Origin of the sequence: Parasphingorhabdus sp. (genome assembly GCF_041748495.1) — a bacterium.
Taxonomy (GTDB): Bacteria; Pseudomonadota; Alphaproteobacteria; order Sphingomonadales; family Sphingomonadaceae; genus Parasphingorhabdus.
Window position 1 is genome coordinate 1 of sequence record NZ_JBGTDD010000092.1, and the last position, 57671, is coordinate 57671.

General features: G+C 53.1%; 52 protein-coding genes and 3 pseudogenes (1 of these 55 running past the window's edge). 37 read left to right on the plus strand and 18 right to left on the minus strand.

All coding sequences use genetic code 11. The features are described 5' to 3' along the window. Nucleotides 1-229: pseudogene (locus tag ACEW8J_RS07370) on the plus strand (cation acetate symporter); the annotation flags it as partial. Between the two features lie 107 nt (nt 230-336). After that, on the plus strand, nt 337-1014 hold the full coding sequence (locus ACEW8J_RS07375; RefSeq protein WP_373490996.1) for a nitroreductase: 678 nt from the start codon (nt 337-339) through the stop codon (nt 1012-1014). A 96-nt stretch (nt 1015-1110) separates the two neighbouring features. Here the strand turns inward: ACEW8J_RS07375 and acs are convergent, their stop codons facing one another. The 5 genes from acs to ACEW8J_RS07400 form a co-directional block, all read right to left on the minus strand. Then, on the minus strand, nt 1111-3066 hold the full coding sequence (gene acs, locus ACEW8J_RS07380; RefSeq protein WP_373490997.1) for an acetate--CoA ligase: 1956 nt from the start codon (nt 3064-3066) through the stop codon (nt 1111-1113). A gap of 80 nt (nt 3067-3146) precedes the next feature. After that, a complete protein-coding gene (locus ACEW8J_RS07385) occupies nt 3147-4376 on the minus strand; it encodes a CCA tRNA nucleotidyltransferase (RefSeq protein ID WP_373490998.1) in 1230 nt (409 codons plus the stop codon). Further along, complete coding sequence (locus ACEW8J_RS07390; RefSeq protein WP_373490999.1) at nt 4373-4972, minus strand: CoA pyrophosphatase; 600 nt, start codon at nt 4970-4972, stop codon at nt 4373-4375. The genes ACEW8J_RS07385 and ACEW8J_RS07390 overlap by 4 nt, the downstream gene beginning before the upstream one ends. Beyond that, nucleotides 4969-5529, minus strand: a complete 561-nt coding sequence (locus ACEW8J_RS07395) for a DUF1285 domain-containing protein (RefSeq protein ID WP_373491000.1) — start codon at nt 5527-5529, stop codon at nt 4969-4971. Before ACEW8J_RS07395 ends, ACEW8J_RS07390 begins: the two co-directional genes overlap by 4 nt. 47 nt (nt 5530-5576) lie before the next feature. Continuing rightward, nucleotides 5577-6089, minus strand: a complete 513-nt coding sequence (locus ACEW8J_RS07400) for a GNAT family N-acetyltransferase (protein WP_373491001.1) — start codon at nt 6087-6089, stop codon at nt 5577-5579. 201 nt (nt 6090-6290) lie between these two features. On the opposite strand from ACEW8J_RS07400, the gene ACEW8J_RS07405 reads away from it, so the two are divergent. Further along, complete coding sequence (locus tag ACEW8J_RS07405) at nt 6291-7088, plus strand: DUF1499 domain-containing protein (RefSeq protein WP_373491002.1); 798 nt, start codon at nt 6291-6293, stop codon at nt 7086-7088. Between the two features lie 18 nt (nt 7089-7106). Here the strand turns inward: ACEW8J_RS07405 and ACEW8J_RS07410 are convergent, their stop codons facing one another. Beyond that, nucleotides 7107-8273: a PQQ-dependent sugar dehydrogenase gene (locus ACEW8J_RS07410; protein WP_373491003.1), complete on the minus strand. Its 1167-nt coding sequence runs from the start codon at nt 8271-8273 to the stop codon at nt 7107-7109. 152 nt (nt 8274-8425) lie between these two features. On the opposite strand from ACEW8J_RS07410, the gene ACEW8J_RS07415 reads away from it, so the two are divergent. The 3 genes from ACEW8J_RS07415 to ACEW8J_RS07425 all read left to right on the plus strand — a co-directional run bounded on the left by ACEW8J_RS07415 (nt 8426) and on the right by ACEW8J_RS07425 (nt 11787). Then, nucleotides 8426-9751: an isoprenylcysteine carboxylmethyltransferase family protein gene (locus tag ACEW8J_RS07415; protein ID WP_373491004.1), complete on the plus strand. Its 1326-nt coding sequence runs from the start codon at nt 8426-8428 to the stop codon at nt 9749-9751. A gap of 37 nt (nt 9752-9788) precedes the next feature. Further along, nucleotides 9789-10364, plus strand: a complete 576-nt coding sequence (locus tag ACEW8J_RS07420) for a DNA-3-methyladenine glycosylase I (RefSeq protein WP_373491005.1) — start codon at nt 9789-9791, stop codon at nt 10362-10364. 118 nt (nt 10365-10482) lie between these two features. Further along, a complete protein-coding gene (locus ACEW8J_RS07425; RefSeq protein ID WP_373491006.1) occupies nt 10483-11787 on the plus strand; it encodes a DUF2254 domain-containing protein in 1305 nt (434 codons plus the stop codon). A 230-nt stretch (nt 11788-12017) separates the two neighbouring features. Here the strand turns inward: ACEW8J_RS07425 and ACEW8J_RS07430 are convergent, their stop codons facing one another. Continuing rightward, the gene (locus tag ACEW8J_RS07430) at nt 12018-12632 is read right to left on the minus strand and encodes an N-acetyltransferase family protein (RefSeq protein ID WP_373491007.1); all 615 of its coding nucleotides are present in this window, start codon (nt 12630-12632) and stop codon (nt 12018-12020) included. Between the two features lie 213 nt (nt 12633-12845). Here ACEW8J_RS07430 and ACEW8J_RS07435 point away from each other — a divergent pair, with 213 nt between their 5' ends. Continuing rightward, nucleotides 12846-14258 carry a phospholipase D-like domain-containing protein gene (locus tag ACEW8J_RS07435; RefSeq protein ID WP_373491008.1) on the plus strand — a complete coding sequence of 471 codons (1413 nt, stop codon included), beginning with the start codon at nt 12846-12848 and terminating at the stop codon, nt 14256-14258. A gap of 234 nt (nt 14259-14492) precedes the next feature. On the opposite strand, the gene ACEW8J_RS07440 is transcribed toward ACEW8J_RS07435, so the two are convergent. From ACEW8J_RS07440 to ACEW8J_RS07450, 3 genes are all read right to left on the minus strand, one after another. Continuing rightward, nucleotides 14493-14900 carry a YidH family protein gene (locus tag ACEW8J_RS07440; RefSeq protein WP_373491009.1) on the minus strand — a complete coding sequence of 136 codons (408 nt, stop codon included), beginning with the start codon at nt 14898-14900 and terminating at the stop codon, nt 14493-14495. 133 nt (nt 14901-15033) lie between these two features. Continuing rightward, nucleotides 15034-15219 (minus strand): PLDc N-terminal domain-containing protein, encoded by a 186-nt coding sequence (locus ACEW8J_RS07445; protein WP_373491071.1) that lies wholly within the window; start codon nt 15217-15219, stop codon nt 15034-15036. A 54-nt stretch (nt 15220-15273) separates the two neighbouring features. Continuing rightward, a complete protein-coding gene (locus ACEW8J_RS07450; protein ID WP_373491010.1) occupies nt 15274-15717 on the minus strand; it encodes a PA2169 family four-helix-bundle protein in 444 nt (147 codons plus the stop codon). Nucleotides 15718-15847: 130 nt separating this feature from the next. Between ACEW8J_RS07450 and ACEW8J_RS07455 the strand changes: the two genes are divergently transcribed. The 4 genes from ACEW8J_RS07455 (at nt 15848) to ACEW8J_RS07470 (ending at nt 18937) form a co-directional block, all read left to right on the plus strand. Next, on the plus strand, nt 15848-17230 hold the full coding sequence (locus ACEW8J_RS07455; protein WP_373491011.1) for a mechanosensitive ion channel family protein: 1383 nt from the start codon (nt 15848-15850) through the stop codon (nt 17228-17230). Between the two features lie 143 nt (nt 17231-17373). Then, the gene (locus ACEW8J_RS07460; protein ID WP_373491072.1) at nt 17374-17766 is read left to right on the plus strand and encodes a BLUF domain-containing protein; all 393 of its coding nucleotides are present in this window, start codon (nt 17374-17376) and stop codon (nt 17764-17766) included. Nucleotides 17767-18204: 438 nt separating this feature from the next. Continuing rightward, the gene (locus ACEW8J_RS07465; protein WP_373491012.1) at nt 18205-18354 is read left to right on the plus strand and encodes a NepR family anti-sigma factor; all 150 of its coding nucleotides are present in this window, start codon (nt 18205-18207) and stop codon (nt 18352-18354) included. Further along, on the plus strand, nt 18347-18937 hold the full coding sequence (locus ACEW8J_RS07470; protein ID WP_373491013.1) for a sigma-70 family RNA polymerase sigma factor: 591 nt from the start codon (nt 18347-18349) through the stop codon (nt 18935-18937). The genes ACEW8J_RS07465 and ACEW8J_RS07470 overlap by 8 nt, the downstream gene beginning before the upstream one ends. 120 nt (nt 18938-19057) lie before the next feature. Here ACEW8J_RS07470 and ACEW8J_RS07475 read toward each other — a convergent pair whose 3' ends face one another. Beyond that, the gene (locus ACEW8J_RS07475; RefSeq protein WP_373491014.1) at nt 19058-19843 is read right to left on the minus strand and encodes a response regulator; all 786 of its coding nucleotides are present in this window, start codon (nt 19841-19843) and stop codon (nt 19058-19060) included. Between the two features lie 163 nt (nt 19844-20006). Between ACEW8J_RS07475 and ACEW8J_RS07480 the strand changes: the two genes are divergently transcribed. Beyond that, the gene (locus ACEW8J_RS07480; RefSeq protein ID WP_373491015.1) at nt 20007-20297 is read left to right on the plus strand and encodes a YqjD family protein; all 291 of its coding nucleotides are present in this window, start codon (nt 20007-20009) and stop codon (nt 20295-20297) included. A gap of 118 nt (nt 20298-20415) precedes the next feature. On the opposite strand, the gene ACEW8J_RS07485 is transcribed toward ACEW8J_RS07480, so the two are convergent. Then, a complete protein-coding gene (locus ACEW8J_RS07485; protein WP_373491016.1) occupies nt 20416-20901 on the minus strand; it encodes a pyridoxamine 5'-phosphate oxidase family protein in 486 nt (161 codons plus the stop codon). 151 nt (nt 20902-21052) lie between these two features. Here ACEW8J_RS07485 and ACEW8J_RS07490 point away from each other — a divergent pair, with 151 nt between their 5' ends. The 5 genes from ACEW8J_RS07490 to ACEW8J_RS07510 all read left to right on the plus strand — a co-directional run bounded on the left by ACEW8J_RS07490 (nt 21053) and on the right by ACEW8J_RS07510 (nt 24846). Continuing rightward, nucleotides 21053-22579, plus strand: coding sequence for a sensor histidine kinase (locus ACEW8J_RS07490; RefSeq protein WP_373491017.1), 1527 nt, complete (start codon nt 21053-21055; stop codon nt 22577-22579). Further along, the gene (locus ACEW8J_RS07495; protein ID WP_373491018.1) at nt 22579-23316 is read left to right on the plus strand and encodes a Crp/Fnr family transcriptional regulator; all 738 of its coding nucleotides are present in this window, start codon (nt 22579-22581) and stop codon (nt 23314-23316) included. Before ACEW8J_RS07490 ends, ACEW8J_RS07495 begins: the two co-directional genes overlap by 1 nt. Nucleotides 23317-23421: 105 nt before the next feature. After that, complete coding sequence (locus tag ACEW8J_RS07500; protein WP_373491019.1) at nt 23422-23649, plus strand: hypothetical protein; 228 nt, start codon at nt 23422-23424, stop codon at nt 23647-23649. Nucleotides 23650-23810: 161 nt separating this feature from the next. Continuing rightward, on the plus strand, nt 23811-24260 hold the full coding sequence (locus ACEW8J_RS07505; protein WP_373491020.1) for a hemerythrin domain-containing protein: 450 nt from the start codon (nt 23811-23813) through the stop codon (nt 24258-24260). Continuing rightward, nucleotides 24253-24846: a DUF421 domain-containing protein gene (locus ACEW8J_RS07510; protein ID WP_373491021.1), complete on the plus strand. Its 594-nt coding sequence runs from the start codon at nt 24253-24255 to the stop codon at nt 24844-24846. Before ACEW8J_RS07505 ends, ACEW8J_RS07510 begins: the two co-directional genes overlap by 8 nt. A gap of 54 nt (nt 24847-24900) precedes the next feature. Here ACEW8J_RS07510 and ACEW8J_RS07515 read toward each other — a convergent pair whose 3' ends face one another. Then, the gene (locus ACEW8J_RS07515) at nt 24901-25665 is read right to left on the minus strand and encodes an NRDE family protein (RefSeq protein ID WP_373491022.1); all 765 of its coding nucleotides are present in this window, start codon (nt 25663-25665) and stop codon (nt 24901-24903) included. A 363-nt stretch (nt 25666-26028) separates the two neighbouring features. On the opposite strand from ACEW8J_RS07515, the gene ACEW8J_RS07520 reads away from it, so the two are divergent. Beyond that, nucleotides 26029-26286 carry a DUF5676 family membrane protein gene (locus ACEW8J_RS07520; protein ID WP_373491023.1) on the plus strand — a complete coding sequence of 86 codons (258 nt, stop codon included), beginning with the start codon at nt 26029-26031 and terminating at the stop codon, nt 26284-26286. Between the two features lie 49 nt (nt 26287-26335). On the opposite strand, the gene ACEW8J_RS07525 is transcribed toward ACEW8J_RS07520, so the two are convergent. Next, the gene (locus ACEW8J_RS07525) at nt 26336-26692 is read right to left on the minus strand and encodes a hypothetical protein (RefSeq protein WP_373491024.1); all 357 of its coding nucleotides are present in this window, start codon (nt 26690-26692) and stop codon (nt 26336-26338) included. An 826-nt stretch (nt 26693-27518) separates the two neighbouring features. On the opposite strand from ACEW8J_RS07525, the gene ACEW8J_RS07530 reads away from it, so the two are divergent. The 3 genes from ACEW8J_RS07530 to ACEW8J_RS07540 are packed head-to-tail and all read left to right on the plus strand — an operon-like array spanning nt 27519 to nt 30431. Then, complete coding sequence (locus ACEW8J_RS07530) at nt 27519-28547, plus strand: hypothetical protein (RefSeq protein WP_373491025.1); 1029 nt, start codon at nt 27519-27521, stop codon at nt 28545-28547. Nucleotides 28548-28594: 47 nt separating this feature from the next. Next, on the plus strand, nt 28595-29926 hold the full coding sequence (locus tag ACEW8J_RS07535; RefSeq protein ID WP_373491026.1) for a DNA modification methylase: 1332 nt from the start codon (nt 28595-28597) through the stop codon (nt 29924-29926). After that, nucleotides 29919-30431 carry a hypothetical protein gene (locus tag ACEW8J_RS07540; RefSeq protein WP_373491027.1) on the plus strand — a complete coding sequence of 171 codons (513 nt, stop codon included), beginning with the start codon at nt 29919-29921 and terminating at the stop codon, nt 30429-30431. The genes ACEW8J_RS07535 and ACEW8J_RS07540 overlap by 8 nt, the downstream gene beginning before the upstream one ends. 266 nt (nt 30432-30697) lie before the next feature. Here ACEW8J_RS07540 and ACEW8J_RS07545 read toward each other — a convergent pair. After that, nucleotides 30698-30865: pseudogene (locus tag ACEW8J_RS07545) on the minus strand (IS3 family transposase); the annotation flags it as partial. A gap of 160 nt (nt 30866-31025) precedes the next feature. Here ACEW8J_RS07545 and ACEW8J_RS07550 point away from each other — a divergent pair. From ACEW8J_RS07550 to ACEW8J_RS07590, 9 genes are all read left to right on the plus strand, one after another. After that, nucleotides 31026-33341, plus strand: a complete 2316-nt coding sequence (locus ACEW8J_RS07550) for a S8 family serine peptidase (RefSeq protein ID WP_373491028.1) — start codon at nt 31026-31028, stop codon at nt 33339-33341. A gap of 193 nt (nt 33342-33534) precedes the next feature. Further along, the gene (locus ACEW8J_RS07555; RefSeq protein ID WP_373491029.1) at nt 33535-34989 is read left to right on the plus strand and encodes a hypothetical protein; all 1455 of its coding nucleotides are present in this window, start codon (nt 33535-33537) and stop codon (nt 34987-34989) included. Between the two features lie 3 nt (nt 34990-34992). Continuing rightward, nucleotides 34993-36297, plus strand: coding sequence for a radical SAM protein (locus ACEW8J_RS07560; protein WP_373491030.1), 1305 nt, complete (start codon nt 34993-34995; stop codon nt 36295-36297). Beyond that, complete coding sequence (locus ACEW8J_RS07565) at nt 36290-38248, plus strand: ferritin-like domain-containing protein (protein ID WP_373491031.1); 1959 nt, start codon at nt 36290-36292, stop codon at nt 38246-38248. The genes ACEW8J_RS07560 and ACEW8J_RS07565 overlap by 8 nt, the downstream gene beginning before the upstream one ends. Further along, entirely contained in the window at nt 38245-39255 is a 1011-nt protein-coding gene (locus ACEW8J_RS07570; protein WP_373491032.1) for a hypothetical protein, read from the plus strand. Before ACEW8J_RS07565 ends, ACEW8J_RS07570 begins: the two co-directional genes overlap by 4 nt. Nucleotides 39256-39602: 347 nt before the next feature. Then, on the plus strand, nt 39603-41474 hold the full coding sequence (locus ACEW8J_RS07575) for a UvrD-helicase domain-containing protein (RefSeq protein ID WP_373491033.1): 1872 nt from the start codon (nt 39603-39605) through the stop codon (nt 41472-41474). After that, complete coding sequence (locus tag ACEW8J_RS07580) at nt 41471-44617, plus strand: helicase-related protein (RefSeq protein ID WP_373491034.1); 3147 nt, start codon at nt 41471-41473, stop codon at nt 44615-44617. Before ACEW8J_RS07575 ends, ACEW8J_RS07580 begins: the two co-directional genes overlap by 4 nt. Further along, nucleotides 44607-46442, plus strand: a complete 1836-nt coding sequence (gene drmB / locus ACEW8J_RS07585; protein WP_373491035.1) for a DrmB family protein — start codon at nt 44607-44609, stop codon at nt 46440-46442. The genes ACEW8J_RS07580 and drmB overlap by 11 nt, the downstream gene beginning before the upstream one ends. Continuing rightward, nucleotides 46442-48115 (plus strand): NERD domain-containing protein, encoded by a 1674-nt coding sequence (locus ACEW8J_RS07590; protein ID WP_373491036.1) that lies wholly within the window; start codon nt 46442-46444, stop codon nt 48113-48115. The genes drmB and ACEW8J_RS07590 overlap by 1 nt, the downstream gene beginning before the upstream one ends. Before the next feature lie 96 nt (nt 48116-48211). On the opposite strand, the gene ACEW8J_RS07595 is transcribed toward ACEW8J_RS07590, so the two are convergent. The 3 genes from ACEW8J_RS07595 to ACEW8J_RS07605 form a co-directional block, all read right to left on the minus strand. Next, nucleotides 48212-48961 (minus strand): hypothetical protein, encoded by a 750-nt coding sequence (locus ACEW8J_RS07595; RefSeq protein WP_373491037.1) that lies wholly within the window; start codon nt 48959-48961, stop codon nt 48212-48214. 1 nt (nt 48962) lies between these two features. After that, complete coding sequence (locus tag ACEW8J_RS07600; protein WP_373491038.1) at nt 48963-49922, minus strand: hypothetical protein; 960 nt, start codon at nt 49920-49922, stop codon at nt 48963-48965. Nucleotides 49923-50031: 109 nt separating this feature from the next. Next, entirely contained in the window at nt 50032-50208 is a 177-nt protein-coding gene (locus ACEW8J_RS07605; protein WP_373491039.1) for a hypothetical protein, read from the minus strand. Between the two features lie 268 nt (nt 50209-50476). On the opposite strand from ACEW8J_RS07605, the gene ACEW8J_RS07610 reads away from it, so the two are divergent. The 7 genes and pseudogenes from ACEW8J_RS07610 to ACEW8J_RS07640 all read left to right on the plus strand — a co-directional run. Beyond that, nucleotides 50477-51973 (plus strand): hypothetical protein, encoded by a 1497-nt coding sequence (locus tag ACEW8J_RS07610; protein WP_373491040.1) that lies wholly within the window; start codon nt 50477-50479, stop codon nt 51971-51973. Between the two features lies 1 nt (nt 51974). After that, on the plus strand, nt 51975-52901 hold the full coding sequence (locus ACEW8J_RS07615) for a radical SAM protein (protein WP_373491041.1): 927 nt from the start codon (nt 51975-51977) through the stop codon (nt 52899-52901). A gap of 21 nt (nt 52902-52922) precedes the next feature. Beyond that, the gene (locus ACEW8J_RS07620; RefSeq protein ID WP_373491042.1) at nt 52923-54410 is read left to right on the plus strand and encodes an ABC transporter substrate-binding protein; all 1488 of its coding nucleotides are present in this window, start codon (nt 52923-52925) and stop codon (nt 54408-54410) included. Beyond that, nucleotides 54407-55300 (plus strand): hypothetical protein, encoded by an 894-nt coding sequence (locus tag ACEW8J_RS07625; protein WP_373491043.1) that lies wholly within the window; start codon nt 54407-54409, stop codon nt 55298-55300. The genes ACEW8J_RS07620 and ACEW8J_RS07625 overlap by 4 nt, the downstream gene beginning before the upstream one ends. Before the next feature lie 125 nt (nt 55301-55425). Then, the gene (locus tag ACEW8J_RS07630) at nt 55426-57273 is read left to right on the plus strand and encodes an ATP-binding cassette domain-containing protein (protein ID WP_373491044.1); all 1848 of its coding nucleotides are present in this window, start codon (nt 55426-55428) and stop codon (nt 57271-57273) included. 225 nt (nt 57274-57498) lie between these two features. After that, on the plus strand, nt 57499-57612 hold the full coding sequence (locus ACEW8J_RS07635; protein ID WP_373491073.1) for an integrase core domain-containing protein: 114 nt from the start codon (nt 57499-57501) through the stop codon (nt 57610-57612). A 57-nt stretch (nt 57613-57669) separates the two neighbouring features. Next, nucleotides 57670-57671, plus strand: a pseudogene (locus ACEW8J_RS07640) (transposase); it runs 1077 nt beyond the window's last position.

Sequence of the window (57671 nt, forward strand, 5' to 3'; positions counted from 1 at the left end):
GATGGTCACGGGGCTGAGCTTCACCTTCCTCTATATCGGCTGGTTCAAGCTCTGGTCGCCGGAGAGCAATGTCGCGGCCAACTGGCTGTTCGGTATTTCACCCGAGGGCATTGGCGTGATCGGAATGCTGCTGAATTTCGCTGTGGCGATTGTGGTGGCGCGGTTTACGAGTGCGCCGCCGAGGGAGATTGCGTGGCTGGTAGACAAGATACGGGTGCCGCGGGGTTAGCACGGTTTTCGTCGGGCCGCTTTCCGCCCAGGCATTGGCAATAGCGGGCTTTGCATGGCGCCATTTGTCCGCTAGCCAGCGACGGATACTTGTAAACGGAGCCAGCCATGCAGTTTGATGAAGTTGTCCTCGGCCGTCGCAGCATACGCGGATACAAGCCGAAGCCTGTTCCAAGAGAGCTTATCGAGGAGATCCTGGAGCTGGCGATGCGTGCGCCGTCTTCGATGAATACGCAGCCGTGGAGCTTCTATGTCATCACCGGTGAGCCGCTGGAAAAAATCCGGGCAGGCAACACCGAGCGGATGCTGGCCGGGGTGCCGCAATCGCGCGAATTCCGGACGGGCCCGGCCTTTGCAGGGCCGCATCGCGAGCGGCAGATTGGTGTGGCCAAGCAGCTGTTTTCCGCGATGGGGATCGAACGCGATGACAAGGATGCGCGGCAGGACTGGGTGATGCGGGGCTTTCGCCAGTTTGATGCGCCGGTTTGCGTGATCATCACCTATGACCGCGCGGTCGATGGCAGCGACGATACGCCGTTCGACTGCGGCGCCGTGGCGACGGCGCTGGTCAACGCGGCCTGGTCGCGGGGGCTGGGCACGGTGATCAACAGTCAGGGCATCATGCAGTCACCGGTGGTCCGGGAACATGCCGGGATTGCCGATGACCAGGTGATCATGAAGAGCATCGCGCTCGGCTGGCCGGACGAGAGATTTCCCGCCAATGCGGTGGTGTCGACGCGCAAGGCGGTGGATGAGGCCGCGGTGTTTGTCGGTTTTGACAGGTAGGTGAGGCCCTGCCCCTGCGAAGGCAGGGGCCCATCTCCCGGGCGCGCCAAGCGGAGCCGGCGGGAGTTGGATACCTGCCTTCGCAGGTAAATGACTTTACCGGTTCAACCGGCCCTCGACCAGCGAATCAACCACGCCCGGATCGGCCAGCGTCGAGGTGTCGCCGAGCGCGCCATGGTCATTCTCGGCAATCTTGCGCAATATGCGCCGCATGATCTTGCCGCTGCGGGTTTTCGGCAGGGCGGGGGTCAGGTGGAGATGGTCGGGCGTGGCGATGGGGCCGATTTCCTTGCGAACGTGAAGCCGGAGTTCGGCGATCAGATCGTCGCTATGCTCCTCGCCCGCATTCAGTGTGACATAGCAATAGATGCCCTGGCCCTTGATATCATGCGGATAGCCGACCACTGCCGCTTCGGCGACCTTGGGGTGGGAGACCAGCGCGCTTTCGACTTCTGCCGTGCCCATTCGGTGGCCGGAGACATTGATCACATCATCGACCCGGCCGGTGATCCAGTAATAATCATCGGCGTCGCGCTTGCAGCCGTCGCCGGTGAAATATTTGCCCTTGTAGGTGCTGAAATAGGTCTGGATGAAGCGTTCATGGTCGCCGTATACGCTGCGCGCCTGTCCCGGCCAGCTGGCGGTGAGGCACAGATTGCCGTCGGTTGCGCCTTCCAGAATTTTGCCGTCGCCGTCGACCAGCTGCGGCTGGACGCCGAAGAATGGCTTGCCGGCGCTGCCCGGTTTCATGCCATGGGCGCCGGGCAGGGTGGTGATCATCACGCCGCCGGTCTCGGTCTGCCACCAGGTGTCGATGATCGGTGACCTGCCTTCGCCGACCACGTCATAATACCAGCGCCAGGCTTCCGGATTGATCGGTTCGCCGACCGTGCCGAGCAGACGGATCGAGCTGCGGTCGTGCGCCTTCACCGGACCGTCGCCCTCGCGCATCAGGGCGCGGATCGCGGTCGGGGCGGTGTAGAAGATATTGACCTTGTGCTTTTCCACCACTTCCCAGAAGCGGCCGAAATCGGGATGATTGGGGATGCCCTCGAACATGATCTCGGTGGCGCCGTTGATCAGCGGCCCGTAGACGATATAGCTGTGCCCGGTGACCCAGCCGATATCGGCCGAGCACCAGAAGACTTCGTCCGGCTGGTAATCGAAGGCATAGTGAAAGGTGGTGGCCACCCAGACCGCATAGCCGCCGGTGGTGTGGAGCACGCCCTTGGGCTTGCCGGTCGAGCCTGACGTATAGAGGATGAACAGCGGGTCTTCGGCATTCATCGGCTCGCACGGGCAATCTGCGGGAACGTCTGTGTTGATCTCGTGATACCAGTGATCGCGCCCTTCGCTCATGCCGATATCACTGTCCGTATGGTTGATGACCAGAACGGCATCGACCGAAACCTTTTCCAGTGCGGCATCGACATTGGTCTTGAGCGGCACCGGCTTGCCGCCCCGTTTGCCCGCATCCGCGCAGATCACGAACTTGCTGTCGCAATCCTCGATCCGGCCAGCCAGCGCATCGGGGGAGAAGCCGCCGAAGACTACGCTGTGAATTGCGCCGATCCGGGCACAGGCGAGCATGGCAAAGGCGCCTTCCGGAATCATCGGCATGTAGATGGTGACCCGGTCGCCTTTCCTGACCCCCAGTTTTTTCAGGCAATTGGCCATTTTGATCACTTCTGCCTGCAGCTCGGCATAGCTGATCGTGCGGCCGGCCGAGCCCGGATCGTCGGGTTCGAAAATCAGCGCGGTGACATCGCCCTTGCCGGCAGCGACATGGCGGTCGACCGCATTGTGGCAGATGTTCAAGACACCATCCTCATACCATTTGATCGAAACCGGGTCATAGGACCAGTTGGCGATGGTCTGCGGGGCCTTGTCCCAGTCCAGCCGTTCGGCCTGGCGCGACCAGAAGCTGTCGGGATCATCGATGCTTTCCCGGTACAGCCGGTCATAGTCCGCAGCGCTGCAATGGGTGGCAGCATCGCTGCGCGGCGATGCGATCATCTCAACCAGACTGTTTTTTTCCGGAGCCTCTGTCATTCGCTGCCTCTCTTATTTTCCTGTGCAACCGGGGTATCTGTTGCCCGGTGCCTGTCGTTCATATCTCCGTCGGACTTTGCTCATGTCCTGCGGGTGAAATCAAGACCGTCGACAAAATCCCTGACCCATTCTTCATCCGGGAAGCCATTGTCGATCCACGCCTGTTCGACCGTGGCCAGAGTCCGAGCGACAATCGGGCCGGGCTTCAGGCCCCGCTCTATCAAATCGCCACCAGTCAGCGGAAAAATCGGGGGTTGCCAGCTCTCCAGTTGGCTGAGCATATTGGGCAGCGCATCATCACCGGCAAAAAGCAGGGCAACATCGCGCGCGGCCTCCACACTGGTGCGATAGGCAAGCGCGCGAATATTGTCCGCGTCCGGAGACGGTCCGGTGACGAGATTCGCTTCGCCTTCGGGCCGCGCCGGAAAGCGGTCGACAATTGCCTTTTGCAATTTCTTCGAAAGCTTCAGGCCTTTGGCGATAGTGCTTTGCCTGTCTCGGTCCTTGGGAAGGAGAGCCACCAGTCGGCGAATGGCAGCGGGCATGATGGCATAGGTCTGTTCGCGGCTGACCAGTCGGTCCAATATCGCGCCAGCCTGCTGGTCGGTCCCGGCGATGATATGCCCGAAAATTTTTCCTTCCAGCATCTTGCCCACAGCAAGGCGCGGATCGTCGGTGGCGAGCAGCTTGAGCAGTTCATCCGCAACCCGTTCACGCGACAGGTTTTCGAGCAGCGGGGCAGCGTCGACGCAGGCCTTGAAGGCCTCGGATTCGAGCTCGTGCAGACCAAAGCGAGCGAGAAAGCGGAAATAGCGCATGATTCGCAGATGATCCTCGGCAATCCTTGCCGCTGCCGAACCGATGAAACGAATTTGCCCACGTTCGAGATCTTGCAGGCCGCCGAAATAATCGAAAATCTCCAGCGTTTCAGGATCGGCGAAAAGCGCGTTGATCGTGAAGTCGCGCCGCGCCGCATCTTCCTGCCAGTCGTCGCTGAACGCCACTGTCGCCCGGCGCCCGTCGGTGGAGACATCGCGGCGCAGCGTGGTGATCTCGACTGGCCCGTCGGGCAGCACGGCGGTCACCGTGCCATGGTCGATGCCGGTGGGAATGGCCTTGATCGACGCGGCTTTGAGCCGGTCCATGACGTCCTCCGGCAGCAGCGGGGTGGCAATGTCCACATCCTTGACCTCGACTCCCAGCAAGCTGTCACGAACGGCTCCCCCGACAAAACGTGCCTTGCCGTCCAGGGCGGCAATCAAAGCCGCAAGCCCGCGTCTCTCTGTCCATTCAGCCGGTGGCAGTTTCATGGTTCCCAGCCCAGTCTTTTTCCGAGATTGTTCAATATTCCCGCGGTGATTCCCCAGATGCGATAGTCCTGCCAGTAGATTTCATAATATTGCCGCTTGCGCCCGTTCCAGGTCGCTTCATGGGTCGCACGGTTTTTCGGATCGAGCAGAAAATCGAGTGGTGCTTCGAACCAGCTTTCGACCTCGTCGGGGTCGGCGACAAATGGCAGATCCGGCGGAATGACGCTCAGCACCGGCTGGATATTATAGCCGCTGCCTGACTGGAAGCTGTCCGTCAGGCCAATGATATCGACATGGCTGCGGTGCAAAGCGACTTCTTCATGCGCCTCGCGCAGCGCTGCATCAACCGGGTCCCGGTCACCGGGATCGATCTTGCCGCCAGGGAAGGCCACTTGCCCCGGATGGTTGCGCATATGCTTTGGCCGCTGGACGAAAATCACGCCGGGATCGGGGCGATCGGTCACCGCAATCAGCACCGCGGCATCGCGCAAGATCTTGAGATCATCGATATGATCGCGTTCATTATACAGCAAATGGACCAGGTCATTGGCCTGTCCGCTCACCAGTGCCTTTTCGAGCCGGTCGCGCAGGCTCATGGACCGGGCGCCATCGGGAAGAAAATACCGGCAGACCAGATGCCGACGGGGTCGGCATCTTCCTCCAGCGCCAGTTCCGCAAGCTGATAATAGACCGGACGGGACAGTAGCGCTTCCAGACCCCTGCGCACCTGCAGATAGGGCTGCGGCTTGACTGCGCCAAAACGCAGCGGATGTTTGGCGCCGGCGACCACCAGATGGTCGGTGTTGAGCCGGAAAGCGAGTGTCCGGTCCGAGCCGCTGCCTTCACTTTCCAGTTCGACCGCGATGAACGGCGCATCTTCGACGACAATGCCCAGCTTCTGATAGGGGGTGACCAGCGCATAGCTGTCATCCGGTTCGCGTCGTAGGATGCTGGAAAAAGCGCGGACCATGGCCGGACGCTTGATCGGATCGCCCTGATGATACCATGTCCCGTCCGCTGCAATCCGCATTTCGCTGTCACCCGTCTCTTGCGGATCCCATTGATCGACTGGCGGCAGCTTTTGCGCCTCGGCCAGTTCGGCGATCTCCGCGATGGAGAGCGAGGCGAGTTCGGGTGGTGGTGTGTAGGGCATGCAACCGGACTATTGCCCGGCGCCATTTCTGTAAAGCTATAGACTCGCTATTTTGTCCAGGGGCCGAGCATACCGGCTTTTGGCAAGGGGTGAGCCGGGTTGCTGCGGACCAGCAGCCGCGACGGTTCCCATGGCCCGGGCAGCGTCCAGCCTGCAGTGCCTTGTGCCGTAAAGCCGAAGAAGCGCTCATAATATTCCGGGTCGCCGATCATCACCAGCGGCAGCGGATCATTGGGCTGCACTTCCTTCAGCAAGGCCGCCATCATCGCCCGGCCGATGCCCTCGCGCTGAAAATCCGGATAAACCGCCACTGGCCCGACCATGATCATCGGGTGCATCTTGCCTTCATCATCGGTCAGGGCGATCGGCCAGCATTGAATCGACCCGAGCAGTTCGTGCTTTTCCTGATCAACAGCGGCCAACGACAAGCCTTCGAGCATGTTCATGCCTTCGCGCACTTTATACGCGGTACGATCATGCCGATCGTGACCAAAGGCCGCATCAAGCAAGGCTTCGACGAGTTGCGGATCAATTTCCGCCAGAGGAATGATACTGGACAAGGCGTTGGTCTCATATTTCAGGAAAAGCGCGCGCTACTCTGCTTTGCAGCAAAAGTCGAGCCGCATAGGTAGCATTTGCATGATGATGAAGCGCCAGCTAAAAGATTGCTCTATCAAGGGGAGTTTGCAAGCGTGACGGACCAAAATCAGGCACATGAACCAGGCACCGGCGGAACGCCAACCCCTTCTGGGACGAAAAAAATGATCAGACCCAGATCGCTGCGCCATGATCCCAAGGGATGGCTCATCGCGCTGTTTGGCGTTGGGGCACCCCTGGTATTCGTCATTGCTGCAGCGGGTAGCGGTATCGGCCTGTGGGGCTGGCAAGCAGGCCTGGCAGCGCTGCCCTGGACCGTGCTTGTGGCCGTGATAACCCTTGTTCTGGCAATTGTTTTTATCGCGTTGAACCGGCGCAAGGGTCAGAAAACCCATTGGCCAATGTTGGGGCTGGGCCTGCTCGCAACGCTCGGCTTCCTGGCCTTTCTGGTGCCCTATGGCACGGCCATGGTAACTCTCCCTGCGATTCATGATATTACCACCGATCTTGCTGATCCGCCCCAGTTCGCCACGTTGACTCTGCGAGCGGACAATTGGGACAATATTCCGGGTGCAGATGATCGCGGCATGCGCGGCATGAATCCCCGTCAGCGCTGGGCGACGGTGCATCAGGGCGCCTATCCGGATATTCGCTCGGTCCGTATTGATCAACCGGTGGCTGTGGTAATCGAGAAAGCCGAGCGGCTTGCAGAAGATCGAGGCTGGGATATTGTCAGCGTCGATCCGTCAGCAGGCAGCCTTGAAGCGACTTCCACATCGTCACTATTCCGGTTCAAGGATGATATTGTGATTCGGGCCCGTGCGGCAGAGAATGGCGCGGCGAGCGTCATCGACGTGCGTTCGGTCAGCCGGGTGGGTGTGCATGATCTGGGCGCCAACGCCAAGCGCGTGCGCCGTTTTCTGAGTGACCTGTCCGGAACGACGACCACCGCCTCACAATGAGTTCCCGCTGAAAAAGACCTATGACGCAGGCGTCAGCTTGAGCATCCGGCCGCCTTCGCCATCTTCCAGAACATAGATGGCTCCATCCGGCCCCTGTTCCACTTCACGGATACGATTACCCATCAGGAAACGATCGGCTTCCTTGGCCGTGCCGCCATCAAAGCTGACACGGATCAGTGCCTGACTGGCGAGGCCGCCAATGAAGGCGCTGCCCTGCCAGGCCGGAAACATTTCGCCGGAATAAATGATCAGCCCGCTCGGTGCAATCGTCGGCACCCAGGCCACTTTCGGCGCTTCGAATTCCGGCCGGGTGTCGTGATTCGGAATTTTCTTGCCGTCATAATGATCGCCTTCCGAGACGATCGGATAACCGTAATTGGCGCCACGCTGAACGAGATTGAGTTCGTCACCGTCTTTCGGCCCCATTTCCTGGTTCCATAAACGGCCCTCGCTGTCGAATGCCACGCCCAATATATTGCGGTGGCCCAACGACCAGATTTCTGGCAGCGCGCCTTCCTTGTCGACAAAAGGATTGTCCTTTGGGACGCTACCGTCCGGATAGAGTCTCACAATCTTGCCGAGATTGGATGCCATATCCTGGGCAGGGTCAAATTTCTGCCGCTCGCCGGAGCCGATGAAGAGATATTGCCCATCGGGTGAAAAAACGATGCGATGGGAATAATGTCCTTTGCCGCTCACTTTCGGTTTTTGGGTCCAGATGGTTTCCAGATTTTTAAGCGCCGGTTTCTGCCCCTGCAGCTGTAGCTTGGCCCGGCCAACAACGGCGCCCCGTGTATCCTTGTCTCCGGACTCCACCCAGCTCAGATAGACCATATTGCTGGTTGCAAAGTCGGGTGCGAGGACGATGTCGCCGAAGCCGCCCTGACCGCCATAGTCAACATCGGGTACACCGCTAATCTCGGTTTTCTGGCCCTTGGCGTCAACCAGTTGCAGCTTCCCAGCCTTTTCACTGACCAGCATCCGGCCATCAGGCAGGAATGTCATGGCCCATGGTTCGTCAAAACTGGCGATTGCGGTGATATCGAACGGCTTGCGATCAATGGGTGAAATATCGTTCGCCGCCTGCATTTCTTCGGACGCATTGCCCGTTGCCTGTGCACCACCGCCGTTGCTGCAAGCTACCATCAGGATCGCGATCGAGAGTGAAACGCCAAAATTTTTCATAAGATTCCCGTGTTTTATCATCAAGTTGATTCCACCCACCTCTACCGAACTATATAGGTGAGTTGACGCAGTTTTCCTAGGTCTATCGGTATAATTTTGCTTGGAACCGCCCTGTTCACCGCTTGCTTACCATTATTGGCTAAAGCAGGCGCATGTTTGGACGAAAACCCGGTATCGATGACCCGCGCCCGCAGTCGGCGGTTTCGCATGGCGTAGGCGTGTCGGGTCTGATCGGACTGGCATGCTGGATATTGATCGCCCGGCAATATGATATGGATGGCCCCTATTCGGCGCTTGCGGCCTGTGTTGCCTGTGCGGTGCCCATGGTCATCTGGTCGCTTTTGATGGACAAGGTCCATTTGCGGCCATCGACCGGGATCGACTGGTCGAATCCGAAAGCGTTCAAGGACATATTTGACGTCAGTCTGGTCAAGCTTACGGGCCTGTGGGCGACATGGGGCATTATCGCGACAATCTATTGCGTCGGGCGCTGGTACTGGACGGGCCAATATCAATTTTCGATGCAGATGATGGAATCAGCCGCACCCTGGTTGTTCGTCCTGTCCATCCCCTATGTCCTGTTCATGGATCGTTTCGCCGTCGAACCACGCGACGGGGCCTGGCATTTCGGTCAATTTCTCACCGGGAGAAAGGGTGAATTTGATCGCGAACAGATTTATCACCATTTGCGGGCCTGGGCAGTGAAGGGCTTTTTCCTCGCCTTCATGATCTCGATCGTGCCGGGCGGATTCGGCGACCTGGTGAGACTTGATCTGGCGGAAATTGCCGGCAATCCCGTGGAGATCGCCCATTGGCTGATCATCGCGATGTTCGTCGTCGATGTCCAGTTTGCGACGGTTGGCTATCTGCTGACCATGAAACCGCTCGACGCGCATATCCGCACCGCCAATCCCTATCTGGCGGGCTGGGTGGCCGCTCTGATATGCTATCCTCCGTTTCTCCTGATGGGTGACAATGGTCCGCTCGACTATCATGTCAACACCGCCGACTGGGCCTATTGGTTTGACGGGCAGTCAACGCTCCTGTGGCTGTGGGGCGGAATATTGGTTTTCCTGACCGCGGTCTATGCATGGGCGACGGTTGCTTTCGGCCTTCGCTTTTCCAATCTTACCCATCGGGGAATCCTGACCCATGGCCCCTATAGCTGGACCAAGCATCCCGCCTATGTCGCGAAAAATGCCTATTGGTGGCTGGCCGGCATGCCGTTTCTGGTGACCTCGGGCAGTCTTACCGACTTCGTCCGCAACACCGTGCTGATCGCCGTGGTGAGCGGCGTCTACTATTGGCGCGCGAAGACCGAGGAAAAGCATCTGCTGAATGACCCGGCCTACAAGGAATATGCCGAATGGATGGATCGCAACGCGCCGATTCCCCGGCTATTGAACGGGATCAAGAGGCGGATCGGCTGGTGGACCCCGGAACAGGGCCGCGCACCTGACGTCCAGCCTGCTGAATAAAATTGCCGCCTTCCACGGGTGCAGCTAATCTTGGCTGATGACAGTGGTCGGAATCGACGGAAAGCATCGCTGCTTTGGCGGGCAGGCGGGCAAGGAATTTTACGGCGTCTATCATGACCGGGAATGGGGCGCTGCGGTCCATGATGACCGGTTGCTGTTCGAGAATCTGATCCTGGAAGGTGCGCAGGCCGGCCTGAGCTGGGAAACCGTGCTGCGCAAACGCGAAGGTTATCGCAAGGCGTTTCACGGATTTGACATCCGCCGCTGCGCCGTCATGGGGGATGCAGAGCTCGAATCCCTGCGCGAGGAGCCCGCAATCATCCGCAATCGGTTGAAGATTCACTCGGTCCGGAAAAACGCGCTCGCTTTTCTGGAAGTGCAACAGGAACATGGCAGCTTTGATGCCTGGCTATGGGGACATCTGGATGGCCCGCCGCCAATCAACCGGCCCCTGCATTTTTCCGATATGCCCAGCATATCGCCGGTCAGTGACCTGATCTCGAAAAAGCTGAAAAAGCGCGGAATGAGCTTTGTCGGCAGCACTATCGTCTATGCCTATATGCAGGCCATCGGGATGACCGACGACCATCTTGCCGGATGCTGGAAGGCCTGAACAAAATGAACGGTCTCCAGAGGATGCAGGAAACCAAGCTAGCAGGCCGGTCCATAAACAGCTATTGTCGTCGCAAGTTCGGAATAGTCGGCGGGGCACAGGCCGCACGGGCGGGCGCATGGCTGTTCAGACTGGACCGATTCACAAGACGGAAAAAGAGCAGCGCATGATATTGGAACTGAAGAAATATATCTCGCGCCTGCCCGAGAAAATCTGGTTTCGGGCGATGCTTTTCAGCGTCGGCGCAATCGTTGCGGCGGTGGCAGCTGAGTGGATCGGCCCGCTGATACCCTATGAATCGGACCTCGAGATTGCCAGTGGCTCGGTCGGCGAGATATTGACGATATTGGCATCCAGCATGTTGGCGGTCATCGCATTTTCGGTTTCCATCATGGTGTCCGCTTATGGCTCGGCCACCAGCACCGCTACCCCGAGAACCATTGCTCTCATGCTGGCCGACGATCGGTCTCAGAACGCGCTGTCGACCTTTCTTGGCACATTTCTGTTCAGCATTGTCGGCATTATCGGATTATCTGCGGGCTTTTATGATGATCGTGGCCGCATCATCCTGTTCTTCGCCACCATTGCTGTCATCGTGCTCATCAGCGGCACGCTGATCAACTGGATTCATCAATTGTCCACTTTCGGACGAATGAATGATCTGATTGATCGGGTAGAACGGGCCGCGTCCGAAGCGCTTCGCTGGCATGGCCAGCACCCTTATTTAAACGCACAGCCGCCCGTCGAGATACCGCAGGATGCACTTCCGGTCAGCTGCGATACTGCAGGTGGTATGATCACGTCGATCGACATGGGATTGCTGGAAGAAACAGCCGAGAAACTCGGTGCCACGGTCTATCTCAAAATCCATCCGGGGAAGCTGGTCTATCCGACGAGGCCCTTGCTGTACCTCTCTGGCGTCGAGGCGATCGAGCTTGATCCGCAGCCATTTCGCGATGCCATACTGATTGAGCATAATCGGAACTTTGATCAGGATCCACGATTCGGTCTGGTAGTGCTTTCCGAAATAGCGTCCCGGGCCTTGTCACCCGCGGTCAATGACCCCGGCACGGCTATTTCGGTATTGAACAGCGGCCTCCGCTGCTTTGAAGCTTTTGCGCAAGCCTGCGCAGACCCCGAAGATCCCAAATATTCAAAAGTGCACGGTCCCGAGATTGAGCCGGGGGATCTATTTACTGATTTCTTTCCAAAAATTGCCCGGGATGGTGCCGGGATTGTGGAGGTGCATCAACGCATTCAGCTGTGCTTGCTGGCACTGGTACAATCCTCTCCGGACGTGTTTGCCGCAGCTGCATCAGCCGCATCTCGCGATGCGCTGGCCCGTGCGCTTGATGTGATCGTTCACAAGCCTGATATCAACGATCTCAAGGCGAGATCGCAAAAGGTTATCGATAGCTGCTAGGAATAAGGGTCCAACGGTGGCAAGCCGGCAATCGGCAGCGCGCACCGAGTGGTGATGGACCAGAAAACTTGGTCCCGGAAAAAAACAACTGGCCGGAACCGCGCTTTCTGGTCCAAATCCATGGGTGAAGGTGAACTCGAACATCTCCCAGAGATCTAGACCTATAACGTCACAGCCATGCATTGGTTCCCCTCCGGGCAATCATTCATGCCGGCCAGGCCTTTTTTTACTCAGTCCGCCGCAAATGCCGCCATTACATCCACAATGCCGGTGGGGCTGTCCATTTTCTGCAGTGCTGTGATCGCTGTTTCGATATCAAGATCATATTGCGCAACCGATCCCTCCATCGCGACAGGCGTCGCGCCGATCGACCGGATCAATCCATAAGCCTTTTTGTTATCGCGCAGCATGTCGATCCGCAATTGCCGCAAACCTTCACAATAGCAGTCGAGAAATATCGCCGTCATCAGAATCCGCGCCACGCCCAGGCCATGATATTGGTCGAGAACAGCGATAGCGAACTCGCCGGCTTCACAGCTATCTGTCTCGCGGAATACATGCGCTGCGGCGATCGCAGGATGATCGCTTTCCTCCATATTGATCACCCCCCACGCCAGATGATGGGTGCCATCCACGCTCGCCAAACGTTCCACCACCGACGGCGGCATGGTTTTGGATCCCGAGAAAAAGCGCAAATAACGGCTCTGATCGGACATTTGGCTGATACCCTCTTCGATGCGATCCCGATCGGAGTGGCGGATGCGCCGGAGACAGATATGAGTGCCATTCTCGAGCTGGGCATCCACTGACCGGACCTGATTCTGAAACAGCCATGACTCAGCCATTGAAATTCTCCTCGCCTAAGCGCTGTCGGCAGACTGGTTAACAGGCTGCCGATGCCGCTCCGCATTGAATGCAATTGTGCGACCAATATTTCAATTGTGTTTAGCGCCTGGACCGCTGGGCTGTCCATGCATTTGAAATGCGGATTTAAGGGATTGGTTGCATTTCATATTGTGGTAGCGGGAACTCTAACAGACCGGAAAGGTTGGTCCTCTATGTCGAACATATTCAAGCCAGGCCATAATTGCTGGCGAGTTGCGCATGCGAAAAGGTCAGCGGTTCTTATCGACGGCGAAAACTATTTTCGTGCGGTGCGCAAGTCGCTGGCACAGGCCAGGCAGCGGGTCATGTTGCTGGGCTGGGATTTTGATGAACGCGTGGAGATGCACGATACAGTGGAGCAGCCGGAGGGCCCCCTGCGCATTGGTGACTATTTCGACTGGTTGCTGAAGAAAAATCCCGATCTCGATATCTATCTGCTGCGCTGGGATACCGGCGCTTTGAAATCTCTGTTTCGGTTCAATGGCCTGAAGACACTGATTCGATGGTATTTCCATCCGCGAGTCCATTTCAAGCTCGACTCGCATCATCCCGTCGGCGCAGCCCAACACCAAAAGGTCATAGTTATTGATGAAGATACCGCTTTTTGCGGTGGCATTGATGTGACAAACAACCGCTGGGATCGACGATCCCATGAAGACAGCCAGGCGCTACGCCGTCAGCCCGACGGCAACGACGCCGGGCCATGGCACGATGCGGCGATGGTCATGCAAGGCGAGATTGCTCAAACGTTATCAGAATATGCCGAGCAGCACTGGCGCGACGCCGGCGGCAAGAAATTGAAAGCGGTTACCGCCAAAGCCGACTGCTGGCCACAAGGCCTGAAGGCCGATTTCAGCGATTGCCCGATCGCGGTCGCCCGCACCCTGGCAGAGATGGATGAGCAGCAAGGTATCCAGGAAATCGAAAAATTATGTCTGGATCTTATCGCCGGTGCCAGGAAATTTATCTATGCGGAAAGCCAATATTTTGCTTCCGCGCGAATAGCGGCAGCCATTGGCAAGCGACTGTCGGAGGCTGACGGACCCGAAATCATCGTCATAAATCCCGAAAGTGCGGAAGGCTGGCTTGAGTCCCAGATCATGGATTCGGCGCGTGCCCGCCTGTTTGAAGCGGTCAGAAGGCAGGATCAATATGGGCGGTTCCGCATGCTTCACCCGTTCACGGCCGAAGGCACCCCGATCTATGTCCATGCCAAGATATTGATCGTGGATGACCAGTTCATTCGGATCGGCTCGTCCAATTTTAACAACCGTTCGCTGGGTTTCGACAGTGAATGCGATGTAGCTCTGGATGCGTCCGCCATAGCGGACAGCGCTGCAGCAGAGCAGATCGAATCGATTCGTAATGATTTGCTGGCCGAGCATCTGGGGCGGGACGAGCGCGATGTTCGCACATTGATCGCCGATACCGGCTCGCTGATCGCGACGATCGAGGAACTCGGCAAGGAGGGCCGCAGACTGAGGCCCTATCAGATACCGGATATCGATGCGGTGGACGCATGGCTGGCCGACAATGATATCCTCGACCCACGGCGCGCCGACGATGTGTTCGCCGGCATTCTCTAGCTTGCGTTTCTAGCTTGGCCGAGCGGTGCGCGCGTTAGGACTGCGTGTTCGCCGAACCCGCCTTGTCCGGTTCGTTCGTATCCTGAATTTTTTTGATGATGATTCTGGCAACAACCGAGATGGCTCCGGCCGCAATGGTCCTGATGATGAATCGCATGTTATTTCCCTTGGTTTTCTTGGTCATACTGACCAATTTACTGATGATGAGCGATTTGGTTGCATGTCAGGGAGTTTCTAGCTGCTAAAATCCATCATCCAGATGGCAACAATCAACGTCACGGCTCCTAATGTCATCAGGCCAGAGATAACCCGCATGCTGGTCGGTTTAACCGGCGTTGCCTGGTGCGAATTCAATCGGTCCTGCACCGCGCAACCGTTGCGCTGGGCCACCCAGAAGATGATAATTCCAATGATCATGAACAGGCTTGCGATTGCCTTGGGGACCCAGACGGGCTCCAGCTTGCCGAACAGGGCGTTGAAGCCAAGGCCAATTCCCACTGCCGCCAGACCTGTGCGCATCCAGCCCGCGAACGTGCGTTCATTGGCCATGATGGTCCGGTCCTCCGCCCATTCAGTACGGTTTTCCGCCAAATCGGTGCGTTCATTTGCCAGTTCATTGCCGGGTGAATCGGTTGCCATCATGATCCCCAATGATGTTGCTTGGTTGGTCTTTCATTCAAACTGAAAAGGCCCCGATAGAGGTCCGGCAAGGGACATAAATCGGGGCTTCTTCAACCAATGTTCATGGTTTCTGCACGTTACGCGTCAAGTCTGGCTAAATGGCTCGCGCCGACCCCTTTGGTCCCATGAAGAACCACAGAATCAAGCCAATGACCGGGAGGATAAGAATGATCAGGGTCCAGATTATCTTGGAACCCATGGATGAGCCGCTTCCCCAAACGTTGATCAAGGCCCAGATGTCCAGAGCCAAAATCAAGAGGCCAATAATTCCATATTCCATCATTAATTCCTTTTTCTAATATCCAAATTTTTTCATATGCCTGCGCTCCGGCATTCAGGTGGTGGTGTCTTCAAGATGATCGATGAGCCTGCCGTCCGCCCGCAACTCGCCTTGGTAGTTGCGCAGCATCGTTTTGCAGGAAGCGGGCAAGTCGTCCCGTTCCAGTGCCCGCTCGAATTTTGAGCGAAGGTGATCTTCGCCAGTGTCCACGGCCTCGATCGCGGCGTCATCGCTGTCCTTTACGGCGGAGCTGATGTTCATGAAAACGCGATGGGCCGATGCCAGAATTGTCCCATCTTCATCGGGTGTACCGCCCAGCTTGGTAATCTCGTCGCGGACACTAGCCGCCATCGTCCGGCGAGACGCAGCGCGGCGGGTGAAGAAATTCTTGAACGTTGCCCGGTCGGCAATTTCGGCAGCTTTCTCATATCCGTCGGTGGAGTCGATCAGCGACTCCAGAATGTCGTTCATAATATCTGTGGATGCTTTATTTGTCATTTTGTCCTCGTGTATAATGTTCATGAATAACAAACATCAAACCCGCTGGTCGGTTCCCAGCTATATTTTTCCCATTCATCGGAACCTTTGCTATGATCTTGCGTATGCGAACCTAACTGATTGGATTGATATGACACTGTTCCGCAGGCTGCTGACTTTCGCAATTTTGGTAGCGGCCATGGGCGGATTGGCACCCAGCCTTCCCCTGGGCGGCGAAGCGCAGGCGCAGCTGACCGAAGCGGCCGTTGAACCCGAACCGATTATCGATCCGGCATCAACCCGAAAAGATGACGATGTGATCGCCATTCGTCTGCGTGGCATATTTCAGGAGGTCAGGGGGCTCGAAGGTGTCGCGGTCGCTGTGGATGCCGGCGTCGTTACCCTGTCCGGACCAATAGCCGACCTTGCTTCCGTCGATCGGGCAAAAGCTATCGCGCAGCGCGTTGCTGGCGTCGTCACGGTTGAATCCAGCTTGGAACGTGACCTGTCAGTGGGTAATAATGTGGAACCGGTTGTCGACAAATTTGGCGCCAGTTTTCAGAATTTCCTGACGGCGCTCCCGCTGATTGCCATTGCCCTGCTTGTCGCCATAATGGTGGGCCTGTTTGGCCATTTTATCGCCTCCCGCATGGGTTTCTGGAAACGGGTCACTCCCAACATTTTTCTGGCTGAACTGATCTCCGGATCCGTCCGCGTCATTTTCATTTTTGTGGGAATCTTTATTGCGCTCGACATACTCAACGCGACCGCTTTGCTGGGCGCGGTGCTTGGTGGTGCCGGCGTGATTGGCCTGGCGGTCGGCTTTGCGCTGCGCGATACGGTCGACAATTATATGTCGAGCGTCATGCTGAGTATTCGTCAGCCGTTTCGCGCCAATGACCATGTACTGATTGGCGAGCGCGAAGGCCGGGTCGTGCGATTGACTTCGCGCGCAACAATTTTGATGACCTTGGATGGCAATCATCTGCGAATTCCAAACGCAACGGTCTTCAAGGCGGAAATATTAAACTATACGCGCAATCCCCAGCGCCGGTTCAGTTTTGAGCTGGGAGTTGATGCGGAGGATGATCCCGCCGCTGCGATAGAATCCGGGCTGCGGGCGATCAACAGCCAGGATTTTATTCTCAACGATCCCGAAGCAACCGCCGAGATCAGGGAAGTTGGCGATTCCAATATTCTGATCACCTTTCACGGCTGGATTGACCAGCGCAGCAGCGATTATCGGAAAGCCAGGGGGGCAGCGATCAGGGTAACCAAGAATGCGCTGGAAGACAGCGGGTTTGCTTTGCCGGAACCGATTTATCGTTTGCGTTTCGACAATGTGCCACCGCAGATCGCAGCGAATTTTCAAAGCGACCAGGCAGCTGACAAGGTTGCCAAGAAGCCTCGGAAAGCGTCTGCGACCGAGGTTGTCGACGTATCGCGCGAGAATCATGTCGAGAAACTGGTCGATTCCGAGCGTTCAGATGATGGCACATCCGATCTGCTGGATCCCCATCAACCGGTCGAATGATGACAGCGGGTTTGATTAATCTATGTTAGAGCAAGGCGTTACATAATAGACTAGTTGGCGGATCAATAAAAGGTTGGGCTACGGAATCCGCCGCCAAGAGAAAGTCATTTGTGCCCCAGCCAACAATCAGCTCTTTCATCTATGTGAGTACGGCCAAGCCCGGATTGAATCATGATGATTTTCAAGCGATCGTTCAGGTTGCGCAATGCAATAATCAGCGCCTGGGAATCACCGGCTTGATGTTGTTCAACGGGTTTAATTTTATCCAATGTATCGAGGGCGAGAGAACGGCCGCCAATGATTGCCTTCATCGTATCGGACTGGATGAACGGCATAGTGGCTTGACCATTCTCAATCATCACGAAATGTCGGGCCGGCAATTTGCGCAGTCGCATATGGCTGGGCATTATTTGCCGGCGGAGTCGAATGGAGAGCAGGCCGGACTCTCTCAGCTTCTGTCCAATCATGCGGTTTCTGATGCGACGAGAACCTACTTTCAAAGCTTCCGATCGCTGGGCATTTCTGTCCGTGACTAAGATCTTCCTGCAGTAAAAACAGCGATATGGCGAAGCGGCCGATCCCTATTCTAACCTTGCATTCCAACGATCGCAGCTACCACACAGCAGCTTTGCCCGCAGCGAACGCCGGGCTGCTTTTCGGACGGTCAGCGGTTTCATCGTCTCCCATATGAAGATTTGATTGATCCCCAAGCGCCATATTCTCCCAAAGTACATTGTCAATATCTCGTCAGGCTCGGGCATCTTGCGGAGGTTTCTCCCGCGGAGTTGGACATCTTCTGCAAAAATTTATATGCAACCTTTCCATACACCGCGTGTTCAGTCTGCAGACAATGAGAAATGAGGCATGGTTTGTCGAGCCAAGATAAAGATAAAAATCAAACCGAAACATCGCAATCCGATGATACGGACAAAGGGCGAGAGTCAAGGGACATGCCAGTGAGAAGCAAGGAAGACATGCAACAGAGATTGGGCATCGGGCTGAAGAACATGTATCTGAGTGTTCTGGACGAGCCGCTACCGGACGACATGCTGGCGCTATTGGACCAGCTGGACACAGACGACGATGACGACGTACATTCCAGCCGGCCGGACCTAAATGGATAAGCGCCAGGCGTTACCGGCAGCGGAGTTTAAGCAGCAATTGACGGAAGCCATTCCGCATTTGCGGGCTTTCGGAAGGAGTCTCTCGGGTGACCGAGATGTGGCCGATGACCTCGTGCAGGACACCTTATTGAAAGCATGGGCAGCGAGGGACCGCTTTATCGCTGGAACGTCGATGCGCGCATGGACATTTGTCATTTTGCGCAACACTTTTTTTTCGAGCATGCGCCGCAAGAAATTTACGGCAAATTATGATGAACTGGTGGCCGAACGAATTTTGTCGGCACCAGCGCCGCAGCAGGAGCCGTTGCATCTGGCTGATCTGCAGCGGGGACTGATGGAATTGTCGGATGACCAGAGAGAGGCCATCATATTGGTCGGCGCTGGCGGTTATTCCTATGAGGAAGCTGCGGAGATAGCCAATTGCGCGGTTGGCACGATGAAAAGCCGGGTATCGCGTGCGCGCAAGGCGCTGGAAGATATTTTGGAAGAAGGACGGTTCACTTCGGCTTCTGACGGCCATGCGAATTTGACCGCCACCGCATTAGAGAATATCATTGGCGCGGTTGAAAAGATTGCGCCGTAACAGGGGCCTGGCTGTTGCTCACAGGGGCCTGGCTGTTGCTCGCCGATGATCTGTCGGCGGCAATCACTCTCCTGGAATGCGGTGAGTGATTGCCGTTTAACAGATTGATCCTTCTAGATCCTAATTCTCCGCATTCCGCGCTGCCGTTGAAAAGAACAATGCCTGGCTAATCGCGGCGCGGATCGCGTTGGGTTGGAACGGCTTGGTTATCAGAAAGGTCGGTTCGGGCCGTTCGCCGGTGAGTAAGCGTTCGGGAAAGGCGGTGATGAAAATGACCGGCACGGAAATCTGATTCAAGATGTCCTTGACGGCATCGATGCCGGAACTGCCGTCCGCCAACTGAATATCGGCCAGCACCAGGCTGGGCTTTGCCTTCGCCACCGCATCAAGCGCACCACTGTGGGTCGTGGCGGTTCCGCAAACGCGATGCCCCAACCCCGATACGATCTGCTGCAATTCCATCGAGATCAGGGCCTCGTCTTCGATAATCAGAACATCGGACCTGATTTCATTGTCAATCTCGGCAATTGCATCTTCCAGCAATCCATTGATCGACTTTTCTCCCACATCCGCAATTTTCGCAACTTCGCTGATTGAAAAGCCTTCCAGTGCCGTCAATAGCAATACCTGGCGGCTGATCGGGGGAATGGCATTCAAATGGTTTTGGGCGGTGTTGCTGTCCGGATCGTCAGCGACCCTGACATGTGCGCTTTCCCAAATCGCTGCGAAAATCCGATACAGATGAACCCGGACATTGTCATCGTCTCTGACAGACTCCGGATCGGCGATAATCGCCTCCAGTGTTGCCTTGACAAATGTATCGCCACTTTTTTGGCTGCCCGTTAACGCCCGTGCATAGCGTCGAAGATAAGGAAGATGCGGTTTCAAAATTTCAGCTAATGACATATATTGTATCTCCGTAATCGGTTCCAACGCATGAAATAGAATAGGGTTCCAAAAAAATCTCTCGGTAAAAGACGCATGAATCTTGGAATTTAGGATATGATTCGGAACCAATCCAGCGGTCGGTCGTAGAGTCTTATATTACATAGAAAATGGAGAAAATGAAATGACGGGTAATTATTCTGAAGAAATGGGCGCAGTGAAATCCGATTTGCAATCACTGAAAGAAGATCTGGCAACTTTGACCAAATCCGTCAAGGCCGACGCTCAGGCCAACGCATTGGAGCTCCGTGACAATGCGAAAACGCAATTCGATGCTGCTCGCGCCAATGCGGTCGAAGCAGGAACCAAGGGTCGGAAAAAGGCACAGTCGACGATCAAGGATAATCCGATTGTCAGCATCGCGGCCACGGCCGGACTGGGTCTGATCCTTGGTGCACTGATGGCTCGCCGTTAAGTCGCCAGAAAATTCGGGTCTAAAAAGGCGAGGGAATTTTGTTTCCCTCGCCTTTTTTCATGTCCACGCCTTTTTCATGTCCATCGATTGACGGCAAGCCGCCAGCTGCTGACCATCGCTACGATATGGAGACGGTTTTGTTCTCGCCCATGTCGGGTTGCTCGCCGGTAATATTGGATTTGGCCAGTTCCCATGCCTGCACCAGCGACGAGGCTGGCGACGACCAATATTCCGCTTTTTTCGGCTTGAAACAGATGGCCGCGACCTTCGGGTCATCCTTTTCGCATTGCAGCCAGGCCTTTGCCCACGGTCCCCACAAATCATCTATCTTGTCCGCATCCCGGCTCAAGGTGGATCTGCCACTGATGGAAATGAACGTTTCCTTTTTCGGGCAGGCGTAGCTGAGGTTGGTCGTTGTATCCTCGGAAATTTCATGGACCTTGCCGGATTGGCTTTCTGTCAGAAACCAGATCTCGCCGCTATCACGGTATAATTTTCCGGTCATCGGACGGCTACGCAAGTCCGCGCCACTCTCGGTAACCAGCATCGCTGTGCCGATATCGTCGATCATCTCATATAATTCTTCACGATCATCAATATTCATGCAAAAGTCTCCTTTTAATTTTTATCCCTGCTGGGCTTCTGCTTAAAACTACGCGCAAATCGCATCTTTGGTTCCACGTTTGTGCAACAAGATGGCGCGTTGATCGTTTGTCTGGTGATGATTACGGATCGGCGGAAAATAGGGAACAGACATGGATGCGGACGATGAGATGATGGAGCGGGAGAAGACGGAGGGAGAGATTGAGCTGACGATCGAGAAGCAACGGTTAGCAACACTGATCAGCTATAAAGTGCAGGACAATGCTCGCAACACCGCCTTTGCGCATATCACGCAGCTGGTTTCTGACATTTTTGCGGCGCCGATCGCGGCCGTCTCATTTGTTGATCAAGACCGGGAATTTTTTCAATCCGCTGTTGGATTGAAGGAGACAGAGACCGAACGCCATTCGTCCCTGTCTGCTCAAATAATCGACAGCCGCGAATCGATCGTCGTTGAGGATGCTGCGAGTGACCCGCAGTTTGACAGCTATCCGCTGGTGCGCGGCAGTGCGTCCATTCGCTTCTACGCCGGTGCACCTTTGATTGCTCCCAATGGCATGGTGTTGGGAGCGCTGTGGATTGCGGATACGGTTCCGCGCTTCCGGATCACGCAAAGCCAGTTGAGTCAGCTGAGATGTCTGGCCGATATCGTGATGAATGAAATGGAGTTGAGCCGCGAAATTGACTTGCGGAAACAGGCGCAAAAAAATGCTGCCATCCATCGGTCCAATCTGGATCTCACACTGGCCCTCAGCGACATTGCCAGTTTTCGGATCGATCTGGATACCAATCTCATCGAATGGGGCGGCGCCTACATGAAAATCTGGGGAGAGGATGCAGGCGAAGCGGTTGCCGAAGTGGAAACCGCATTTGAACGCGTCCATCCTGATGATCGCGAGACGGTGCGGGTGGCGATGGACGAAGCAAAGCATAGTGGTGAAAAATATGAAGCGCGTTTTCGTATCGTGCTGCCATCGGGCGAAATCCGCTGGCTGGAGGGCTATGGCGAATATCTGGAAGCCAATGGCTGCCCGACGCTGACCGGGATTAACAAGGACATTACGCATTCGGTAGCCCAGCAGGAGCAGCTCAAGCTACATACACGGGAACTGCATCATCGTCTGCGCAACCTGTTTGCAACATTGCAGTCGATAATGATGCTGACCAAAAATTCGGCAACTTCAATCGATGATTATATTGAACGGATCACCAATCGCCTAAGCGCGCTCAATCGGGCACAGCAAATTCTCCTGGACACAAATTTCGTCACCGGTTCCTTTGCCGCGCTGATCAAGGACCTTAGCAAGGCTTATCCACGGGTGCGATGGTCAGGGCAGGATTTCATTCTCGCGGAAAATGCGATGGTGTCGGTTTCCCTGATCCTTAACGAACTGGCTACCAATGCAGCCAAATATGGAGCCTTGACCGCAGATAAAGGCCTGGTGACCATCGAGTGGTTGGTGCGCGAAGAGGAGGGCCGAGATATGGTCGAGCTGCGTTGGCGTGAAAGCGGCGGACCCAAATCGAAAGCCGCCCCGACGCAATCTGGATTCGGCTCGTCGTTGATCGATCATAGCATCACCCACAATCTGCAGGGGACGATTGACAGGGATTGGGCAGAAGACGGCCTCACATGCACGATTATTTTTCCTGCTCATGACAAAGAGGGGTTCTGCTAGTGGCACGAACAGCCTTACTCCGACGGATATCCTTTTACGCCGATCTGGATGAAACCGACCAGCAGGTGATCATGCAGATCGAGGGTCGGGAACAGCATTTCGAGAAGAATAAGGAAATTGTCGACGCGGGCCAGGAGATGGACAGCGTATTGATCGTCAAGGAAGGTTGGGCGATCCGCTACAAAACTCTTGAGGACGGTCGGCGGCAGGTTTTGAACGTGCTCCTGCCGGGAGATATGTTTGACCTGCAGGTCTTGGTGGCCGCAGAAGCGGATCATTCGGTCAGTACGGTGACGGACTTGACCGCACTGTCGGTTAGACCGTCGGATTTCCAACGGTTGTTGACCGAATCCGGAAAACTGACTCTCGCCTTCTGGTGGATGCAGGTGCAGGAGGAGGCCTTCTTGCGTGAACAGATCATAAGAAATGGCAAACAGACGGCGCGGGAAAGAATTGGCCATTTTCTGCTGGAGCTCTATCGGCGGGTTCTGATCACCGGCGCTGGTTCTGGTGACGGGTTTCGGGTACCGTTGACACAAACCGTCATCGCGGATGCACTGGGCTTGACCCCGATCCATACCAACCGGGTGCTGCGTCAGCTGGAACGGGACGGCCTACTCGAGCGGAAAAATGGCTGGATCCTGTTCAAGGATGAGGCGCGACTGGCCGAGATTAGCCAGTTTGATCCCAGCTATTTTCACCTCGACGCTTTTCGCATGCGGCTTGGTCGAATTTAATTTTCGATATCATGGAACCCGGCGCTCACATAGGCGTTGCTTACCACGAACCGATGGCTTAAGCTAAATCTTTGGCTTAATCCAAACCAATAAAGGGAGTTCATAATGAAGAAATTTGCAATCATGGCGGCGATGACCGCTGGCTTGGCGCTTACCGCCTGTGAAGCCAATGTTACCGAAGAAGGCGAAATGCCTTCGATGGACGTTGATGTATCCGGTGACGCCGGTGAACTGCCTGAAGTCGATGTGAAGACAGCCGACGTTGAAATCGGGACCGAAGAAAAGACGATAGAAGTTCCCGACGTGGATGTAACCATGCCGTCGGATCAGTAATTCCTGCATCAGATGAATGACAATGGCCAGGCATTATGTCCTGGCCATTTTTTTGCCCTGGTCAGCCAGGGCCTCAGCTCCAGAACATCGTGATGGTCGCAAAATGCAACCAGTTCACGATTCATGCGTCTTGTCAGAAGACCAAGACCGATGGAGATTTTATGACCGATATTTTTACGCGCCTGAAACAGGACCATGATCGCCACCGCGCCATGCTTGACCGCGTGGCAGACACCAGTGGTGACAGCAAGGAACGCCGCGAGGCTTTTGAAGAGCTGCGGATTGATGTTTCTGCCCATGCCAATGCCGAAGAACAGTCGCTGTACGCCGAAATGCTGGCTCGTCCCGATCTGCAGGACAAGGGCCGCCATTCGGTCGCCGAGCATGAAGAAGCGGACGAATATTTTGAGGAACTGGTCGACATGGAATTCAGCAGCAGCGGCTGGCTGACGCGCTTCAAAACGCTGAAGGATCGGCTGGAACATCATATGGACGAGGAAGAGAACGAGATTTTTGCTGCCGCCAAGCAGGATCTGAGCGACAAGCGGGCTGAGGAACTCGGCAAGATTTTCGACGAGCGCAAGCCCGTGGAGAAGCAGGACGTTGCTTGACGAACTGACAAGCCCGGAGACGACCCAGCTGGTCCATGACTGGACCAGTACCGAATGGGCCCATCTGCTGCCAATCGCGATTACCGCCGTTGCCATGTATGTGACGGTGATCGTGCTGACCCGTCTGGCAGGGGTTCGCAGCTTTTCGAAAATGAGTGGCTTTGACTTTGCCGTCACGGTCGCGATCGGCTCGGTGCTGGGCTCGGTCATTCTTTCCGAGAATCCGCAGCTTGCCAATGGCGTGGCTGCGCTGGTCTTTCTGTTTGCTCTCCAGATCGGCATGGCTCTGTTGCGAAGCCGCTTCCCTAGCGTGCAACTGATTGCCGACAACAAGCCGCGGCTGATCATGATCGGCAGCGAAATTCAGCATGATCAGCTGAAAAAGGCGAAAATGACCGAAAATGACCTCTGGGGCAAGCTGCGCGAAGCGAATGTCTTCGAATTTTCCCAGATTCTCGCGGTGTTTGCCGAGACCACGGGCGATGTTACGGTATTGCATTCGAAGGACAAGGATCGACGCATCGAACCGGAGCTGTTGCAGGGCGTCATCGCCTCTGAGCGCTACGGCAACCATCAGCGCGGGTGAGACCAAGATGATGGTCGCCGGCGGCGATGGCTGCTCGACCCCGTTCGTTGCTCCTCATCGACTGGGCCAGGAAAAGGACAGGCGGGCTTCCCCAGCCAATTCTGCCGATGCAGTGTAGCGTTGTTCCCAGATCGACCCCTGACCCGCGTGGTCAATCGCAACTATCGTGCTGCAGCGCGTGCCATAGAGCGGATGATGGATGAATATTCCGGAATTCTGCGGCTCCAGCTGCGTTGGCGATGCTGAATCTGCGTCCGGGTTGAGCGAATAGGTGGTTCTGCTGGTCAGCGCGGTCATCAACAGGGAAGGGTCCTCCGAATCGCCCCTCAGCCAGTCCGCCAAAGCCGCATTGAGATGCTTTGCCTTCGGCCATGGCCGGTCGAGCGGACCATTGGTCAGGCCGTGGATGCCGGGCGGGAGCGTGTGGCTGTGCGACCCCGGCTGATTGCTGTGCACCCGGGCCTCGTTGCTCGCGACAGTGATCAGGTTGAACGGGTTGAAGCCGTCGAAGGGCACCGCTTCGATATCGGCGCGTTGTCCCTCTCCTGACAGAAAATCCTTGAGCAGGTCTCCGCGGGATGCGCGATTGCGATCGGCCGGGCCATGGCCGCTAAGATTGGTCACCGCAGCAAAGCGGCCCTGTTCCGAAACCCCGAGCCAGGTGCCGCCGGCCTGCACATCCCGCCCGGCCAGCAAATGCTCATGCCCCTGCCAGCGCGCCAGCGGTTCCGCCGGGCGGTCATGCAGTTCGTCCCGGTTGCCGAGGGCGACCAGTTGCCAGCGCGGATGGGCCTGCCAGGCCAGGGAAATGATACACATATACGGTCCCTTACCAAAAGCGTCCCTGTTTGCGAACCAATTGCCCGACTCCGCCTGCTTGTTCCTGTCTCGCTGCGCCAGAAAAAACTGATCGGGGGGTCGCACGGGTCAGGCGCCCCCAAGGCGGAGTTAACGATGGCGATGGACCTTGGCTCTGCGCTGGTCGCATGACCAGAATTTTCCTGTTGGATAGAAAGGTGCACAGAGGCCGTAACGCGTGGCAGCGGCGCTGGATCGCCAGGGTTTTGACCCAGTAACATTACCTATCAGCGTCGAATGGAGGATGTGATATGGTCCACTGCGAAGCAACTATATGAAGACTCCGATTCATCGAATCGACTGGATTCCATTTGGGAGAGCGCAATGAAGCTCGATGCATTCAAACTCGGTTTGGCGACTGCAATTATTGCCGGACTCACGTGGGCACTATGCAGTCTTTTTATCATCGTGATCCCCGGCGGCATGATGCAAATGAGCGGTGATATGGTTCACGCGAATCTTTCCGGGATGGGATGGTCAATGCATTGGGCGGGCTTTTTTGTGGGGCTGGTTGCGTGGAGTTTTATCTCCGGGTTGTTCGTCTGGGCGATTTCTGCCACCTATAATCGCTTGCTCTCATAGCAGCAAGGGACCGAGGTCCCGTTCTCTATTGCCTTCCCGGAATTCCCTATCAAGATCGGGCTTTCGGTAAATCACGGAAATGGATCGCACGATCAACAAATTGATTCATGTGCGTAGCAGCCTCAATCGTTAAGGGGTGCTGTGTCGATCCGGGGCGCGGACTTATAAACTCCGCCATTTGCCGAACCAGTTGATGCTGCTCCTCGGGTGCCTGGGCGAGCAGCGAAATAATGATATTTTCCAGCGCAATCACGCGCACTCGAAGATGGACCAGCTCGGCATTGGTGAGTTCGGGAACATCCACGGAAGCCTCGCCTCGTGGCCTGTCTGTTCCTCCTTCATTTTCCCAGCGCGAAAGCGCTCCTTGTTGCGGGCCATTTTGATTTGTCGGGTTTTTGCCGGTCATTCTGCATTCCAATCCACAAGAGTTCTGATGCAGCCATTATGCCCGACTTGCCCCGATTTTTCTCATTTAAATTAAAACGCCGGCCGGAATCGGGATTTCCAACACGCTTTCCTACAGACCCCCGGTCATGCCATGATCGCCACATCAATCGCCCAGCCGCCCGTTTCGCAGGTTGCCGGAGCCGATAGCGTCTGCGCTTGCCACTGCCGGCGGACTCCGGATTCAGCCTGTGCTGCCTTGCCACCATCTGCATGGAAATGGAAAGTCACACTCGGCGGCGTGTCGGACCGTCAGAAAGCCCGCTTTTCCAGATGATAGGGCGAAAAGTCACGGAAATTATAAAGTCCGTTCTCTGTCAGGACGGCAAAGGAAGGGAGGCGGCTATGACCGGATAAGGATGCACGGGATTTTTCTGAGAATCAGTTCCGGTCGCTTGCCGAGGGAGCCGGTGACTGCGCTGCGAGATGGGTCGGGACGCGCGTCCCGCCGACATATTCTGTGCGTGAAATTCTGTGTATGGAAAAATGGTGAGCGACGCAGTCCATAGCGAACCAGTCTCGGCTGTAATTACCCAGGAAAACGGGAATTTATCGGGAAAATTGGCAAACTTTCTGGTGCCCATCGCTTTTTACGCGCAGATTTGGGCGCTCGGCGAGCACAATAGCGATAGCCGGACTCTTTTCATAAACGGGAAATGTAATTGAATGAAACGGGTTCAATGCCTTGGGTATTCGGGATTTGATCAGTATCGCCGGTTAAGGTAGAAGTTTTCATGGAAAGCCGAAACTAGCTTTGTGAAATCAGCACATAGCGGTGGGGAGTCGATATGACAGCAGACAATCTAAAGAGGCAGCGGGCGCGTCCTGTATTTCGTGAAGAACTACCTTTGCGGGTCGATCGAACCGCTTGCGTTGGAATGTTTGATGATTTCGTCGAACGTTACTCACTGCAGAATCTGGCGCGGTCTGATGTCATCAATAGATTAGAAGAGATCGCTCATCAACTTCGGCATTCCAGAGCATTGGCGGCCGACCGGGCCTCTCGTCCTAATGCAAGAAAGACGCTCCAAAAGGTTTCAGAACTCGCACAGTTTATGGCCGATCAGGTCGGCCAGCTTCCTCGAGAGTTTGTGGACAATTATAACCGGCACATGGCCGCATCGTGCACGGATATGGCAGACTTGAATTGCTTTCTCGATGCGTGGGTTGCTCAGTTGACTGAAGAATTGGGAGAATCTGCCTTCGCGGTCGCAGTCGCCGACCGTCATAAGTTAACCGCTGACGACCAAAATCACCTGAGAAGGTTTGCCAAGATAGCTGACGAGGCATTTCTCAAGTTCAATCACCTTCCAATGGAGGTTACTTGGGCCATCGTGCTGATGGAGCAATATGTCAGGCGCTCAGATTTATTGACCATGCAAACTCCTGCAGTGACAAGCATTCAACTGATGCTCAAACACTTATCCGATATTTCCTATGTCGCTGCCGAAGTCGAACGCGCAGTCCGAGGCCCACGGTCTGACACTCCTCAAATGCTGGCGGTACAATCTTTGGCGGGTCTGTTTCGGCAAACTACAGGAAACCAACCTACCCACGGCTTTCATGTTGGAAGACATTACATCGGCAGGCCAATGTCCCCGTTCGATCGACTGGTGGACCATTTTATGAAAATTGCTGATCCGGATAATTATCGCCTAGGTGGCCTCGGGGAGGCACTTGAACATGTGTGCTGGCCTAGTCGGTCCGCTCAGCGCACAATCATAATAGACAAAAAGCGAGCGACTCGAGAGCGCCATATTTACACGGCATTCCAAGATCGCGGCATTGTTACAAACATCCCGTCCCACGATAATTGAGAACTCTCTAGGGTCCTTTTCTCAAAGCAGAGAGAAGGAGTTTTCAAATGCATCCGCTATTACCAAAAATGGAGCTTGTCGAACTTGAGATAGACAAGATCACCATACTCGACAGCAATCCACGGCAACATGACGACAAACAGTTGGACATGCTTGAGAAGAGCTTTCGCAGTTTTCAAAAAATCAATCCTGTCATCGTGACCCCGAAATATGAGCTGATAGCGGGAGAGGCGAGGCTCATAGTTGCGAAGCGTTGCGGCATGAAAACTGTTCATGCTCTTATAGTTTCGCATTTCTCAAAGGCCCAGGTCCATGGCTACCGCATGGCTGACAATGAGCTCGCGCTTCGCGGTGAATGGTCTTTGGAGCTGTTGGGCAAAGAACTGGAATTGATCTCCACCATTGATTTGGATTTTGACCTTGAATCCATCGGCTTTGAAGTTGGCGAGATCGATCAATTGATCCTCGGTGCAGCGGAGGAAAATGAAGATGAAGAGCCGGCCGAAGTTCCGTCAATCGATATAGAGCGGCCACCTGTTTCCCGGCCTGCAGATATTTTCACGATAGGGCGGCACACGGTCGCTTGCGGGGACTCAACCGACAAGAAATTCGTTGAGAAAGTAATGGATGGAAGGCTTGCCGATGCGGTGATCACCGATCAACCCTGGAATTTGAAAGCAAATTTCATTTCTGGGAAAGGCCGCATCAAGCATGCTGATTTCTGCCAGGCGGGCGGAGAATTCTCGTCCGAAGAGTTCGAGACATTCACCAGGGACGCTCTGACAACTCAGGCTGTATTTCTCAAGCCCGGCGGCCTTGCGTTTCAGTTTATCGATTGGCGATCACTCGACCTCATGATTCGTGTCGGCAAAGCCGCCATAGGTCCGCTTGTGAATATCTGCGTTTGGGTGAAGCCAAAGTCGGGAATGGGAAGTCCGTGGCGTAGCCAGCATGAGATGGTCCCTGTGTTCCGTAAAGAGGGCGCCAAGCCAATGGACAATATAAAACTGGGAAAATTTGGCCGCAATCGGTCTAATATCTGGGAGTTTTCGTCGCCGACGGGCTGGGGATCTGAACGGCATAAGCTCGAAATGCATCCCACCGCAAAAAACGAAAAGATGATCGGCGAGGCCATTTTGGACTGCACCAAGAGAAATGGTCTGATCCTTGACACCTTTCTGGGTTCGGGGACCACTGCGCTGGCTGCGGAGCAAGTTGGGCGAACCTGTGTCGGGATCGATCTTGACGCCAAATATATAGATCTGGCGATCCGCCGATTGTGCGAGGCAACCGGCAAGGAGGCCGTGCGCCAGGATGGGGCGCTGTTCAGCGAGTTAAGTGAATCCCACTTAGTAGAAGGAGTGCCGGCTCATGGATGACGATGAAGTCACAAAGAACCCTTTCTATAAAGGTGATAATGCCGGCGGTTACGGTAATCCGCCCGTGAACGGTCAGTTCAAGAAGGATGGACCAGGCGGGCCTGGCCGGCCAACCGGAACCACAAATCTGGAATGCGCGATACGGAAGGCTATCAAAAAGAAGCGGCCGGTTAAACGGGATGGAAAAACCGTAAAAATGGCGTCGGTCGACGTTTTTGCTGAACAAGTTTTACAGGCTGTCCTCAGTCGTTCAAAAACATCCAGCATGCTTCAGTTTGGTCTCTGGATATTTGAGAAATACGGCCCGGACGGACTGGTTGGAAAGGCATCAGAAAATGCTCCGCCGGACCTGTCTCAACTGACCGATGTGGAACTTCAACTCTATGGTTATCTTTGCTGCCGGGTAGAGGGCAAAGAATTGGACACGCCATTGTCGCCCCGGGTACTGAGAATTTTGGAACAGGTTGGCAAAATCGTCGAAGCAGAAAGCCAGCGCAGACGATAGGAGTGTTCAAATATGTTTCGCAATCCGCGTCCACGGCCGCAGGCAGTCAAGCGGGATCCGATTGATGAAGATTTCGATGAAGATGAGGAGGACGATGGCGCGTAGAGCAAAGCGCTTAAACCTAACATGTTGATTGGGTTGCTGGATGCTTGGCTAACCTCTGTTAAGCGCGAACGCAGGGATGTTGAGGCCGTCCGTCGTCAGAACATTTGGCACTGATGGCTGGATAAATTAATGGAGCATCGGTCTCGTCTTGTTGGTTGATATTAGGCGGCAAGCTTGCGGTGTTGCAAGCGCCGATGTTCAATGGTTTGTTTTTTGATCCTTTCTCGTTGTTTAATGATGGCTTGAGCTCTGCCGAAGAAGGCATCGGCAGGTGTTACGTTGTCGAGGCTCTCGTGGTAACGCTGTTGATTGTAATGTTCGCCGAATGCCCGACTTAATATCGCTGCCATCTGTTGCAATACGGCAGATGACTAATCGGATTATTAATAGAGCGTTCCAGATTTGATTTAAATACCCGCAAAACTCTGTTAACATATGAATTGTATTGGCTGCGGCTATCCAAATTGCGGAGTATCGGGGGTTTTTGTTTTGGCAGAGAATCGGATAACTGTTCACCTACTTGATCCCGAAGACAGGAAGGTAGCGCTTGCCACTCTGAAAAGTCCCGAAGAAACGGACGCATTTATCACTGGGTTTGTTGACGACGACGGGATCAGGGCCCTCGAAGAAAAAGGATTGATGATTGAGCGTGAGGAGAGGAAGAAAGAAACAGTAAACTCCCTTAAGAACACTCTCAACAAAGTCCGCGATAAACAAATTGAAGCTGCGATCACTGCTACGCCCATCAGCGAAGAGATACATTCCGCAAGCGACGATAGATTTTTGGCTGGCGAAGTCACGCTGCCTTATACCTTTGAGATCGAAGGACCGTTACTGCCATCTTATATCGAGGCCCTGCATAACAAAGGTGTGGAGTTGGATCAGTCTCTAGATATAGGGGAATACAGTGCGCGAGTGAGTGCCGAATCGATCGAGGCACTGCTTGACCTTCCTTTCGTCTACGGAATTAGACCGCAGTTGGGCAAGGCTGATACACTGAACGATGTAATCGTAGCAATTGGACCAAGTAATAGCGGCAAAGAATTTTTAGGTTTTAGAAATAACCGCGTGCTCTTAGACATACGCCGGGATCTAAGTTTTGCAGACGATACACCAGTTCGCGACGCGATCCGCTTGTTGAATGGCCAGATTGAGGAGCAATCACGCCGCAAATTGCGCGTTTCCTTCCCTCGGGATATTATGCTGGACACTGTTGTTGCTGCCCTTGGCAGCCTGCCGGAGATAGACATGGTGGAGCCTTATGTGCCGCCAGAACTTCATCTTGACTACGCTCGGTCTCTCGTAGGTATTCCTCATACACTTGAAGGGCGCTCACCACTTTTCCCGTTGGATGGTACGGGAGAGATCATTGCCATAGCCGATACTGGTATCGATGAGACGCATGAGGATTTTTCTGGACGATTGGCGACGGTTGTCGCGCTTGGCCGTCAGGACGATGCCTCTGATCCAGTGGGGCATGGTACCCATGTTGCAGGGGTAGCCAGCGGAAATGGTTCGGCCTCCGAAGGTGAGGTCGCTGGAATTGCTGCTGGGGCCAAAATTTATTTCCAGTCAATCTACAGTAGAACCGTTGGCGGAGTTGATCAACTGGAAGGCCTGCCTTTGGACCTTGAAGATTTGTTCCAGCCCGCATTTGATGCTGGCGCGCGTATTCACAACAACAGCTGGGGAAACCGCAAGTTTCTAGCGCGTTACAATATTGCTGCAGATGAGGTTGATGAGTTTGTGCACAGAAATCCAGAGATGTTGGTGATTTTTTCTGCAGGCAACGAAGGGACGGCGCATGAACCGGTTCATGTACCGTCGGGATTCGTCGATCTCTTATCTGTAACAACGCCAGCGACCGCAAAAAATGCTTTGACGGTGGGTGCACAGCGCAGCGACCGAATGACTAAGGGGCAAGCCGATGTCACATTTAGGATGTTCAACGGCGCACGGTATCCCGAGGCTCCGATTGGAGACCAAACCATGGGCGGTGATCCCGAAGCACTCGCGGCGTTTAGCTCACGCGGGCCGACTGGGGACGAACGGATCAAGCCGGAAATTGTCGCCCCTGGAACCTCGATTTTGTCATCGCGATCCAAGGATGCTGGAGATCACCGGTTTTGGGCTAACGAGGACGCGTATGATGGAAAATATGGTTACATGGGAGGGACAAGCATGGCAGCACCTATGGTGGCGGGTGCGGCAGCGATTGTACGCCAGTTCTTCCGCGAGGAAATGGATTTTGATGCGCCGAGTGCCGCGTTGGTCAAAGCGACGCTTATAAACGGGTCACGGTTCTTGACCGGAGCTGATTCTATTTCCAGCAATGGTCGAGAGCCGAATTATGATCAGGGGTTCGGAGCATTGGACCTCCGCCAGACTTTGCCGAACCGTGATTTTCCCAGTTTTGCACTGCAAGCGATAGATGCTGTTGACAGTGAATCTAACGCTTTCAGGCAGACCGGAGAACTGAAACGATACCGAATTGAAGTCAAGGAAAGCGAACCTCTGCGTGTTTGTCTTGCTTGGAGTGACCCGCCAGGACGAGGAGTTCAGAATGATATAGACTTGATGTTACTCAGAGCTGGCTCTTCCGAACGCTGGATCGGAAACGAGCACAGACGCCAACTTCGAAAAGATTTCGACCGCGACAATAATGTCGAGGTTGTAAGAATAGATACCCCAAAACCGGGGTTTTATGAAATCAGAATCAGCTCTTGGACGATCATTAAGCCGCCACAACCTTTTGCAATGGTGGTCACCGGAGCAATCGCAAACACGATACTCGCTCTTAGCTAATGGTTTTCAGAAGTGAACAAGCGACGCGAACGGACGACGAGACAATCAAATTAAGGAAGTCATCATGTTGACAAGTCTTTGGATAACCCCACCACTCGCTTTTGCCCGAGTTGGAAGCTCGCAAGTACCATGCGCTGCTTTTTCATGGGTCAGAGTTGGAGTTTCCCCGGATGGAACGGCGAGGACGACACTTATGCCTGAAGAAACGCTGAACCTTACTGAAAACGGAACTGTTAATTCAACGATACCCGATACTATCGTCTTCAAGGATGATGACGGTTCATTTCGGCCGGTCTGCCCCTTTTTTGAAGTGCATGGGACATGGGAGTTGGATGGACGTTTGCATGAAGGACCGATAACCAAGACAGTATTGGCAGATAATGGGCTTGACTTAGCCGAAGTTCGCTGGACTGTAACGCTTGGAAACCTCAAAGCCTATCATTTTACTTTGGACGAAGGTGATCGAATTTCAGCAACCGTTACGATTGCTGGAAACGATACAACGCGCCACCAATTAGAAGGAAGTTCACCTGACAATCCAGGATTAAAGCCTTTGATTGCAACGTCCTCACCGATGCCAATGGGAGAAGTTCAATTGGCACAACCCACAGATGATGATAGTTTTCCGGAGCTACGTTTGCGCTTCTACCCGCCCGCGGGGCTGACATACGGACCAGCTAACTTGGAGGATAAGCTCACTGCGGCGGCCAATGCTCGGCTTGATCCTCAAATCAACCCGGAGGCTAATCCTAGCGTCTGGAATTCGAACTCTGATTGGTTCGGATTTGACCTTCCTGCAGCTCGAAAAATCGTAAACAAGGACAGCCACTGGGCACGACTTAACCTTAATGACGAAGGGCCACCACCGGTGGGCGCTGGCGATCCAAGAAACGCACCTAGTGGTTTGTCAGCCAGTCTTTATGAGTTAAGGGGTAGTCCACAACAAAACGAACCCGTTCGTATTAGTATGGGCCTAGTTGATGATGTCAGCGACGGTATCGTTCAGTGCGAGATCGGGGGAATTATCGCAAGTGGTCGCATCGCTATCGGCCCGCCGGATTTTGCACCCATGAATCGTCCTTTCACCTCGCTGCAGGATGGGTTAAGTGACCGCGTTCTGCGCGATGAATTCCGGGACAATCCGCCAAATGATGAAGAGCTTGAGGCGATCGTGGCAGACATCTTTGAGCGGGCGCTCGAAACATCAGAACTCATGAACAAAGACGCGCAGAACGACCGTTCCCGAGGTACAAATTTCGACCGGAATGATCCCGCGACAACTGACCTTCCGCCCCCTCGACCCGAATTCGAGAGTAATCCGCGCGCAACGCTGTGGGCATCAAGCAATCCGAATGTTACCACTCGGCCCGCACCGACTGGATCGCTTCAAGTGGATGCGATGCCTGTCTCGTTTCAAGGCCAGCGAAAACACCGCCGCTATAATGCCATTGAATACCTGCGAGACCGGTTGCGCGAGGAGCCAGACCTGATTGAGAAATGGATGAGACCACCTCGTGATTCCAGTCCGTTATTTGATCGTCGAATGCCGGCATTGATGCGTGGTTCTGATGGTGATCCCATGCACGTCACTCGTAGGCAAATGGAAATGATCCGACTTTGGGCGTCTAAACAATCAGGAGATTCTTGAGTCATGTCAGCAGATTTTCATACGTTTGAAAGCACCGTTGGGCATCATGTTCTTGCGGTCGATGGAAGCCGTATCTACGACATTGGAAACGACGTGATGGGGGCAGACGACGACGAATTAAACGCAATGCTCGTCGGTGCACGCCGTTATGTGACAGATGAGCCGCTGTCGCCCCCTCCTCTACGAGCATTGTCACTCAATGTCGCACAAGGGTGCAATATGAGCTGTAGCTATTGCTATGCGGATGAAGGCCGTTTTGGAAAGCACGCGCGGCTTATGCATCGCGATGTGGCTCATGCGGCTGTTGATCGATTGCTTGCTGGAATTGAACCGGGGGAGGATGCTGTTCTTGGTTATATGGGCGGAGAGCCCTTTCTGAATCGTGATCTTATCCACGAAACTACAACTTATGCTGCACGCGAAGCGAAGCGCCGTTCTGTTCGGCTGAGGTTTTCGGTGACGACCAATGCCACTCTGTTGACAGATGAAGATGCTGAATTACTGGCTACTCACCCATTTTCAGTGGCTGTGAGCCTGGACGGGGCTCTGATCGAGAACGACATGCGCCGCCGGATGCGCGCCGGAGGTAGCGCTTTTCAAAAGGCAAGTCTCGGGATTGCAAAACTACAGAATCGCCAAAAACGACCCAAACATGTTTCCATTCGAGCGACAATTACACCTAGCAGCATGGAACTGCCTCAGATATTAGATGACTTGATGGCGTTTGGAGTCGACGAGGTTGGCTTTGCACCGGTGCTGGTTTCACCCAAAGCTAGTGACGAGTTTTCTGAAGCCGATTTCGAGAATTTTCTGAGTCAGATGGTCGAGTGTGGAACACGGTGTAAAACTGCTATCCTCGCCGGTCAGCGTTATCCTTTTTCGAATTTTGAGACTGCGATGAATGAAATTGCGCGAGGAAGTCATCGCCCATATTCCTGCGGAGCAGCAGCGGGATATGCAAGCGTCAGCGCAGAAGGGGCGCTGTCTGCCTGCCACCGCACTATAGATGATCCTGCCTTTGCCATTGGTAACTTAGAAGCCGGGCCCGACAACCACAGGCGCGCTGAATTTCTGGCGGAACGCCATGTGCTGAATCAGGAACCGTGCCGAACATGCTGGGCCCGGTTCCTTTGCGGAGGCGGGTGCCATCACGAGGTTTCCGCTCGCGGTCGGAAGGGATGCGATTACATTCGTGGCTGGCTGGACTTTTGCCTGTCAGCTTACGCGGAGTTGTCAAGTGTTGCGCCGGCTTATTTTGATGACCCTGAAGCCCATTTTAAACAAACGCCAGGAGGACAGCATGTCTGACGAACTGACATCCCGAAAAATTCATCCCAGAAATCTGACTGCGCGGGCTGATCACTGGGTACGCGGTAATTCGATCCTGACCCGCCCTGAAAGCGGAGTGGATAACAGTTTCCCTGGATTGGAATTCGACCAGCGTAACCTTGATAAACGGTTTTTGCCGGGACTCGAGTTTGAGTATCATCTTGGCATTCCCCCTCTTTTGCGACGTATCGAACCACAGGCCGCTCCGGTGCCTATCGACCTCACGCCGCAGGACATAAGCCAGGCACTGATCCTCTGGTCGGTGTTCGGTACGTTCGGGCATCCAGACGGAGGTCCGCTGCCCAATATCGAGGATCTTAAAAGTCAGCCTAGCCTCGCGGCGTGGCGAGTGTTGCATGACCTCGAACCTGGCCCTGTGGGTGCTTTTTTAGCCCCGTATACCCCCAACGGCCCCTTGCTTTCTCTTGATGAACAAGATGAAGTGAATTCCTTTCTTCGCGGCGAAGAAAACATTATCCGCCGCAATCCAGATTCAACTCTGCGTTTCGCGGTAATCGTTGGGCACAGGGCAGATTACCTAAGGGATGGAGTGATTGATCCCAACCTGTACGAGCCCGGGGATTTGACTCGGAGTCTTTGTGCTCCATGGCAGTACGATTTTGCCGACTGCGGTTGCTTTTACTGGGCGTCAAATAAACCGGACATGGTCGCGGCGGAACCGGACGGAGATCAGTTGTATAATTTTCAACGAATCCGTCACCCGTCATCGGAACCGCCTTCGGGTGGCCCCGGCACAACGCCAGAAGAGCGTCAGCGGTTTCTTACTATCAGCGGTTGGTCACAGGACACAATGGGTCACCGGTCAATGGTGGAGGATTGGGAGACCCTACCGGTTGTGCTTAACGCTGAAGAAGCAACGGAATTTACTCCGGAAGTCTCAGAAGTTCTTCCCGATGATCAGGTTCTTTCTCGCGAAGAGGTCGTCAGCAGGTTGCAATATCTTGCCTCTGTCGAGCACGGATTAATGGTTGAATATCTCTATGCCCACTATTCAATCAATGCGCCGCGCACGGCCCCCGGCACCAACTTGGACGAGCAACGTTTGTTTGGGATAGGGCGAGTAGTCTTGGGTGTTGCTATAGATGAAATGCGACACTTCCGCTGGGTAAATGAAATTCTACGTGAACTGGGTGCATCGACAGTTGTTGATCGGGTAGATTCATTCGAAGATATCGATAATAATAACCGATTTATTCCGCACCATTTTTCGCTAGAGCCATTAAATGATCAACGGTTGCAGTGGTTTGTTGACGTGGAGAGACCCTCCAAATACGTGGACCCATCGCTCGCTAATGATACGATTGACGGGATGTATACACGGTTGCTGCTCAGCATTCGACAAAATGCTGAGTTCGAAGCCGAGGAACGTAAGCGCCTGATCCATTTGATAAAACTCATCATCGACGAGGGATACGACCATTTCAGTCGGTTCGTCAGAGCTCAGATGGAGATGGCACAGGTGTCCACACTTCAGCGAACACGCCTCGGTGCTGCTCCCACCCCATTGCCTGCTGGGCACCCGGCTAAGGTGGCAGAGATTACTGTGGATCGGGCATATAGCGTGGTACTAACAACCCTTAAGTTCGTCTTCGCCGGTGCAAATGCGCGGAACGGAGACCTCCTGCAGGCTGCCCGCTATGCTATGTATGCTTTGGATGATGCAGCCCATGAAGTCATCCGTCTAGGCGGCGCCCCACTGTTCACATTACCCGAGTTTGTCTCCGAAGAACTCACCGCGGCTGCTATTGCTAATCCGGAACAAGCCTTGCGCGGATACATGGTAGAGGGAGTTGCGCAGGAAATGGATGTACTGCTTGGTCAATTACGTGAATCTGGTTCGAGTGACGCGGCAGAGTCAATAGCTCGAAACTATGAGCGTTTGAAGACAGCAGTGCTTGAAGAACTTTGAGCGGCTCAGCCGTGAAGGTCGTTGGCTCTGGCGCGGCTGCCGCGCTAGTAGCTGCCTGTTTTGATCAAGTTGACTTCGCGGTCGTGTCGGACGAGAAGGATTTTAAGCAGTCACCTCCGCTCGTCGTGCTAAACGAAGGGACGTTGTCACTGATAAAAGACCTGATTGGAACGGCAGAATTAACGCATATGCAAACTGCGGGTCAGATGTTGACAGAACGGGTCGTTATATGGGGTGAGTATACCGAAAGGGTTCATGCTCCATCACTTCTCATTCCGCCAGTCGATATCGTGACTGAGATCAGGAAGCACAAACCGGCGGGTACTTGCGCTTTAGAGCCTACCATCAATGTGCGTGGACGGGGCTTCAATACCGGCGAAGCCGCAGGTCCTCGTTTTGCCTTTGCGTGGCCATCTGTCCCTGGAATTCTGCCAATTTCCAGCGCATTTTATATCGTAGCCGTGGAACAGTGTGGATGGGCGTTTATAGCACCTACCGACAAAGGCCATGTAATAGTTCAAACCGTAATTGCAGACGAAGATAGCGCAGCAGCGCTATATGTTGGATCACAAGCTTTGGCACGAATAGGCATCGACTCCGATTTATCGGGGTATTGCATGATTGGCAGCATCGATGCAGCGCCACGATTTGGAACTCCGTTTACAAAAGATGAGCCTTGTGCTGGTGACGAACTCATCGCGCTCGACCCAATATGCGGTGATGGAATAGGACATGCTCTGCGTGCCGGCGTCCTTCTCGCCGCTCTATACCAGCAGGTGGATTGTGACCATGAATGGCGCGAGGCAATTTACACTAACCGAATTCGTCGGAGCTTTGTGGCCCACTTACGTGCTTGCGAAGCACATTACTCTATGTTCGCATCGGCTCCGCAATGGAATGACCTGATCTGGACCATGCGCCGTACACGTCTTTTGCACGAGGCGCTTCTTTACGCTGCACCTGATGTATCTTACCGACTCGAGCGGACTAGTCTGAGGGCTTGTTAGAAATCGGCTAGAGGCCTCAATATCCATAGATTTTTCTGCCTAATCAACAGACTTCAAGTCCTTTCATCTCAGATGAAGCGACCGCGATTTAGCAAATAAATCTGCCACGATGATCAGATAGGCGTTAGCATTCGTAGTCATCCAACACATCATAAAGTCGGCGATGCAGCTAGATGTGATAGATCGCATTGACTGTTTCCGAGCCTCTTAGATATGCACTTAAACTAAAGAATCGTATCTATATTGCATCAGCATTGATCCATTTATTGCTAATATTCTGGATATTTGAGAGACCATTGCAATCTGGGGGTATTGATGATTCGATTTTTTATACATGGGCTTGAGCATTGAAGCTTTCCGCAGAGGAAATGAAATGGGATGAATCTCAAGCAGCAGTTATTGTTGCAGGAGTTGCTAGCCGATTAATCGTTGACGCGGGTCCCGGCACCGGAAAGACGGCCGTAGCCTGTGCACGTTTAGGACATTTGATAAATTCGCAATCGGTGCGCCCATCGCAAGTGTGGATGATCAGTTTTACCCGAACGGCCGTTGCCGAAATTCGGGCTCGACTCCATGGACACATTGGTGATGCATCCTTTGCAGTAAAAGTTGCTACAGTGGATGCTCATGCTTGGGCGATCCATTCTGGCTATGATGCCTCTGCAAGCCTGACCGGGAGTTACGAAGAGAATATTGATCGTGTGCTGGCAATGATCGAGAATGACGGCGATATCGCCGAGTATCTCGAAAATGTTGAACATCTGGTAGTTGACGAGGCACAGGATCTTGTCGGGCAACGCGCAGAACTTGTCGAAGCCATTGTCGCACGACTGGACCCCGGATGCGGAGTGACAGTTTTTGCAGATGAGGCTCAGGCAATTTACGGCTTTTCCGAGGAGGATAGTTGTAAAAGCGAGAGCGCAAACGATGATCTACTGGAACGCTTGAGGGCGAAAAGCTCGTATGGTTTTGAAGCTTCGAGCCTGGATAACATTCATCGAACTTCAGCCCCGGGTCTTCGATCCATTTTTTCCGATGTTCGGAATACGGTGATCGGAGGACGCGGGAAAGGTGAGGGTTTATTTTCCCGAATACGCCAAAGTATTGCCACCCATGCGGATGGAAATCAACTCAAGGTGCGGGCTTTGGGCATCGATAAACTGGCAGCGGGATCGCTCGTTTTGTTTCGCACTCGAGCTGAAGCGCTGCAAGCATCTCAATTTTGCACAGCACCACACAGCTTGCGGCTTTCCGGCTATGGAGCGAATTTGCCTGCCTGGCTCGCAATCTGTTTCCATGATTGGCTAAAGCCATATATCAACCGAAATGAATTTTCCGAACTATGGTTATCACGGGTTGAAACCGGTTCACCGCCGCAATATGGACCGGATGAAGCTTGGGCCAAATTAACACGCCTCGGGGGTAGTCCGGATGGATCTCTGGAGCTTTCACTTCTGCGTCGGGTTCTTGCCAGACCCAGTGCGCCGGTAGAGCTTGCCGATGCCGAATATGGTCTTCCAGGGCCAGTTGTGGGCACGATCCACGCGAGTAAAGGGCGAGAAGCGGATGACGTTTTTTTGCTGGTATCGGGAATGGATGAATTTGACTCTCCAGAGGAAGAGGAAGAGGAAACCCGCGTTCTCTTCGTGGGGTCGACACGCGCTCGAAACACTCTAAATATTGGGTCAGGATCAAAATATCCGGGATCGAGACTGGAAAGCGGCAGATGTTATCGTCGGTTGGCTGCGAAAAACAAACAACCGGCTGCAATGATCGAAATCGGCCGCAGCGAGGATTTCTCAATCGAAGGATTAGTCGGGACCAGCAACATTGATTTACAGAAAGCGGAGACGTCACAGAAATGGCTGGCTCGTCATGCTGGTGTCATCATGGCGCTTGAACTGAATTCTGATGCTGATTTTGGATGGAATTTCCGATTGAGCAGTAAGGATGAAGGTTTGCAAGTCGCAATTTTTAGCGACAGATTCCGTGATGATATTTGGGAAATTGCCAAACGTATGGCCAAAAAAATTGGTACTCAAATAAACACCCCATCCAGCGTTCGTTATGTGCGTGGCTTGGGTTGTCGCACGCTTGTTATAGCCTCTGATGATCTGGTGAGGGAGAAATTGCATGCTCCATGGTCTCAATCCGGATTTGTCCTGGCGCCGCGAGTGGCTGCTTTCACCCGCGCACAATTCTGGAAAGCACGAAAATGAAACCTGACGGCTCTCCCGAACGCGACCTGTTAAGTCAGAGATTACAAGAAGACCTCGTGGGCCCACGCGAGACAAAGGAACTGCTGACAGACCGGCCTTCCGATGTTTACCTGACGGGTATTTTGTGGCCGCAACGAACAGAGATGTCCGGTGAAGATGATGATACGCTTGCGACCGGAGGAACATCAGGGCCTGATGATGGCAAAGAGTCAGATGCGACATCCGTCCCGATTTCATCAATTCAGAAACCTTCAGTTGCTGGAATTAGCTTTTGCCTGGTTTCGCAAACGAATGCTCAAATAAGGCTACAGTGCAATTACGCCCGCTACCAATTGCTCGAAAGTGATAAAAAACCCAAGCGGCAATGGCAAAGGATCCCGGTGAATCTGAAAATCGAAGCTGTCGATCTGTCGATCGGCAACCGGATGATTGAATTGAGGGAGCATAATCCGCTCGCTCTAGGAGCGCAGCTGCATATTCGCTGTATTGAAGCAGGTGATCGAAAGCTCGCAACGGTTTCGCTAATTAACGGATCCGATCCGGGACAAGGGCGTGACGAACTGGAAATGGCGACCATGTTTCAGATATCATTGAAAATAGTCCCGTTGACTGGAACCATATTGGTGCCAAAGCCGCCGCGCAAGGGTATTTCGATTGATCATAATGATCGGGATGAGGCATCTGCGGCTCTTCTTTTTCGCAATTCGCATGAATTTGCTGCCGGGCACACTTGTTCAGCTATCTGGGCCGAACCTGAAAATGCAACAACTGAATGGATCCAGTCGTCCTGGTTGCCCTCTTCGATCCTGTCTGGTGTTGACAATGGCGGGCACGCTGTTTTTTCAAAGTTGGGCAAAGGCAATGTTTCTGTTGACCCGCTTAGTGCTCGCGCACTGGCGTTGGCCGACCAGAAAGATTTACGCGAAGCGCTGAATCAACTTTGCGGTTGTTACGCAGATTGGATCGAACTCCAAAAGCAAAAGCTGGACGGCCTTTCCCGTTCCGATCAGCTGGTGGCTGAGGAAAATATCAAAACATGTAAGCAAGTTCATGACCGATTAATAAGATCAGTCTCTGAAGTTTGCGATAATCGTGATTTAAGGTCGGCTTTTCAGATGGCGAACTATGCGATGCATATACAGCATGGTTGGGATCCGGAAAAAGCAAAATGGGGAGACCTGAGGTGGCGGCCCTTCCAGTTAGGCTTCCTGCTTCTCAGCGCTTCCTCTTCAGCAATTCCAGATCATGAAGACAGAGCGACCATGGACCTTCTCTGGTTTCCAACGGGCGGCGGTAAGACCGAGGCCTATCTTGCGCTGATTGCGCTGGTGGCCTTCTATCGTAGGGTTTCTGATCAACGTAATGGAGACGGCGTTGCAGCCATTATGCGGTATACTCTTCGGCTGCTTACTACACAGCAATTCGCGCGGTCAGCAGCAATGATTCTTGCTTGTGAGGCTATGCGGACCGGTCAAATCAAAACACCTTTTGAAGACCGCCTGAAGGGGCATGCTCCGCTTTCTATCGGACTTTGGGTAGGTGGTGAAGCGACCCCCAACCGGCTGCAGGTAGCCTGGGCATCTCTGAATGGTGCGAGGGACGTAGCCTCTCCGAAACAACTTACCTACTGTCCGTGCTGCCACTCGCAGATAGGTTGGTCACAGGAAAGTACAACCGCTCCTGTCATTGCCAGATGTAATAATAAAGAGTGCAATTTGTTCGGTGATCTTCCTGTCTGGACGGTCGATGATGATGTCTATCGCGAGCGGCCGACACTGGTGGTTGGCACAGTCGACAAATTCGCGCAGATTGTCAGAAATCCAGACACAAACGGGCTATTTGGAATCGGAGTTGGAAATCCGCCAGATCTTGTTGTTCAGGATGAGCTACATTTAATTTCAGGCCCGCTGGGGACCGTAGCGGGCACTTATGAGGCGGCATTTGATCTTCTCTTTTCGTCGGGCGGACATAAACCCAAAGTCATTGGTTCTACTGCAACCATCAAAAGAGCAACTGAACAAGTGCGGGATCTATTTGATCGCGAAGCATGCCAGTTTCCTCCCTCAGGTATTGACCACGATGATTCCGGATTCGCTGTCCATGATTTGAAATCGAAAGGCAGGCGCTACATTGGTGTGTCAACGGCAGGCCGGTCCGCCAAATTTACGTTGCAGGCAGTGGCTGCCTCGCTGCTCCAGTCAGCCATGGCCGCATTTGACTCGCCCAAAAAAAGCGACCCTTACTGGACGCTGGTCGGGTACTTTAACTCTCTTCGGGAGCTAGGCGGCGCGCTGGTTTTGATGCAAGACGACGTCACCGACGGAATCGATCTAATCGCCCAGGCGCGAAAGGAAAAAGCCCGTCCGATGCAGAATGTAGACGAACTTACTTCGCGGCGAACACAGGATGAAATTCTTGATATGCTCGAGAAGCTTTCAATCCGGGTAGGTGAAACGGGTTCACGCGACGCGGTTCTGGCCACCAACATGCTTAGCGTTGGAGTTGATATACCCCGATTGGGTCTGATGGTTGTCAATGGTCAACCGAAAACGATTGCTGAATATATTCAGTCTACCAGCAGAGTAGGGCGTGGATCGGTAAGCGGGTTGGTTGTGGCGATTTTGAATAACGCCAAAGCACGTGACAGGTCCCATTTCGAAACATTTGCCGGCTGGCATCAGACGCTTTACCGCGATGTAGAAGCAACCAGCGTAACGCCATTTGCGTCTCGGGCTAGAGACCGAGCACTGCACGCGGCGCTGGTTGCCGCCGTTCGCCATCTTGTTCCGGATATGCTTGACCGGCCTGATATTGATGCCGAATCGTTGACCAGGGCAAATGAACTTGTCGATCTTATTGTCGAGCGGGCGAGGCGCATTGATCCCGAAGAAACAGCCGTCAGACGAGAGCTTGAAAAACGGCTGCATACTTGGAACGCTCGCCAGCCTGTCCATTATTGGCAGGATTACAAAGATACACAATCGCTACTGCAAAGTGCGGAACGAGCAGCATGGAAAAAGGCGCTCGGACGTCAACCCGGGGCGGCATGGCCTACCTTGAACTCGATGAGAAACGTTGAGGCAGGAACCCCCTTTCGGCTGGCGTCGGTGCTGAGTACACAAGGAAAAAAAGATGGCGAATGACCTTCAGGACCTGCGTCGTAGCGCAGTTGTTTCGGGGTTTGGACCCGGTTCGGTTGTCGATTTCCGTGCCGACAACGCTCCAATTTCGGGAATGGCTGCTGGTTTGGAGGAGTGGGACAGGTCATTTCCTCCGGCGGGCATGGCAAACACTCAGACGGTCAGGGAAACGCGGCTTCAGAAAAAACTGGGAGTTCAGGGGTTTCGTCTTCCCCCTGTGATTGAGCAGCGGAGAAAAGATGAGAAGCCCGATCCCCGAAGGTTGGTTGCGGTGCGGTTTCCGCAATGGCTTCAATGTCCATCATGTGACGTTATCGGACATGTAAGAAACTGGTCTGATGATCCAGGCAAAGCCTATCGATATTGTCCGGACTGTACTGCAAAAAACCCGGGTGGCCGGAAAGTTTTTGTAATTCCGGTGCGCTTTGTAATGGCTTGTCCTCGAGGCCATGTGGACGAATTCCCCTGGCACTGGTGGGTAGGACATGAGCCAGAATGTGATAATGGGAATGGATCGCTGATTTTGCGTTCTGAAAACGCGGGCCTCGCTGGCCTCATGCTTCGATGTCCAAAATGCAAGGCATCCAGACCCATGGATGGAATATTTGCAAAACAGACATGGGAACACTTTTCGCGATGTGCGGGCAGGCGGCCATGGCTAGCAAATGGTGATGAAACATGTGCTCAGCAGCCCGTCGCAGTTCAGCGCGGTGCATCGAATCTGTATTTTGCAGTGACCCAGTCAGCGCTTAGCATCCCGCCATGGTCTGATCGTTTGCAGGAATGCCTTGGGACATTCTGGGATACATTGGTCAATGTTGATTCAACTCAAAGAGAGCAGTTCATAGAATTGATGGGGCAGGGTGATCTGCGGCCGGTTCTTGACGAGCTGAAAATGACGCCTGCACAACTTGCCGCCGCAATTGAAAATCGGGTCGAGAAATATACCGAAATAAATACTGATGACCTGCGCCCGGCAGAATTCAGGCAATTTGTAGAAGATCCTGGAGACCGTTTGGACAAGGATCTTGAATTCGAGATCAGACGTGAATCCGTCCCGGAAAAGATCCGTCCATGGATATCCACTGTTGTTCGTGCGGTTCGTTTGAGGGAAGTCCGAGCTATAACGGGCTTCACCCGAATAAATCCACCGGGTGATCCGTCATCTCCGGAAGTAGCCCGGTTGTCGAAAGAGGAACTTTCATGGCTTCCAGCGATTGAAGTTCGGGGCGAGGGCATCTTCCTCTCGCTGAACGAAAGTAAATTGTCAGATTGGGAAGCTCAGCCGCTGGTGATGCAACGTGCCGCTGAATGTAATGCACTTTACGTCAAGGATTGGAAATCACGGCACGGGGAAGAAGAGGATCCGCCTAAGGAAATTTCACCGCGATATATGCTTTGTCATACATTCGCTCATGCAATGATGCGCCAATTGACGCTGGAATGCGGATATTCCAGCGCTTCGCTTCAGGAACGGATTTATGCTGATAGCGGTGAAGATCCAATGGCAGGGATATTAATATACACGGCATCACCGGATTCTGACGGGACTTTGGGTGGGCTGCAGCGGCAGGGGAAGGCATCCAGAATAGCCGGTATTGTTTCCAGAGCATTGCTGGCGATGGAGTGGTGCTCGAGCGATCCCCTTTGCATAACAGATATGATGGCGGCACATGCGAGCTTTTCTCATTCAGCTTGTCATGGGTGTGTGCTTGCCCCTGAAACTTCTTGCGAAACGTTCAACCATTTCCTGGATCGTGGATTGCTAATCGGTACTCCTGATAATTCGGATACAGGATTCTTCAGAGATTTACTGGAACTCGTCTGATGGCGACAATGTGGCCCCGTGAGCTACCGGTTTCGATCCGCGAGGATCGACGGCGCCGTGCGGAAGTACGGGTTTATGAGCATTTGCAGAAAGTGCTCGATGACAGTTTTTCCGTTTTCTATTCGAGCCCCTGGTTGGGAGTGGATCATTTGGGTGCTGAGAAGGACGGGGAATGTGATTTCCTCGTGGCTCACCAGCGTCTTGGTATTTTGGCGATCGAGGTTAAAGGTGGAGGTATTTCATACGACCCTGAAGCGGATCAATGGTGGAGCACGGATATCAACCAGTTTCGCCACAAAATCAAAAATCCGGTCGAGCAAGCCAGAAGTGCCAAGTATGAGCTTCTTAAAAAGCTGAAGCGTTCAGGACGATGGCAAGAGCGCTTTATTCACATTTGTCACGGGGTTATCTTCCCTGGTGCGGTTTCCGTACCTCGAGATCTTGGGGCAGACAAGCCGGCCAAAATATTTTGCTGTTCGCACCAGCTTGCAAATGGACTGCGTGACTGGATTGGTGAGCGGCTTGCCGAAGGGGCGAATCATTCTGCAAAGGAACCTTTGGGCGTGGATGGCATTGCCGCGTTAACCCACATACTGGCCAGTCCTTTCGATCTGCATTTCAGTGTTTCTGCCGCTATGGATGATGCCGCAGAAGCGATGGGTGTCCTCGAACCCACCCAGTTTCATATTCTTGATCATATAGAAGATATTGCGCGTGCCGAAATTCGCGGGGGTGCTGGTACCGGTAAAACTGTACTAGCGGTGGAAGAGGCGGCACGACTGGCCCGATCCGGGAAAAAGACCTTGCTTACCTGCCATAGCAAACCACTGGCATCTGAACTTTCCCGGCGGCTTGCCGGTGTTGAAAATCTGACGGTAGCCAGTTTTCATTCAATATGTGGTCAGATGGCCGAACGGGCTGGAATCGAGTTGACGCGTGATCCAAGCGATCCGTCGTTTTATCAGGATATTCTGCCTTCTGCGCTGATTGATGCAATGGAAGAGCGGCCTCAGGATCATTGGGAAGCCATTGTGGTGGATGAAGGGCAGGACTTCAGATCAAACTGGTGGATCGCCATATCTTCCAGCCTTGTTCCCTTTGGAAAATTGCGCGTGCTGTCGGATTCAAATCAGCGTGTTTATTCTGCAGAACCTGTTCCAGACAAAGATCTGGATCTGATTCCGATTCGGCTGAAACGCAATTTGCGAAATACCCGTGCCATTCACGCTGCAGCCTCAGTTCATTATGATGGCCCTGCAATTGAGGCAGTTGGTCCCGATGGTCCGGCGGTCAAATGGGTACAAGACAATAGCCGGGAAGGCCTAATCAAAGCTGCGCATGCGGAACTTCGCCAGCTCATTTATCAGGAAGAAGTTGCGCCAACAGATATCGCGATGCTCTTTCCTTCAACAAGCTGGATCGAAGCCTTTCGCGAAACTGCGGCCCGTTCAGATTTTGCATTTGATTCCTGTGACGACATGTCCACAGAAGCAATCGTTTTGGATACCGTGCGCCGCTTTAAGGGACTGGAGCGACCGGCAATAATTCTGCTGGTAGCGGCTTCTGATCTGGACGGGCCGGAACTGGCCTATGTCGGTTTTTCCCGACCGCGGACATTTCTTTCGGTCGTTGCATCTGCGGTCGATATGACTTGGCTGCGGTCATCAGGGTGAACGGCAGCCATCTTAATCGTTTCCATTGGCAATGCCCGTGCCAAAATTTCCGTTTTCCTGGTCTAGCCAAAGTGACCATGGATATTGTCACAATTTCTAAAGTGCGGGTCGTCGGGAATCCCGATAGGGAAGACGACCATAATCTCGAACGGTCGCGCCGATGCGAAGAGCATATTGTTGCCAGAATTGCTGAACGGTTGCGTAATTGTTACCACCGGCACCGATTATGGACAGCTGCACACCGGGAAGCGGGGGCAGCAAGTCCGCCGCCTGCAGCTTCTTAAAGAGTTCAGGGAAATCAGCTTCAACGATGCTCGCAACATTGTCCGTTGGACTCCCATCAAAATCAGCTAACGCGCTGTCTTCGATCCCATCCGACAGAATGATTATCCGGTCACGATGATCGGTTTTGTGACGGAATGCCTGTGATGCTGCGGCAATCGTTTCGAGAATTCTGGTGTGCAACGTGCCTTTAACATTTTTTTGCCGCAACAGGCCGGGCATCGCTGCGGTGACTAACTCCTTGGCGGCGGTAACAGCATCTTCCTGATCAAGGCGGATGTTCGTCTGCAGCACCGTATGATCGAAAACAGGTAAGAATTCAGCGCGCCCCGAATTGCCGATTTGCGCAATGAGAATTCGATCTCCTCCCCGTAGTCCATCGCTAACGGACTGTATCGACTGTAAATACAGCTCGTTATCTTGCGGTGCGATCGTGTCGCTATGATCGATCAGGATCACAACCGTTGCCGCGTTTGTGTCTTGCGACATGCCGCAGCCGTTGAGGAGTTGGAGGGGGATCGCTGTCGCTGCGATCCCCAAGAATGAACGCCGAGAAGTTTTCATATCATATAACCCTACGATTGGCGCGAAACGGATCGCTGATGATGTCGTCGAGACCTTGAGGCTGTTCGTCCAGCAGTTCACCCAGGTGCATGAACTGGAAGGATGTCGCCGGAATAACTGGATCGAAGCCAACAGCAGGGTCGGATGGCGCTTTCTTAATAACTGCGGCCCAATAACTCGCCATAGCTTCCTGAGCGGAATGCATCGCTGTTTCATATTGAAGCAACGCGCGCGCGAGCGTCTGGTTATGCTGCTGTGCGACAGCGAGCCGTTTGTCTAACTGACTATTGAACCGCCGCTTTTCGTCATCAAGGCGCATAGTTAGCTGCTCGCGAGCCGCATTTGGATCTGTTTGGCAATACGCCAAGGTAAGAACCGCAAGATAGCCAGCAAGCTGCAGCGCGAAGTAGAAAAGCGGCGGTCCGACGGTTGTTGGATCTAGCGACCGAACTTGTGCAATCATCCAAAGGACAGCGATCAAAAGCGCAAAACTCAAAAAGGCTATGAATATGGGCACATAATTTCCATCACGCCATGGACGCTGCGCGAGCATCCGGCCCGAATACTTTGAGACCACAAAACTCAACATCGCGATTAGTACGGCAATTATCCAAGCGCTGACGGGCGAAATGCGCAGCTGATCGAGGCCGATCCGATTTGCCGAGACTTCAAGGCCTAGGATCAGAATAGCGAAACACCAGAAAGCCAATATGGTAATGTGCGGGAAAAAACGTTCTTGTGCCGTCGCCCGGATGGTTTCTCTAATATTGAAAATTTGGTCCGATGTTTGGAACAAATCATGATCGAGGCGGTTAACGAGCAACCGGTGTTTTTCGAGTTCCGGCTTGGCAGCTTGTGCGACGGTTGCTGCCTGACGGTTCGCGCGCGCGATTAGAGTTGCCTTATGCGCTTTGGCTTCGTTCGTATCGCGGTCGAACGGGACTGGGGTCATATCGTTCATGAGTTTATTCCTTCAGTTTGAGAGAGGAGGAGGAGCTCTTTGGTCTGTTGTTACCGTTGGGGTGGATGGAGTTGAAATCTTTGGGGCAAGTCGACGGTCTTTAGCGGTGTTAAATGCGACCAGGGTCGAGCAGGCGGCGTTGGATCAGATAATTGCCAGCGGCCGTGAGGCTTTCGAACTCAATCACTGAATCATCGCCGCTTTTGAGATAAATTGTGGATTTGCGAGCGGCAATGGTTGCTGCCTTTGTCGGATTATTGCGGAATTCCGTTGCTTTTTCGCGCATCAATCGTCTCCCAACCTAATTTTTTCAGGCTCGAACCGCGAGGAAATCGCCGCCTCTGCGATGTTCATGCTGGCTTCATAGCGCACACAATATCTATTTACAATGCATATTGCATTAAAATGATGCAAAAAAGGAATTAGCGTGCAAAATGCGGTTCAGAGAGCAAGATACTATTTAGGAAGATACCAATAGATCAGGCCGACTTTTTGGGATATGGAGCTGGAGCCCGTTGGATAGCACCCTATTTTAGGTATGCATGGATCCTGGATTGAATTTATACGGCTTTCAAACTGTGGCGAAAGGAGCAGTAGGGTTGATTAAAACTTGGGAAAATTTCGATAGCAACGCGCGCCAATGGTATGAGGATCAGGCTGGAGTTTCACTTTGGCATTCTACGCCTGAAGCATTTCTCGCGCTTGGCTACAAGACTTGGCTCAAGAACCGGCCGGATGTCGCGAAGCGACGTACGATGGAGGTATTTGAGAATCATTTAAAAGAACTACACAATGGTCGGACCATCCCATCCCTTTTCAGGAAGCTGAAGGGCAAGATTAGGCCGAGTGATGATGAGCTGAAAATGCTGTTGACAACGCTGTTCGCTGAACCATTGACAGAAAACAAAGCAAAAGTCGAAGATGTCACTTCCAATGAGGAGTTTGTTGATTCACTTGTCGAACGACTGCTGAACAAACCGGCAAATTTGGCAGAGGATAAAACGTCTGGTCGGATCTTTGCCAGTCAGGGTAGCGTTATTCTCGGTCCGGATGACCATCAGCGCGAAGAAGCGTTTCGAGATTTTGTGGGAAGCTGGCTCGACAATTTGCGCCGATCCAGTAAATTTTCTCCATCGCGACCGCTGCCAATGACAAACTGGATTTTTGATGTCTCGCCGTTCCGAGAAGGTGGGGAGCCTGCTTATGACGTACGTCGGGCAATCACCAGCTTAGCATCCGCAATTTTATCCCTACTAGCGACCAAATGGATCCCGCCTGAATCGGATCCTTCAATGGAATTTTCCGCTGATTCTTGGGATTCGCTGTCGCAGGGCGTCAAAATAACTCGAAAAAGCTCAGCAGCACACCTTGATGAAGAGACCGACCTTCGCCGGCTTTTTCTAGAAAATTCCACGATCTGTCTGGTTGGAATGCCTGCCGTCAATCTTGGACGACCGGAAACGGAATTGGCCTTGGAAGGATATTTCGGTCAAGATTTTTTCACTAAAGCGCTGATGCCGGAGGCGCTAATTTCGTATAAAGCATTGTCGGGCACTGTCGCTGACAATGCCAGGGTAGATAGAATCATGGAACTCATGGGTGACCGGGAAGTCTGCCTTGCAACGAATATTGACTATAAAGATCTAGAAAAAATTGGCGGATGTATTTCGGATAAGATTGATCAGCTCGACAAGATACAAGGTGAGTTAGCACTGAAAACCAACCACTTTGTTTATTGGTACGAAGAGCAATCGGCGAATGACACTGCCAAGGCTGAGGAGCAAACCTTGTCGGAAGTTCCTGCTCCCCCAGCAGTTCAGGTCGCAATGTTTACGGTTCTAGTGGCTGCAGCAACCCGGCTTGATGATCAAATCAAGGTGACGAAGAAGGATCAACAGCTGAAAATAGGAACGATAGGGCGTGACGTAACCGATATGTTACTCGGCTATGGTGTCAGGGTAATGACAATTGGTGAATTCCTTGATTTTCAGGGCTGGTTCCCCGCCGCAGATGAGATTCTAAACGACTATAAAGAAGAAATGGAGCATTGATATGGCCGCGGTTGCAGTTCTAACGACAACGATTGACCCGACCGCAAAAGGGACAATTCTAACATTTATAACGCCCGCAACGCAGGGGTGTGGGATGGCGTGTGGATACTGTTTCATTGACCGGAGGGGAGAGGAAACTCGCATGGAATCCCTTCAGCCAGAGGACTATTCCCGATTTATCCGCGAAGCTGCTGACCAGCATCAAATTGCTGCCGTTACTATTCAGGGCAGGGAGCCGTTGGCCCCGAGTTCAATGCGATGGACCAAGGCGATACTGGAAACGGGGGCTTCGGTTGGCGCGGAAACTGGTATTGTGACAAATGGATTGTGGCTCCAGGAAAATTCGGCCTTGCTGGGCGAATTGGATTGTTCCGGCGTGACCGTCAGCATTGACGCCGACTCTGCGGTTGCTCATGATCGACTGCGCCGCGCGCCAGGAGCCTGGGAACGCGCTATGGATGGCTTGCGCACCTTAACCAGCCAAGGGGGTGTCGCCCGCATTGCTGTAAATTCGCTCTACTTCAAAAATGGTATATCACGATTGCTCGATCTTCCGGATCATTTGGCTCAAGCCGGCGTCAAGTTATGGTCGATTTCGCCCATGCTGCGCTATGACAAGTTCGGCCAACCGCATGCATCTGTTTCCAACGAAGAATGGATCGAGGCCATAGATTTGCTCTCCCAAAGAGCTGCTAGATATGGAGTTTCCGTGGTGGCCGACGATGAGTTTGAAATCCATGAAGGCGCCAGGATTTCATCGGCTGTATTAAGAATTCTTTCCAGGCCATCTGGGATTATGCGGATGCAGCCAGATGGCCGTTGTTCTTTTGGCAAGGAGATATTGAAATCCTCTTCCAGCAGCAAGGAAGATATGTTCTGGATGCCGGATGCCGGAGTGGCAGAGATCATGGGGCAGATGAACCGTTGAGCCATATTTGAGGAATTTGCGATGAACTCGAAAAAGATAGTCTTGATAGTTGTTGGGTTGGCGTTCTTGGTGGCGGGAGGGCTATGGTTGCTGGTCAAGCAACAGCCAGTCAGCCGCGAGCGTGAAATAACGCTCCGAACCGAATCCTTTGCTCTTAATCTCTATCCGCCATTGCTGGCCGAAATCAATTCCAGAAGTATCTCCACGCTTCTGCATGCGCCGCTAATCCGTATGGGCGGTGATGGTCAGCTAACACCTGAGGTTGCGAGCGAATGGTCGGATGATGGTTTGACCTGGCGATTTACAATTAGACCCGGCGCTAAATTCTCCGACGGAAGTAAGTTAACAGCTGAGGATGCTGCTGCATCTATCTGCAGAACCATGCAGCCTGGAACATCATGGGCTTGGTCCCTTGGTTCGATCGCTCAATCTGCGGATGGTGACAAGGTGGAATGTGATGGCGTCACTTTTGCAGGAAATGAGCTTGTAATCAGACAAACATATGACGCGCCGTGGTTGGCAGAAGCGCTTTCAGGGCCTGCTGGATGGATCATACCTAAAACAGTTAACGCAGAGGCCAGTTATGGTGTGGTTCCCGGGGCAGGCCGTTACAAGGTAGAGCAGATTGTACCGGATTCCTTTGTGCTTCTTTCACCAGTGGATTCGGAATCTGGGTTGGCATCCGTGCGGTTTAGATATGTGGCTGATGATAATCAGGCCGCCGCGTTGATGAAAAATGAAAAATTATCAGTACTTTACCTCCAGAGTCCGCTATTGAAAATGGCTGTAAAGTCCAGCAAAGGCCAGAATTTCGAATTGAAATCACGGGCATTTGATCGCGTTCGTATTCTTGTTATCAATGAAGCCAGCCTCCGAAAAAAAGGATTTTCAGAGCAACAGATCAAGACATTTCGTGATGCGCTTGATACAAAAATTGACCGTGATCGGCTTGAAGAAATATCGGACGGGATCGCAATCGCGGATTCGCACCCACTTCCGGTTTTCGGCCAACTGGTCAGATCTTCGCCTTCCCTCTTGGATATTGAGAGTCTTCCCGATGTAAAGTTAACGGTTTTTTCCGAGCCAGATGCATTCAGTGACCAGATCGCAGCTACGCTGCCAAAAAGTGTAGGACCCGTAAAACTCGCATATCGAGGTATGGACAAGGGCTCATTTATTGGCGCTTTGGTTGGAGGTGACTTCGATATAGCCTGTGTCATACTGGAAGCTACGATGCACTCACCCAAATTCTGGGCTTCGTTCTTTGAACCTAATGGGGCCTTTGTGGCATTTGGTAAGCCGATTAACGGAACCGAAAGTATTGATTTCACTAAAGCCGAGGCAGTTTATCAACTAGACGCCCTGTTGCAGCGAGACAGCAACTGGATTCAACTATTCCGGGAGAATCGAGTTGATGCCATAGGAAATTCGATTACCGGCCTTATGTTCTCACCATCGGGGCAAGTAGATTTTGGTGCGGTGAAACTGGATACGGCTGCCGATAGATGAAACGTTTGCTAACAGGTGTTGCGGTCATATTTTCTGTGCATGCTATAACTTCATTTCTGGTAACTTTTTTGCCGAACGCAGCATCTGTCGCATTGGGTATTTTGGGGGGTAACGATGCTTCAATTGCAAACTACTGGGAATCAAGGGATCATGTCGGTTACTTTGACCGATCAATGCAACTGATGCATGCCGATCTGGGGCAAACCTTGGATAACACAAGTGTTGTCAATGAGTTAACGATGGCTTTAGCCCAAACAGGGCCCTCGTTGGTGATAGCATTATGCTTGGCATTCCTTTCGGCATTTTGGGTGTTGAAGGCCAGATCTGCGATGCGCGAGCATATTGGCACCATTTCGGATACGCTTTCATTGCTTCCGCCATTCATTGTGCCATTTATTATTGCTCCCGTTCTTTTTCTAACACCATTTGCAGGCTCCTCAATCGCAACCCAAACTGCGGTGGTAGTTTCTATTACCCTCCCACTTGCCATAATGATTACGGCAATGTTGATACGTTTCTATCACGAGACTTTGAATGAGAAGTTTTTTAACAAGCTTGCATTGAACGGACTCTCGTTGTCTGCTCTTCATCGCATTAGCCGGTTGAATGCATGGTTTCGTATATTGGCCGTTTTTGATCGGATCGTGGTAGCGGGACTGGTCGGTATCTTGCTTGCTGAACCCTTGTTTGGCGTTTCGGGCATCGGGACACTTACCGCCCGGGCAATTAGAACTTCTGATCCGAATCTGACGGTTGCAATCTCGACTGCGATTGCATCTGTTGTGATAATTGCCGGATTATTTGGCACGGTGCTTCGACCGTTGTCCTCGATCTTGATGTCACAGCAGTCACGGGCACCTTTGACAAAAAGAGCGAAATTATCTCAGTAGTGGGACAAATTGGAGAAGCTCTGAGAGCGACGGACGAGTTCGACCGGAACTTGTTAATTTCGACGATAGATTCAGTATTCACATCGTATTGGCAGGCTACTGTCATATCTATGGTGGCGATTGCGATGCCCCTGCTGATTGCCGGTATAGCGACCGCCGAAAGATCTGGCTGGGCGCGCTGGATAGCTTACGGCATAACCCGCATATTGGACACTATCCCGCTTTTTCTTTGGCTCGCAATCATATTCTCGGCGATCGATATTCGTGGCTTTCTCGGTCAGTCAATAGCTATGGTTCTGGTAGCTTTTCCATTCACTGTAGGAATCGTACTCGAGCGATTTCAGGAAATCTCAAACTTTCCTTTTGTGCAAAATGCGCGATCATCAGGAATGTCTTTATATAAGCGCCTTTTTTGGTTCGTGGTACCGAATGGGATATCTTCGGTTTATTATCCCGCCGTTGTCATATTTGGTTTAAGTCTCACGTTCGATGCTATTCTGGGCATCATGGGACTGGCGGATCGTTCTACTCCCTCTATTGGCACGCTTCTGTGGCGGGCCAAGGAACGTGCCTCCGTTGATCCAATTCTTTCGGTTTACGCGCTCGCGACACTAGCTTTGACGATCATGCTTTTTATTATTTTGAAGCGGTTGAACAACGCTGAAAAATGGCAAAAAGTTCGAGTTGATGCGCGCTATGTATCCGAGACTGAAGGTAACTTGTCACTGGATTTATTGGAATTTCATCACGAATGTGTCGGCATATTTGGTCCTTCAGGTATCGGGAAAACGACTCTTATTGAGTCTATTGCCCGCGCTTCCGTTGCGAAAAATAGTGAAAAGATATTGTCGTATCTGCCACAAAATCCACGTGATTTGTTTCCATCACAGTTAAGCGTAGAATCATTAATTGATACGATTGCTGCAGGTTTGGCGGATGCCAGTGCTTACAAAAACCGCTGTCGGATGATGCTCAAAAAACTGAGACTAGAACCAGGCGAATTATTTCAAGCGCCTTCGTCTACGTTGTCAGGCGGTGAAATCCAACGAGCAGCCGCTGCGATCTTGTTGGCTAGAGAACCCGATATTTTTCTGGCGGACGAGCCATCATCTTCCCTTGATGCTGAAAACAAAGATCTATTCGCGATTTTTCTGAAGGCAACAATGGAGGCTAGTGAAAAGCTGACCATTTTGATCAGTTCCCATGATCACAAATTTATAGAAAATACTTGTGATCGGATTTTGAAATTGGACAATGGTGAACTCATTGAACAGGAATCCAAAATCGATTTCGCAAGCATCGATTTAAAAGACAATGGTGATAGTGCTGAATCTGAACCGGCGTTGGATCTTTCTATTCATCGGCACGCGGTTCGGTCTTCCGCGCTTGGAAAACGGCAGTTGCTGCTACCGAATTTTCACCATTTGTTTTGTCGCGGGAAAATATATGGTGTGAGCGGACCATCGGGCATTGGGAAGTCGACATTGCTACGCATTATAGCCGACAATGAGACAGTTACCAATGGCAGCATATCTCGTTTTACGAAAAACAATGTTAAGCCGATATGTTTGTTGATCCCTCAAGACACGCGGATGTTTTTTGACCCCAAGAGGACCATAGAAGAGTATATTAGGCTGTTAACACAGCAGGTTGGCAAAAATTTATGTATTGAAGCCCTTAAGGGTTTAATGTCGAATTTGGAGCTCAATGATTTCAGCATCATTAAGCGAAAACCCGATCAGGTATCTGGAGGTGAATTGCAGCGGATTAGCTTAGCCGTTGCTTTGTGGCTAGATCCCCAGCTGTTGTGCCTTGATGAAATTGACACCGGGGTTCCCTTTTCGACCAAGTCTACCATTTCTAAGGTAATTGAAGATTCAATCCGCGGTAGCGATAAAGTCGCTGTGATTGTTTCACATGACAGTTCCTTTTTGTCTCTGTTATCTGACGAGATTATTCCAATCGAGGGTTGATAGGTATTGCCCGCAGATCCCGAGCAATCGTTATTCTGCAGTTTTGAAACAACCCAGAATCAAAATTTATAGCGCGGTTTTGGTTTGATCTATCAGCCGCGATAAACTGGTATCCAGATCACCGGTATCGTTACCTCGTATGGATATCCTTCCCCAGAATGACTTCGCTGTAAGATCCTCCTCGAAAGCTGTTCCCGAGTCTTTCGGGCAATGGGCAAGGACTGGATCTCTTGCATGACGCAGGCCGAGATCCTGATCGGATGTTGGCGCCAGCATTACAATACGCTCCGCCCGCACAGCTCGCTGGGCTACAAACCGCCAGCTGGACACCCGCAATAACCACTCGCTTTTGGCGCACTGATGTGATTCATTGCTGGCTTGAAGGAGGGTTTTGTGAT

Coding starts and splice junctions, on each gene's coding strand:
- ACEW8J_RS07375 (WP_373490996.1), top strand. CDS start 337: ATGCAGTTTGATGAAGTTGTCCTCGGCCGTCGCAGCATACGCGGATAC.
- acs (WP_373490997.1), bottom strand. CDS start 3,066: ATGACAGAGGCTCCGGAAAAAAACAGTCTGGTTGAGATGATCGCATCG.
- ACEW8J_RS07385 (WP_373490998.1), bottom strand. CDS start 4,376: ATGAAACTGCCACCGGCTGAATGGACAGAGAGACGCGGGCTTGCGGCT.
- ACEW8J_RS07390 (WP_373490999.1), bottom strand. CDS start 4,972: ATGAGCCTGCGCGACCGGCTCGAAAAGGCACTGGTGAGCGGACAGGCC.
- ACEW8J_RS07395 (WP_373491000.1), bottom strand. CDS start 5,529: ATGCCCTACACACCACCACCCGAACTCGCCTCGCTCTCCATCGCGGAG.
- ACEW8J_RS07405 (WP_373491002.1), top strand. CDS start 6,291: ATGATCAGACCCAGATCGCTGCGCCATGATCCCAAGGGATGGCTCATC.
- ACEW8J_RS07410 (WP_373491003.1), bottom strand. CDS start 8,273: ATGAAAAATTTTGGCGTTTCACTCTCGATCGCGATCCTGATGGTAGCT.
- ACEW8J_RS07415 (WP_373491004.1), top strand. CDS start 8,426: ATGTTTGGACGAAAACCCGGTATCGATGACCCGCGCCCGCAGTCGGCG.
- ACEW8J_RS07420 (WP_373491005.1), top strand. CDS start 9,789: ATGACAGTGGTCGGAATCGACGGAAAGCATCGCTGCTTTGGCGGGCAG.
- ACEW8J_RS07425 (WP_373491006.1), top strand. CDS start 10,483: ATGGCTGTTCAGACTGGACCGATTCACAAGACGGAAAAAGAGCAGCGC.
- ACEW8J_RS07430 (WP_373491007.1), bottom strand. CDS start 12,632: ATGGCTGAGTCATGGCTGTTTCAGAATCAGGTCCGGTCAGTGGATGCC.
- ACEW8J_RS07435 (WP_373491008.1), top strand. CDS start 12,846: ATGTCGAACATATTCAAGCCAGGCCATAATTGCTGGCGAGTTGCGCAT.
- ACEW8J_RS07440 (WP_373491009.1), bottom strand. CDS start 14,900: ATGATGGCAACCGATTCACCCGGCAATGAACTGGCAAATGAACGCACC.
- ACEW8J_RS07445 (WP_373491071.1), bottom strand. CDS start 15,219: ATGGAATATGGAATTATTGGCCTCTTGATTTTGGCTCTGGACATCTGG.
- ACEW8J_RS07450 (WP_373491010.1), bottom strand. CDS start 15,717: ATGACAAATAAAGCATCCACAGATATTATGAACGACATTCTGGAGTCG.
- ACEW8J_RS07455 (WP_373491011.1), top strand. CDS start 15,848: ATGACACTGTTCCGCAGGCTGCTGACTTTCGCAATTTTGGTAGCGGCC.
- ACEW8J_RS07465 (WP_373491012.1), top strand. CDS start 18,205: ATGCAACAGAGATTGGGCATCGGGCTGAAGAACATGTATCTGAGTGTT.
- ACEW8J_RS07470 (WP_373491013.1), top strand. CDS start 18,347: ATGGATAAGCGCCAGGCGTTACCGGCAGCGGAGTTTAAGCAGCAATTG.
- ACEW8J_RS07475 (WP_373491014.1), bottom strand. CDS start 19,843: ATGTCATTAGCTGAAATTTTGAAACCGCATCTTCCTTATCTTCGACGC.
- ACEW8J_RS07480 (WP_373491015.1), top strand. CDS start 20,007: ATGACGGGTAATTATTCTGAAGAAATGGGCGCAGTGAAATCCGATTTG.
- ACEW8J_RS07485 (WP_373491016.1), bottom strand. CDS start 20,901: ATGAATATTGATGATCGTGAAGAATTATATGAGATGATCGACGATATC.
- ACEW8J_RS07490 (WP_373491017.1), top strand. CDS start 21,053: ATGGATGCGGACGATGAGATGATGGAGCGGGAGAAGACGGAGGGAGAG.
- ACEW8J_RS07500 (WP_373491019.1), top strand. CDS start 23,422: ATGAAGAAATTTGCAATCATGGCGGCGATGACCGCTGGCTTGGCGCTT.
- ACEW8J_RS07505 (WP_373491020.1), top strand. CDS start 23,811: ATGACCGATATTTTTACGCGCCTGAAACAGGACCATGATCGCCACCGC.
- ACEW8J_RS07515 (WP_373491022.1), bottom strand. CDS start 25,665: ATGTGTATCATTTCCCTGGCCTGGCAGGCCCATCCGCGCTGGCAACTG.
- ACEW8J_RS07520 (WP_373491023.1), top strand. CDS start 26,029: ATGAAGCTCGATGCATTCAAACTCGGTTTGGCGACTGCAATTATTGCC.
- ACEW8J_RS07525 (WP_373491024.1), bottom strand. CDS start 26,692: ATGACCGGCAAAAACCCGACAAATCAAAATGGCCCGCAACAAGGAGCG.
- ACEW8J_RS07530 (WP_373491025.1), top strand. CDS start 27,519: ATGACAGCAGACAATCTAAAGAGGCAGCGGGCGCGTCCTGTATTTCGT.
- ACEW8J_RS07535 (WP_373491026.1), top strand. CDS start 28,595: ATGCATCCGCTATTACCAAAAATGGAGCTTGTCGAACTTGAGATAGAC.
- ACEW8J_RS07540 (WP_373491027.1), top strand. CDS start 29,919: ATGGATGACGATGAAGTCACAAAGAACCCTTTCTATAAAGGTGATAAT.
- ACEW8J_RS07555 (WP_373491029.1), top strand. CDS start 33,535: ATGCCTGAAGAAACGCTGAACCTTACTGAAAACGGAACTGTTAATTCA.
- ACEW8J_RS07560 (WP_373491030.1), top strand. CDS start 34,993: ATGTCAGCAGATTTTCATACGTTTGAAAGCACCGTTGGGCATCATGTT.
- ACEW8J_RS07565 (WP_373491031.1), top strand. CDS start 36,290: ATGTCTGACGAACTGACATCCCGAAAAATTCATCCCAGAAATCTGACT.
- ACEW8J_RS07580 (WP_373491034.1), top strand. CDS start 41,471: ATGAAACCTGACGGCTCTCCCGAACGCGACCTGTTAAGTCAGAGATTA.
- drmB (WP_373491035.1), top strand. CDS start 44,607: ATGGCGAATGACCTTCAGGACCTGCGTCGTAGCGCAGTTGTTTCGGGG.
- ACEW8J_RS07590 (WP_373491036.1), top strand. CDS start 46,442: ATGGCGACAATGTGGCCCCGTGAGCTACCGGTTTCGATCCGCGAGGAT.
- ACEW8J_RS07595 (WP_373491037.1), bottom strand. CDS start 48,961: ATGAAAACTTCTCGGCGTTCATTCTTGGGGATCGCAGCGACAGCGATC.
- ACEW8J_RS07600 (WP_373491038.1), bottom strand. CDS start 49,922: ATGAACGATATGACCCCAGTCCCGTTCGACCGCGATACGAACGAAGCC.
- ACEW8J_RS07605 (WP_373491039.1), bottom strand. CDS start 50,208: ATGCGCGAAAAAGCAACGGAATTCCGCAATAATCCGACAAAGGCAGCA.
- ACEW8J_RS07615 (WP_373491041.1), top strand. CDS start 51,975: ATGGCCGCGGTTGCAGTTCTAACGACAACGATTGACCCGACCGCAAAA.
- ACEW8J_RS07620 (WP_373491042.1), top strand. CDS start 52,923: ATGAACTCGAAAAAGATAGTCTTGATAGTTGTTGGGTTGGCGTTCTTG.
- ACEW8J_RS07625 (WP_373491043.1), top strand. CDS start 54,407: ATGAAACGTTTGCTAACAGGTGTTGCGGTCATATTTTCTGTGCATGCT.
- ACEW8J_RS07630 (WP_373491044.1), top strand. CDS start 55,426: ATGCCCCTGCTGATTGCCGGTATAGCGACCGCCGAAAGATCTGGCTGG.